General features: G+C 41.2%; 49 protein-coding genes (1 of these 49 running past the window's edge). 19 read left to right on the top strand and 30 right to left on the bottom strand.

Annotated elements, in window-relative coordinates:
• The 10 genes from ACSSVW_RS03295 to ACSSVW_RS03250 all read right to left on the bottom strand — a co-directional run.
• A protein-coding gene (locus tag ACSSVW_RS03295) for a DUF7010 family protein (RefSeq protein ID WP_421419737.1) crosses the window boundary here: on the bottom strand, nucleotides 1-382 show its 5' portion. It extends 164 nt beyond the left edge of the window; only the first 382 of its 546 coding nucleotides appear in the window; its start codon is at nucleotides 380-382; its stop codon lies off the left edge, out of view.
• A 513-nt stretch (nucleotides 383-895) separates the two neighbouring features.
• A complete protein-coding gene (locus ACSSVW_RS03290; protein WP_075593577.1) occupies nucleotides 896-2,743 on the bottom strand; it encodes a protein kinase domain-containing protein in 1,848 nt (615 codons plus the stop codon).
• A gap of 32 nt (nucleotides 2,744-2,775) precedes the next feature.
• Nucleotides 2,776-3,264, bottom strand: coding sequence for a hypothetical protein (locus tag ACSSVW_RS03285; protein ID WP_454178845.1), 489 nt, complete (start codon nucleotides 3,262-3,264; stop codon nucleotides 2,776-2,778).
• 95 nt (nucleotides 3,265-3,359) lie between these two features.
• Nucleotides 3,360-4,121: an SDR family oxidoreductase gene (locus ACSSVW_RS03280; protein ID WP_065979917.1), complete on the bottom strand. Its 762-nt coding sequence runs from the start codon at nucleotides 4,119-4,121 to the stop codon at nucleotides 3,360-3,362.
• A gap of 9 nt (nucleotides 4,122-4,130) precedes the next feature.
• A complete protein-coding gene (gene mmsB, locus ACSSVW_RS03275; protein WP_036968440.1) occupies nucleotides 4,131-5,021 on the bottom strand; it encodes a 3-hydroxyisobutyrate dehydrogenase in 891 nt (296 codons plus the stop codon).
• 5 nt (nucleotides 5,022-5,026) lie between these two features.
• Entirely contained in the window at nucleotides 5,027-6,169 is a 1,143-nt protein-coding gene (locus ACSSVW_RS03270) for an enoyl-CoA hydratase/isomerase family protein (RefSeq protein WP_454178844.1), read from the bottom strand.
• Nucleotides 6,169-6,948: an enoyl-CoA hydratase gene (locus tag ACSSVW_RS03265; RefSeq protein WP_454178843.1), complete on the bottom strand. Its 780-nt coding sequence runs from the start codon at nucleotides 6,946-6,948 to the stop codon at nucleotides 6,169-6,171. Before ACSSVW_RS03265 ends, ACSSVW_RS03270 begins: the two co-directional genes overlap by 1 nt.
• A gap of 10 nt (nucleotides 6,949-6,958) precedes the next feature.
• Nucleotides 6,959-8,116 carry an acyl-CoA dehydrogenase family protein gene (locus ACSSVW_RS03260; RefSeq protein ID WP_036968447.1) on the bottom strand — a complete coding sequence of 386 codons (1,158 nt, stop codon included), beginning with the start codon at nucleotides 8,114-8,116 and terminating at the stop codon, nucleotides 6,959-6,961.
• Between the two features lie 99 nt (nucleotides 8,117-8,215).
• Nucleotides 8,216-9,706 carry a CoA-acylating methylmalonate-semialdehyde dehydrogenase gene (locus tag ACSSVW_RS03255; RefSeq protein ID WP_065979912.1) on the bottom strand — a complete coding sequence of 497 codons (1,491 nt, stop codon included), beginning with the start codon at nucleotides 9,704-9,706 and terminating at the stop codon, nucleotides 8,216-8,218.
• An 85-nt stretch (nucleotides 9,707-9,791) separates the two neighbouring features.
• Complete coding sequence (locus ACSSVW_RS03250) at nucleotides 9,792-10,973, bottom strand: thiolase family protein (protein WP_036968453.1); 1,182 nt, start codon at nucleotides 10,971-10,973, stop codon at nucleotides 9,792-9,794.
• Between the two features lie 341 nt (nucleotides 10,974-11,314).
• Here ACSSVW_RS03250 and ACSSVW_RS03245 point away from each other — a divergent pair, with 341 nt between their 5' ends.
• The 9 genes from ACSSVW_RS03245 (at nucleotide 11,315) to ACSSVW_RS03205 (ending at nucleotide 20,898) form a co-directional block, all read left to right on the top strand.
• Nucleotides 11,315-11,749, top strand: coding sequence for a MerR family transcriptional regulator (locus ACSSVW_RS03245; RefSeq protein ID WP_036968456.1), 435 nt, complete (start codon nucleotides 11,315-11,317; stop codon nucleotides 11,747-11,749).
• A 50-nt stretch (nucleotides 11,750-11,799) separates the two neighbouring features.
• On the top strand, nucleotides 11,800-12,975 hold the full coding sequence (locus ACSSVW_RS03240; protein ID WP_036968459.1) for an isovaleryl-CoA dehydrogenase: 1,176 nt from the start codon (nucleotides 11,800-11,802) through the stop codon (nucleotides 12,973-12,975).
• Nucleotides 12,976-12,986: 11 nt separating this feature from the next.
• Nucleotides 12,987-14,594, top strand: coding sequence for a carboxyl transferase domain-containing protein (locus ACSSVW_RS03235; protein ID WP_036968463.1), 1,608 nt, complete (start codon nucleotides 12,987-12,989; stop codon nucleotides 14,592-14,594).
• A gap of 10 nt (nucleotides 14,595-14,604) precedes the next feature.
• Complete coding sequence (locus ACSSVW_RS03230) at nucleotides 14,605-15,375, top strand: enoyl-CoA hydratase/isomerase family protein (protein WP_454178842.1); 771 nt, start codon at nucleotides 14,605-14,607, stop codon at nucleotides 15,373-15,375.
• Nucleotides 15,376-15,383: 8 nt separating this feature from the next.
• The gene (locus ACSSVW_RS03225; RefSeq protein WP_454178841.1) at nucleotides 15,384-17,351 is read left to right on the top strand and encodes an acetyl/propionyl/methylcrotonyl-CoA carboxylase subunit alpha; all 1,968 of its coding nucleotides are present in this window, start codon (nucleotides 15,384-15,386) and stop codon (nucleotides 17,349-17,351) included.
• Entirely contained in the window at nucleotides 17,348-18,253 is a 906-nt protein-coding gene (locus tag ACSSVW_RS03220) for a hydroxymethylglutaryl-CoA lyase (RefSeq protein ID WP_118844254.1), read from the top strand. Before ACSSVW_RS03225 ends, ACSSVW_RS03220 begins: the two co-directional genes overlap by 4 nt.
• A gap of 11 nt (nucleotides 18,254-18,264) precedes the next feature.
• A complete protein-coding gene (locus ACSSVW_RS03215; protein ID WP_036968475.1) occupies nucleotides 18,265-18,963 on the top strand; it encodes a CoA transferase subunit A in 699 nt (232 codons plus the stop codon).
• 11 nt (nucleotides 18,964-18,974) lie between these two features.
• Entirely contained in the window at nucleotides 18,975-19,631 is a 657-nt protein-coding gene (locus tag ACSSVW_RS03210; protein ID WP_065979908.1) for a 3-oxoacid CoA-transferase subunit B, read from the top strand.
• Nucleotides 19,632-20,019: 388 nt separating this feature from the next.
• The gene (locus ACSSVW_RS03205; RefSeq protein WP_036968484.1) at nucleotides 20,020-20,898 is read left to right on the top strand and encodes a LysR family transcriptional regulator; all 879 of its coding nucleotides are present in this window, start codon (nucleotides 20,020-20,022) and stop codon (nucleotides 20,896-20,898) included.
• A gap of 64 nt (nucleotides 20,899-20,962) precedes the next feature.
• On the opposite strand, the gene ACSSVW_RS03200 is transcribed toward ACSSVW_RS03205, so the two are convergent.
• From ACSSVW_RS03200 to ACSSVW_RS03180, 5 genes are all read right to left on the bottom strand, one after another.
• Complete coding sequence (locus ACSSVW_RS03200; RefSeq protein ID WP_454178840.1) at nucleotides 20,963-24,430, bottom strand: ATP-binding protein; 3,468 nt, start codon at nucleotides 24,428-24,430, stop codon at nucleotides 20,963-20,965.
• A gap of 10 nt (nucleotides 24,431-24,440) precedes the next feature.
• Nucleotides 24,441-26,723 (bottom strand): ATP-binding protein, encoded by a 2,283-nt coding sequence (locus tag ACSSVW_RS03195; RefSeq protein WP_454178839.1) that lies wholly within the window; start codon nucleotides 26,721-26,723, stop codon nucleotides 24,441-24,443.
• Nucleotides 26,724-26,732: 9 nt separating this feature from the next.
• A complete protein-coding gene (locus tag ACSSVW_RS03190) occupies nucleotides 26,733-28,001 on the bottom strand; it encodes an ABC transporter substrate-binding protein (RefSeq protein ID WP_454178837.1) in 1,269 nt (422 codons plus the stop codon).
• A gap of 71 nt (nucleotides 28,002-28,072) precedes the next feature.
• A complete protein-coding gene (locus ACSSVW_RS03185; protein ID WP_075593587.1) occupies nucleotides 28,073-28,996 on the bottom strand; it encodes a GGDEF domain-containing response regulator in 924 nt (307 codons plus the stop codon).
• Nucleotides 28,997-29,298: 302 nt separating this feature from the next.
• Entirely contained in the window at nucleotides 29,299-29,442 is a 144-nt protein-coding gene (locus ACSSVW_RS03180) for a hypothetical protein (protein WP_454178835.1), read from the bottom strand.
• 422 nt (nucleotides 29,443-29,864) lie between these two features.
• Between ACSSVW_RS03180 and ACSSVW_RS03175 the strand changes: the two genes are divergently transcribed.
• Nucleotides 29,865-30,284, top strand: a complete 420-nt coding sequence (locus ACSSVW_RS03175; protein ID WP_421419717.1) for a tetratricopeptide repeat protein — start codon at nucleotides 29,865-29,867, stop codon at nucleotides 30,282-30,284.
• A gap of 543 nt (nucleotides 30,285-30,827) precedes the next feature.
• Here ACSSVW_RS03175 and ACSSVW_RS03170 read toward each other — a convergent pair.
• From ACSSVW_RS03170 to ACSSVW_RS03150, 5 genes are all read right to left on the bottom strand, one after another.
• Nucleotides 30,828-31,925: an NADH:flavin oxidoreductase/NADH oxidase gene (locus ACSSVW_RS03170; protein WP_454178833.1), complete on the bottom strand. Its 1,098-nt coding sequence runs from the start codon at nucleotides 31,923-31,925 to the stop codon at nucleotides 30,828-30,830.
• A gap of 393 nt (nucleotides 31,926-32,318) precedes the next feature.
• Nucleotides 32,319-32,750, bottom strand: a complete 432-nt coding sequence (locus ACSSVW_RS03165) for a GNAT family N-acetyltransferase (RefSeq protein ID WP_454178832.1) — start codon at nucleotides 32,748-32,750, stop codon at nucleotides 32,319-32,321.
• Nucleotides 32,751-32,963: 213 nt separating this feature from the next.
• On the bottom strand, nucleotides 32,964-33,356 hold the full coding sequence (locus ACSSVW_RS03160) for a hypothetical protein (protein WP_454178831.1): 393 nt from the start codon (nucleotides 33,354-33,356) through the stop codon (nucleotides 32,964-32,966).
• Between the two features lie 90 nt (nucleotides 33,357-33,446).
• Nucleotides 33,447-33,872 (bottom strand): hypothetical protein, encoded by a 426-nt coding sequence (locus ACSSVW_RS03155; RefSeq protein WP_454178830.1) that lies wholly within the window; start codon nucleotides 33,870-33,872, stop codon nucleotides 33,447-33,449.
• A gap of 114 nt (nucleotides 33,873-33,986) precedes the next feature.
• On the bottom strand, nucleotides 33,987-34,232 hold the full coding sequence (locus tag ACSSVW_RS03150; protein ID WP_454178829.1) for a hypothetical protein: 246 nt from the start codon (nucleotides 34,230-34,232) through the stop codon (nucleotides 33,987-33,989).
• Between the two features lie 757 nt (nucleotides 34,233-34,989).
• On the opposite strand from ACSSVW_RS03150, the gene ACSSVW_RS03145 reads away from it, so the two are divergent.
• A complete protein-coding gene (locus ACSSVW_RS03145; RefSeq protein ID WP_454178827.1) occupies nucleotides 34,990-35,214 on the top strand; it encodes a phage integrase N-terminal SAM-like domain-containing protein in 225 nt (74 codons plus the stop codon).
• Nucleotides 35,215-35,338: 124 nt separating this feature from the next.
• Here the strand turns inward: ACSSVW_RS03145 and ACSSVW_RS03140 are convergent, their stop codons facing one another.
• The 3 genes from ACSSVW_RS03140 to ACSSVW_RS03130 form a co-directional block, all read right to left on the bottom strand.
• On the bottom strand, nucleotides 35,339-35,728 hold the full coding sequence (locus tag ACSSVW_RS03140; protein WP_454178826.1) for a hypothetical protein: 390 nt from the start codon (nucleotides 35,726-35,728) through the stop codon (nucleotides 35,339-35,341).
• A gap of 62 nt (nucleotides 35,729-35,790) precedes the next feature.
• Nucleotides 35,791-36,087, bottom strand: coding sequence for a hypothetical protein (locus ACSSVW_RS03135; RefSeq protein WP_075593595.1), 297 nt, complete (start codon nucleotides 36,085-36,087; stop codon nucleotides 35,791-35,793).
• Between the two features lie 107 nt (nucleotides 36,088-36,194).
• Nucleotides 36,195-36,554: a hypothetical protein gene (locus ACSSVW_RS03130; protein ID WP_256719223.1), complete on the bottom strand. Its 360-nt coding sequence runs from the start codon at nucleotides 36,552-36,554 to the stop codon at nucleotides 36,195-36,197.
• Between the two features lie 425 nt (nucleotides 36,555-36,979).
• Here ACSSVW_RS03130 and ACSSVW_RS03125 point away from each other — a divergent pair, with 425 nt between their 5' ends.
• Nucleotides 36,980-37,399: a hypothetical protein gene (locus tag ACSSVW_RS03125; protein WP_036968511.1), complete on the top strand. Its 420-nt coding sequence runs from the start codon at nucleotides 36,980-36,982 to the stop codon at nucleotides 37,397-37,399.
• A gap of 106 nt (nucleotides 37,400-37,505) precedes the next feature.
• On the opposite strand, the gene ACSSVW_RS03120 is transcribed toward ACSSVW_RS03125, so the two are convergent.
• Together ACSSVW_RS03120 and msrA are read right to left on the bottom strand one after the other, a co-directional pair.
• Nucleotides 37,506-38,276 (bottom strand): substrate-binding periplasmic protein, encoded by a 771-nt coding sequence (locus tag ACSSVW_RS03120; protein WP_454178825.1) that lies wholly within the window; start codon nucleotides 38,274-38,276, stop codon nucleotides 37,506-37,508.
• A gap of 77 nt (nucleotides 38,277-38,353) precedes the next feature.
• Nucleotides 38,354-39,580: a peptide-methionine (S)-S-oxide reductase MsrA gene (gene msrA, locus ACSSVW_RS03115; RefSeq protein WP_454178972.1), complete on the bottom strand. Its 1,227-nt coding sequence runs from the start codon at nucleotides 39,578-39,580 to the stop codon at nucleotides 38,354-38,356.
• Nucleotides 39,581-39,779: 199 nt separating this feature from the next.
• Between msrA and ACSSVW_RS03110 the strand changes: the two genes are divergently transcribed.
• From ACSSVW_RS03110 to ACSSVW_RS03090, 5 genes are all read left to right on the top strand, one after another.
• A complete protein-coding gene (locus tag ACSSVW_RS03110) occupies nucleotides 39,780-41,303 on the top strand; it encodes a leucyl aminopeptidase (protein WP_454178824.1) in 1,524 nt (507 codons plus the stop codon).
• 153 nt (nucleotides 41,304-41,456) lie between these two features.
• On the top strand, nucleotides 41,457-42,122 hold the full coding sequence (gene pxpB / locus ACSSVW_RS03105) for a 5-oxoprolinase subunit PxpB (RefSeq protein WP_454178822.1): 666 nt from the start codon (nucleotides 41,457-41,459) through the stop codon (nucleotides 42,120-42,122).
• Nucleotides 42,119-43,060 (top strand): 5-oxoprolinase subunit C family protein, encoded by a 942-nt coding sequence (locus tag ACSSVW_RS03100; RefSeq protein WP_075593599.1) that lies wholly within the window; start codon nucleotides 42,119-42,121, stop codon nucleotides 43,058-43,060. The genes pxpB and ACSSVW_RS03100 overlap by 4 nt, the downstream gene beginning before the upstream one ends.
• A gap of 391 nt (nucleotides 43,061-43,451) precedes the next feature.
• Nucleotides 43,452-45,119 (top strand): asparagine synthase B, encoded by a 1,668-nt coding sequence (gene asnB, locus ACSSVW_RS03095; protein ID WP_454178821.1) that lies wholly within the window; start codon nucleotides 43,452-43,454, stop codon nucleotides 45,117-45,119.
• A 329-nt stretch (nucleotides 45,120-45,448) separates the two neighbouring features.
• Nucleotides 45,449-47,026 carry a BCCT family transporter gene (locus ACSSVW_RS03090; protein ID WP_421419696.1) on the top strand — a complete coding sequence of 526 codons (1,578 nt, stop codon included), beginning with the start codon at nucleotides 45,449-45,451 and terminating at the stop codon, nucleotides 47,024-47,026.
• 64 nt (nucleotides 47,027-47,090) lie between these two features.
• On the opposite strand, the gene ACSSVW_RS03085 is transcribed toward ACSSVW_RS03090, so the two are convergent.
• From ACSSVW_RS03085 to trhO, 5 genes are all read right to left on the bottom strand, one after another.
• Nucleotides 47,091-47,798, bottom strand: a complete 708-nt coding sequence (locus tag ACSSVW_RS03085; protein ID WP_421419693.1) for a 3'-5' exonuclease — start codon at nucleotides 47,796-47,798, stop codon at nucleotides 47,091-47,093.
• Nucleotides 47,798-49,696 (bottom strand): DUF294 nucleotidyltransferase-like domain-containing protein, encoded by a 1,899-nt coding sequence (locus tag ACSSVW_RS03080; RefSeq protein ID WP_036968532.1) that lies wholly within the window; start codon nucleotides 49,694-49,696, stop codon nucleotides 47,798-47,800. The genes ACSSVW_RS03085 and ACSSVW_RS03080 overlap by 1 nt, the downstream gene beginning before the upstream one ends.
• An 82-nt stretch (nucleotides 49,697-49,778) precedes the next feature.
• On the bottom strand, nucleotides 49,779-52,856 hold the full coding sequence (locus tag ACSSVW_RS03075; RefSeq protein WP_454178971.1) for an efflux RND transporter permease subunit: 3,078 nt from the start codon (nucleotides 52,854-52,856) through the stop codon (nucleotides 49,779-49,781).
• 2 nt (nucleotides 52,857-52,858) lie between these two features.
• Nucleotides 52,859-53,875 carry an efflux RND transporter periplasmic adaptor subunit gene (locus tag ACSSVW_RS03070; RefSeq protein ID WP_036968538.1) on the bottom strand — a complete coding sequence of 339 codons (1,017 nt, stop codon included), beginning with the start codon at nucleotides 53,873-53,875 and terminating at the stop codon, nucleotides 52,859-52,861.
• Between the two features lie 331 nt (nucleotides 53,876-54,206).
• Nucleotides 54,207-55,214 carry an oxygen-dependent tRNA uridine(34) hydroxylase TrhO gene (trhO, locus tag ACSSVW_RS03065; RefSeq protein WP_118844238.1) on the bottom strand — a complete coding sequence of 336 codons (1,008 nt, stop codon included), beginning with the start codon at nucleotides 55,212-55,214 and terminating at the stop codon, nucleotides 54,207-54,209.
• Nucleotides 55,215-55,411: 197 nt separating this feature from the next.
• Between trhO and ACSSVW_RS03060 the strand changes: the two genes are divergently transcribed.
• Both ACSSVW_RS03060 and ACSSVW_RS03055 read left to right on the top strand, forming a co-directional pair.
• Nucleotides 55,412-56,737: a DEAD/DEAH box helicase gene (locus ACSSVW_RS03060; RefSeq protein WP_454178819.1), complete on the top strand. Its 1,326-nt coding sequence runs from the start codon at nucleotides 55,412-55,414 to the stop codon at nucleotides 56,735-56,737.
• Between the two features lie 2 nt (nucleotides 56,738-56,739).
• A complete protein-coding gene (locus ACSSVW_RS03055) occupies nucleotides 56,740-57,570 on the top strand; it encodes a CvfB family protein (RefSeq protein ID WP_036968547.1) in 831 nt (276 codons plus the stop codon).
• The last annotated feature ends 101 nt before the right edge of the window (nucleotides 57,571-57,671 follow it).

Genomic DNA, 57,671 nt, shown 5'->3' with positions numbered 1-57,671 from the left:
TTGTGCCATATAAAGTATTAAAAATTAAATAACGTACACCAATTATCATGAGCATAATTGGATAAAACCATTCAGGCTTTAACGTTGCTACAGCAAAGGCAATAAACAACCCAACAAATAAAATTATCGTACTTTCTAAAGCAAGTTTTCCGAGCGGATTTTTAGCATTATGTTTTCCTGAACGCTTCAGTGCTTTTGATAAAAATATAGCGATAGGATGTATAAACATCCCACCAAAAAAAAGCGCGAGCATGCTTGATTGATATGAGTATTGAAGTGCAACTATCCCCGCTAAACACCAGATAACCCCAGATGCTAAAACGCCGGTTCCGCCACCACAGTAAGAAGTATTCATATCTTTTTGTGCATCTTCAAATGTCATAATTACTCCTTACATGCCCTTTAATACCCAACCACTTTACTGCTTCATAACACATTTGATGGCTTGTTTTTTATACACCCATCTTTCTACACATAAACATCTTTGTAAACACATAATTAAAAAGCATATTTAGACTTCGTAAATCCATTTCAAAACAGTGTACTTAATATTATTGGGCACAAGCACTCACAACTGTATATAAACACAGTATCATGTAAATTACCGTGCCTGCACCTAAAACCCATCAATTAAAACTAAGCCTTAAGCCAATTTTGCTCCTTTTAAATCAGTGCATTGCACGTAAGAAAATTGTACCAATTCGCTAAATTAAGTACTCTTGAGACAATAAAACATCGTTGATACCAAAATGATGATCTATTACTGCGGATTGATATTGGTATTAGTAATGGCTAAGTGAGCGGTAAAACAACTTACGCGACGTCTTTATAAAGTGGCAGGTAAAAAAGTGAGTTCTGTATTTTGGCTTTGTTTGGCTATGTTAAGCCCAGCGCATTACAGAGCGACTCTTTTTGGATCTCGTGGGTAGAATTCATCGGGTTGTTTGGCACATAAGTCAAATTCACGGGTGTTTTTATACGGGAGTTTCATAAAACCAGCAACGCCTACATCGGTAATGCTAACAGCATATTGCATCAACTTACTCAATAAGCGTTTAAATTCAGGCTCTTTACTGGCATCAAGCAAACGATAGTAATGATGTATTTTCATCCTATCAGGTAAGGCTTCAAAAATGATACAGCCTGTGTGATGTATTTGGTTTAGCTCAAATACGCATTTAATCACTTTTTTAGGCAGTTGTAGTTGCTCATCGGGGTCTTTGCCGTCTTCAAAGTACGAGTGTGGTCGCGTTACATCAGAGGCCTGTACATCCATCACTTCGTAATCAAGTTCTGGTAAATGTTCAAACTTAAAGGCCCCTGTGCCGTCACGTTCTAATTGAATAGTTTTACGCGCATCGAATAAGCAACACTTAAACAGGCCTTTTTGTTCAATACCTTGAGCAAGCATCACGGTATTATTTATAGCGTCTGTAAAGGCAGTGCCTAAGCTTTCGTCATGCAAAATTAAGGATGACTCAACAAACACAGAGTTTTCTTTCCAGTGAAAACTTAAGCCCCCTACTACCGGGTATTTAGCTAATCGACTGATTGCCGCCAAAAATGCTTTTTCGGTATCGCCGGTATCAAATAAGAACTCTTTATAGTATCTATCAAGCTGTGCATCATTTACATCGAGCAGTTGTTGATTATGATCAGCTTGGCGCAAAAACTGTTTACGCGAGCTGTATACTACGGTATCAGGGTGCTCGTCTATGTCGCTAAACCAGTAAGGAATATAGGGGCGTATCACCTCACGCGGCAGCTCTGGTAAATATGCTTTAGCCATGGTTGGCATATTACGCATAAAGTAATCGCCCGCACCATCTCGCGTTGCTTTATCTTTTGAAAGCATGCCATCAATTACCCGTGCAAGCTCAATGGGTAAGTTAAGACTGGTGGCAGGAATAACTTTAGCGCCAAAGCGACATGATTGCGCAGATGCTAATGCATACAAGGTTGATGCAACGCCTTGCTCGTCAAACCGTGGCGATGATTGACCGCCCGACATCTGCTCATCACCAATAAAATACACATCGCCCATACGTGCGTTGGTGGTGCTTATATCTGCCGACATTAAATCCATAAAATTGCTGGCAACCGGATTCCCTTCACTGTCGATTTGGGCATACACAGAACTGCCCCAATCAACCAAAGATAATTTATTACTTTGTTCGTCATACACGATATTAGAAGGCTTAATATCACCATGCACAATGGGTTGTGGGCTAATGCCATTTTTGTGCTCACGCAAATCAACCAGTACATTCCTGAGCTTAAGCGCGAGCGACATAATTTTTGCTGCACTAAAACGCCCTTGCTTGATGGATATTTTTTCTAAATCTTCGCCAAGGGCGCGCTCCATCATTAAGATGCCTTGCTTTTTTATTCTTTCAAAGGCGTAAAACTTCGGCACCAAGGGGTTATTTACTTGAGAAAGCATGTAAGCTTCGTCTTCTAGGCGGTCGCGAACGCTTTGTGCCAGTGTTATCCGCGAAAACTTAAATACCCATGGCACGCCTTCATCATCAATCCCCGCAAAAACAAAACCAAATGCCCCTGAACCAATTAGCTCAACCTGCGTGTAACCAAGCAAGGTTAATTGCTTAATACATATGTTGAGCCATCGACGGTGCTTTTTTGCATCATGGTGAGACAGTAAGTATACAGACTGCTCTTCGTTGATATAAAAATTGCGGATTTGTTTGGGATTCACTGCATCTCTCAAAATAAAAAACGGCATTGTTAGCCGTTTAATTATTGAATGTTGGTAAGTTAATTACAAGGATTTTGCTCTTCAATGGTCCAACCATGTTGTTTAAAAAACAGTTCTGAAACAGTTAAAATGATGCCTGCCAGAATAATTAACTCCATCACACTTATTACGTCGCTCATAAACATCCAGCCTAGAGCAAAAAATGCCATAAGTTGAATCGCTTTAAAATACCATGCAACTTTTCGTATTGTACCGTACTTAAGCTGATAGCTTTGCTCTAAAACGCCATCACACATTAATGAAATGACTGCGGTGGATTTTCTAAAGGGCTTTACGATTAAATCTAGCTTGCAGGCTTTACCATCAATATCAAATTCATGGCAAGAGGAAGTTTTAAAACTACGGGCTTCTTTTATTAATTCACCATCGACTTTTAAGGTCTCTTTACCGGTATAGGCTGACCCCCAATATTCAATAACATGCTTGCCTAACGTAAATTGTGCTGTTATTCCCTTCATCAGTGAAGCTTTAACGTTCTCTGTTGTCATTGTAATTTCCTTATTAATCAGAAACTCACCCTAATCTAAAAACAAAAAAACGGCAAGCTAAGCTTACCGTTTTGGTATTCAATGGGTAATTGAAATTAAAGTCGAATACCGCCGTCTATTTCAACAACACGGCCTGTAAAGAAATCGTTTTCAACAATGTACTGTGCCGTTTGTGCAATTTCTTCTGCTTCACCAAAGCGACCCACAGGGGTTACAGCCATCATGCGCTGCTTTGCCTCTGGCTTCATTGCATCGGTCATTGCGGTGCGAATAACACCCGGTGCAATTGCACCCACACGAATTCCAAAGCGGCCTAGTTCTTTTGCCCAACCAGTTGTCATCGCAACAACACCTGCTTTAGAAGCAGCATAGTTTGTTTGGCCAATATTACCTGCTCGTGCAACGCTCGACATATTAACGATAACGCCACCTTTACCAGACTCAATCATGTGACTTGCTGCTTCACGTCCGGCTAAAAACACGCCCGTCAGGTTCACATCAATAACAGACTGAAATTGGGCAAGCGACATCTTATCAACCACTTTGCCTTCTTTCGCTTTGATAAACATACCATCACGTAAAATACCCGCATTGTTGATAAGCACACCAATATGACCAAAGTCATTATTAATCGTGTTGAATGTTGTAACGACTGCATCTTCATCAGTCACATTTGCAACATAGGCTTGTACTTTTGTGCCGTATTTAGCCAAGGCAGATACCGCAGTATCGAGGATGTCTTGTTGCATATCAATCAGCGCAATATTTGCGCCAAGCGATGCAAACTTTTCGGCCATCGCAAAGCCTAAACCTTGCGCACCACCAGTAATAACGATGTTGTTGTTTTTAATTTCCACAACACACTCCTACTTCGAGAATAATTTAAAAATGGCACTAAAATCATCACTGCCTGCACCTTGGTGTTGCAGCATGGTGTATAAATTTTTAGCCATTGACCCCATTGGGGTTGATGAATTACTTTGCTGGGCTGCTTCCATAGCAAGACCTAAATCTTTTGCCATTAAATCAACCATAAAGCCCGGTTTATAATCATTACTAGCCGGTGCGGTTTCCATCACACCTGGGCACGGGTTATAAAGCTCTAAGGTCCAGTTACGGCCTGAGCTGGCGGTCATAATGTCACTCAATACTTTGGGGTCTAAGCCATTATTAATGCCCATTTGCAGAGCTTCACTTGTCCCTGCCATCAAAATACTAAGCAGCATGTTGTTACATATTTTAGCCACTTGGCCTGCGCCAATATCACCCGCATGGAAAATATTTTTGCCCATATCAACCAATGCAAGCTTGGCTTTTTCAAAGTGACGATGCTCACCACCGACAATAAAGGTCAGCGTACCCGCGGTTGCACCTGCAACACCACCTGATACCGGCGCATCAACAAAATCAATGCCTTTTTGTGCCAGTTCGCTGCCTACTTGACGAGCTGATTCAGCATCAATGGTTGAGCAATCAATAACCAGTGTTTTACTGTCTAGTAAATTAATTAAGCCCGTTTCGCCAAGATAAAGCGACTTAACATGCTTGCTTGCTGGTAGCATACTAATAAAAATATCGGCGCCAATAGCACATTCAGCAGCATCGCTTGCGGCCATTGCGCCTTTTGCTTCAAGTTCGCTGACCGCCGCTTTATTTAAATCAAATACGCGTACTGTGTGGCCGGCATTAACTAGGTTAGCCGCCATTGGGCCACCCATGTTGCCTAAACCAATAAAACCTATTGTTAATTTAGCCATCTGTATTACCCCTTGGTTAACACATTGAGTGGGTGAGTTTGCTCATCCCAGCGTGATGTAAAAAAGCTTTCTAGTAAATCAGGTTCAATGTCTGATAGTGACTTAAATTGCCAATTAGGTGCGCCATCTTTATCAATTAATAAAGCACGCACACCCTCTTGAAATTCACCTACTTCACCGCATCGTACCGACATACCAAGCTCCATTTTAAAACACTCGGCAAGTGTTTTGCCTTTCGATGCAGCAAGTTGACGCTCTACCAATGCACAACTCAGCGGGCAACCATGTGCCAACGATTTTTGAGCACGTGACAGCCATTTATCTTCTGTGTCGATTGCTTGTATATAGTCAATTTTGTCTTCTAGGGTTTCAAACTCAGCAAGCTTTTGAATAGCTGCTAGGTTAGCTTTCACATTCCCCTTTGGTACTCGACCTGAAATGTTATCAATAGAGACTAAAATTTGAGTCAGCTTTTCATGGTTTAATGAGGCTGTTTTACCCCATTTTTCAGCAGTGATAGCAGAAAAAATGGCATCAAATTTATCGGCCGTTGCATAATGATCGGCTAAGTTTACAAATAATGCATCTTCAGCATTAATAGAGGCCGCGGTTAAACCTAAAAATAGGCCTACTTGATCTGGCATTTTATGTAAAAAATAACTGCCGCCAACATCTGGGTATAAGCCAATTGTGAGTTCAGGCATCGCGATTCGAGAAGTGTCAGTTACGACTCGATGACTTGCCCCCGCCATTAAGCCAAGGCCCCCGCCCATCACAATACCGTTACCCCATAACATAATGGGTTTTTCGTAGCAGTGTATTAGGTAATCAAGCTTGTACTCTAACGTGAAGAAATCTTCAATGTAGCTGGCAGGCTCACCTGTGCTCATCGCTTTGTGTAAACTCACCACATCGCCACCGGCACAAAACGCTTTTTCACCTGCACCTTTTAAAATAACCATCGCTACTGAGTCATCGTCAGCCCACTTTCTAAGCTGTGGCTCAAGTAACTGGATCATGTCGTAATTTAATGCATTTAACGACTTTGGCGCGTTAAGTGTTGCAATTGCAATGAGGCCGCTGGCGGCCTCTGCAGTTTCGAACACCACTGGCGCATCTTGATGATTTAGTAGTGTTAAATTACTCATTAGCCGTTTACCCAGTTTGCTTTACGCTTTTCTAAGAATGCGTTCACACCTTCGCGTTGGTCTTTGCTGTCGAAAAGTTGAACAAACAGTTCACGCTCAAGCGGTAATGCATGAGCCATAGGCTGAGTACGGCCTTTTTGAATGAGTTCTTTACACGCAGTAACAGCAACAGGACTCTGTTCAGCTACTTGATTAGCCAGCCCCATTGCTGCATTTAAACTTTCGCCTTGTGCAACAACTTCTTCAACAAGTCCAATTTCAAGTGCTTTGTCGGCTTTTAAACGCTCACCACATAAGATCATGCGTTTTGCCCAACCTTCGCCCACTAACCACGCAAGATTTTGCGTCCCGCCAGCACAAGGCAGTAAGCCTACTTTTGCTTCAGGTAGCGCCATTTGTGCTTGTTGCTCTGCAATACGAATATCGCACGCAAGGGCAACTTCAAGACCGCCGCCCATGGCATAGCCATTTATTGCAGCAATTGAAACACCACGGAAGTTTGTTAATGCTTCAAATGCATCACCAAATACTTTTGACATGGTTGCCGCAACGCCTTTATCGCCACTTGCAAATACATTTAAATCGGCACCGGCACTAAAAAACTTCTCGCCTTGACCTGTGATAACCAATGCATATACGTTTTTATTGGCATTTAACTCTGTCACCGTGTCTTTTAAGGCGGTAAGTGTATCGTGTGTCCAGGTATTCGCAGGCGGGTTATTCATTGTTAACACCGCTACGTTGCCTTCAATAACAAGATCGATAGATGGATTAGACATAGTACGCTCCTTATAGAATGTCGTTAGCTGATTCAGCTAAAATACGGCGCGCAATAATCACACGCATAATTTCGTTTGTACCTTCAAGTATTTGATGTACTCGCACATCTCTAAAGTGACGCTCTAGTGGGTATTCTTTGATATAGCCATAGCCACCGTGAATTTGCAGTGCATCATCACATACTTTAAAGCCAACATCAGTGGCAAAGCGTTTTGCCATTGCACAGTAAGTGGTTTTTTCGCTGTCGCCCGTATCCAGTTTAAACGCCGCTAAACGTACCATTTGACGCGCAGCTACAAGCTCCGTGTTCATGTCAGCAATTTTAAATTGCAACGCTTGGAAAGCGGCTAAAGGCTTGCCAAATTGCTCACGCTCTTTTAAATACTCGCGCGCTGTATTAAGTGCAGCTTGCGCCGTACCTAACGAACACGTTGCAATATTAATACGACCGCCATCTAGGCCTTGCATCGCAAATTTAAAACCTTCGCCTTCTTGACCCAGTAAGTTTGCAGCAGGAATACGCACGTCTTCAAAGCTAATTAAGCGTGTTGGTTGTGCATTCCAGCCCATTTTTTCTTCGGCTTTACCATACTCAACGCCGGCTGCATCTGCAGGAACCACAAATGCCGAGATACCTGCAGCACCTTCACCACCGGTGCGTGCCATAACCACTAATAAGTCAGTTTCACCCGCTCCAGAGATAAACATCTTAGAGCCTGAAATCACATACTCGTCGCCTTCTTTAACGGCTTTTGTTTTAAGTGATGCAGCATCAGAACCTGAACCCGGCTCGGTTAAGCAATACGAGGCAAGTAATTCACCCATGACAAGTTGTTCGCAGTATTTTTCTTTTACTGCATCGGTACCGAAGCTTGCTACCATCCAGGTTGCCATATTATGAATCGTTAGCATGGCCGTGGTTGCTGTACAACCCATCGCAAGCTGTTCAAAAATAATGCTTGAATCTAGGCGAGATAACCCTAAACCACCCGCTTCTTCTGGCGTGTATAAACCACAAAAACCAAGCTGACCCGCTGCCTTTATGGTGTCTTTTGGAAAAATGTGTTCTTGATCCCATTTAGCGGCGTAAGGTGCCAGTTCAGACTCTGCAAACTGACGGGCTGTTTCAGCAAAGGCTTGCTGATCTTCGGTTAAATTAAAGTCCATAGTAGACCTCTTAAATTGTTGTCTTATTCTTTGTATAAATCGGTGTTTAAAGAGCGAGGACAGCCTCGCTCATTCCTTATAAAGCGCGTTTACCGCCGCTTATTTAAGGTTAATACTCATGTTTGGACCCGAGGCAATATCGTCCTCAAACCAACGAGACGTAATGGTTTTAGTTTCAGTGTAAAAACGAATACCTTGTTTGCCATACGTGTGTTGATCACCATAGAAAGAGCCTTTCCAACCAGTGAATGAGAAAAACGGCAGTGGCACCGGAATTGGCACGTTAATGCCTACTTGGCCTACTTCGATTTCGTGTTGGAATTTACGCGCGGCTGCACCGCTTGAGGTAAATAATGACGTACCATTACCGTATGGTGAGTTATTAATTAGCGCGATTGCTTCTTCAAGCGTATCAACAAACATACACGCCAGTACTGGACCAAAGATTTCTTCTTTGTATAAATCCATCTCGGTTGTAACATCAGTGAATAACGTTGGACCAACCCAGTTACCTTGCTCATACCCTTCAACAGTAAAGTCTGAGCCATCAATTAAACAGGTTGCACCTTGTGCTTTACCGCCAGCAATAAGCGATAAAATACGGTCTTTTGCCGCTTTTGATGTTTGCGGACCATATGCTGCATTCGCATCATCCCACACACCTGGGCGCACGTTTTCAAAACCCGCTTTAATTTCATCAACCCAGTCTTTCGCTTGACCAACAAAAACAGCAACCGAAATACCCATACAACGCTGACCCGCAGCACCAACCGAAGCACCTACTAGGTTGTTTACAACATGTGATTTACTCGCATCAGGCATGATAACCATGTGGTTTTTGGCGCCAACACAAGCTTGAACACGTTTAAGATTCGCAGTGCCTTTTGAGTAAATATACTCACCGACACCACACGAACCCACAAATGAAATTGCACGTACAGCAGGGTCTTCTAGTAAGCGGTCTACTTGTGGTTTAGTACCATGAACAACTTGTAAAACACCTTTAGGGGCACCCGCCTCAACAAACAGTTCGGCTAAACGCATTGGTGTAAGTGGGTCTTGCTCTGATGGCTTAAGAATAAACGTGTTACCACACACAATAGCCAGTGGGAACATCCACAGTGGGATCATCGCTGGAAAGTTAAACGGCGTAATACCAGCACACACACCAAGCGGTTGCATATACGAGTATGTATCGATTTTACGCGCCACGTTTTCCATGGTTTCGCCCATCATTAACGAAGGCGCATTTGCGGCTTGTTCAACAACTTCGATACCACGCCATACATCACCTTTCGCATCTTCGAATGTTTTGCCCAGTTCATGACAAATAATCGTTGCTAGCTCATCGTGATTTTCTTTTAATAACGCGGCATATTTCATCATAATGCGCGCACGTTCAGAAATAGGCACTTCTTTCCACGTTTTAAACGTTTCTTTAGCCGAAGCAATTGCGGCATCCATTTCGGCATCTGTTGCACAAGGCACTTGTGCTAAAACTTCTTGGTTTGCAGGATTAATAACATCAATAAGCTGCGTTGAACTTGATTGGGTAAATTCGCCGTTGATAAATAAAGGTACTTGGTGCATGAGGCACTCCTCCCCAGTGGGTATTAAGAGGCCGCAACATGATAGTTTTTAAAATACGTTGCGGCTGTGAGAGACTAAAAAATGCTTAAATAGCTTCGACTGCCATCGCAACCGCTTCACCACCACCAATACACAGTGAGGCAACGCCTTTGCTTAGACCACGATTCTTTAATGCATGAATTAGGGTGACTAAAATACGTGCGCCGCTGGCACCAATTGGGTGACCCAATGCACATGCACCGCCGTTAACATTCACTTTGCTTTCGTCGAGTTTAAGCTCGTTGATTGCAAGCATAGTTACCATGGCAAATGCTTCATTAATTTCCCAAAGGTCAACATCTTCTACAGACCAACCTGCTTTATCTAGTAAAGACTTCATTGCACCAACAGGTGCTAATGTAAACTCGCTAGGGGCTTGTGAATGTGTGCTGTGTGCAACAATGCGACAAAGCGGTGTTAAACCTTGTGCGTGTGCGTCAGACTCACGCATTAATACAAGAGCAGCAGCACCATCAGAAATTGACGACGAGTTAGCCGCCGTAATAGTGCCATCTTTTTTGAATGCAGGACGTAAGCCTGGGATCTTATCTGGGCGAGCATTACCTGGTTGCTCATCAATAGAAACCGTTACATCGCCTTTACGCGTTGAAATAGTGTGTGCAGCAACTTCGCTCTCAAACGCACCTGATTCAATGGCGGCATTGGCTTTGGTTAACGAGCTTAATGCAAAGTTATCCATTTGTTCACGGCCAATTGAGTATTGATCAGCGGTGTCTTGTGCGAAACAGCCCATTGCTTTGTTGTCATAGGCATCTTCGAGGCCATCACACATCATGTGGTCTTTCACTTCACCGTGACCCATACGCATACCACCACGTGCATTAGGTAGCATGTAAGGCGCATTACTCATGCTTTCCATACCACCAGCAACAGCAACATTAATAGAGCCAGACTTAATTAGATCATGCGCGAACATCGCCGCTTTTAAACCTGAGCCACATACTTTATTGATAGTCGTTGCACCGGTGCCTTGATTTAGGCCCGCTTTTAACATTGCTTGACGCGCTGGTGCTTGACCTAAACCTGCCGGTAATACACAGCCCATAATCACTTCGTCGATTTTATCCGCAGATAATCCCGCGTGCTCTAAACTGCTTTTAATGGCAGTCGCCCCTAAATCAGTTGCGTGTGCGCCACTAAGTGCGCCCATAAACCCACCCATAGGTGTGCGTTTTGCGGCAACAATAACAACGGCTTCAGTAGTCATAATTGGCTCCATGTTAGTGGTTATCATCATGTGTTCAAATCATGTGTAACCAAACAGTTAATTTGTTATAGTTTAATTTCGATTTAATTCAGCATACATAATATTTACGTTTACGCCAACGTAAATCTAAAATCAACTTTTTTGCGGCCGGTAAAACTGTAAACTTATCTGTATTTTGCTGTATTAAAAATCAAACATTTCCTCAAAAAGCCATATAAATAAGGCGCTGCAATAAATTTTAAGCGCTAACCTTATAAGTCTAAAGTATAACTTCACAATGACACTTTACCTTTACGTAAACTTCACTTATATTGGTGTTATTCGAATGAGGTAAATAAATCATGAAACAAGACAATCAAACAAACTTTGAAAGTGCAGCAGTCGAGCCTGCCAGCAATGAGCAAACGTTTAGTATCAGCGAACTAGCAAAAGAATTTGATATTACAACGCGCTCTATTCGCTTCTATGAAGACCAAGGCTTGATCTCACCTGAGAGAAACGGTCAAACCCGTATTTACTCGAAACGTGACAAAGTAAGGCTAAAACTGATCCTTCGAGGTAAACGCTTAGGCTTTACACTTGCCGAAACCGGCCGTTTGTTTGAACTTTACGACGCAGATAAATCAAGCGCTAAACAGTTAGTGACTATGCTTGACCTTATTGCAGAAAAGAAAGCGGATTTAAGCCAACAAATGGACGACATTAAAGTTGTTCTTATGGAATTAGTCACCGCTGAACGTCGCTGTCGTGAAACCCTCAATAACCTAGACGAATAACCTGACACCCTTTTTATACGCGTCAACAGACTCTCACAGGAACACATATTATGAGCACTATTTCACTTTATAAAGAAATGAACTTCGGACTTGGCGAAACCGCAGACATGATCCGTGATCACGTTAATAGCTTCGCAAGCCAAGAGATTGCCCCTCTTGCTGAACAAACAGATTTAGACAACACGTTCCCAAATCAACTTTGGCCACAACTTGGCGAAATGGGTTTATTAGGAATGACGGTAGCTGAAGAATTTGGCGGTGCGGGTTTAGGCTATTTAGAACATGTTATTGCCATGGAAGAAATTAGCCGTGCAAGTGCCTCAATTGGCCTAAGTTATGGTGCTCATTCAAACTTATGTGTAAACCAAATAAACCGTAATGGAACACAAGCGCAAAAAGAAAAATACCTACCAAAGCTTATCAGCGGTGAACACATTGGTGCGCTTGCTATGAGTGAACCCAATGCAGGTTCTGACGTAGTATCAATGAAATTAAAGGCCGAGAAAAAAGGCAACGTATTTGTTCTTAACGGTAACAAAATGTGGATCACCAATGGTCCCGATGCTGACACGTTCGTTATTTATGCCAAAACCGATTTAAATGCAGGCCCTAAAGGGATCACTGCTTTCATCGTTGAGCGCAACACACCAGGATTTTCTACCGCACAAAAACTAGACAAACTGGGTATGCGCGGTTCGAATACTTGTGAACTTGTATTTGAAAACTGTGAAGTTCCAGAAGAAAACATTTTAGGTAACTTAAACGAAGGCGTAAAAGTCTTAATGAGTGGCCTTGATTACGAGCGTGTTGTGTTAGCCGCGGGTCCACTTGGTATCATGCAAGCCTGTATGGACATTGTTGTACCGTACATTCATGAACGTAAACAGTTCGATAGCCCAATTGGTCAATTCCAATTAATTCAAGGCAAAATTGCCGACATGTACACGCAAATGAATGCAGCGCGTTCATATGTTTACACGGTAGCTCGCGCATGCGATCGCGGTGAAACAACACGTAAAGATGCGGCTGGTGCCATTTTATATGCGGCAGAACTGGCAACTAAGATGGCATTAGATGCAATTCAGATCTTAGGCGGTAACGGTTATATCAACGAGTACGCGACAGGCCGTTTATTACGTGACGCTAAACTTTATGAAATTGGTGCGGGTACTTCTGAAATCCGCCGTATGCTGATTGGTCGCGAATTATTCACTGAAAGCCGATAAGGATTAAAGTTATGACGATTTTAAAATCGAGTGTTAATCCACACGATCCGCAATTTCTGCAAAATCACGATAACATGGCTGCCCTTGTAAACGACTTACGTGAAAAAGTGGCCGATATCCGATTAGGCGGTGGCCCTGCTTTAATCGAACGCCATGTTGGCCGTGGTAAGTTATTTGTACGCGATCGTATCGAAACATTATTAGATGAAGGTTCACCGTTCTTAGAGATTTCTCAATTTGCGGCGTTTGGTGTTTACGAGCAAGCGATTCCATGTGCAGGCGTTGTTGCGGGTATTGGTCGTGTTAAAGGCGTTGAATGTATGATCATCGCCAACGATGCCACTGTTAAAGGAGGGACATATTTCCCACTAACAGTGAAAAAGCATCTGCGCGCACAAGACATTGCAGAGCGTTGCCATTTACCGTGTATTTATTTAGTTGATTCGGGCGGTGCAAACCTGCCTGAACAAGACGATGTATTCCCAGATAAACTGCATTTTGGTCGCATTTTCTATAATCAAGCACGTATGTCGGGTAAAGGCATTCCGCAAATTGCGGTGGTAATGGGCTTATGTACTGCTGGCGGCGCGTATGTGCCTGCAATGGCAGATGAAAGCATTATCGTAAAAGAACAAGGCACTATTTTCTTAGCGGGTCCACCGCTTGTAAAAGCCGCAACAGGTGAAGAAGTTAGCGCTGAAGAGCTAGGCGGTGCCGATGTGCACTGTAAAACATCGGGTGTGGCCGATCACTATGCTGAAAACGATGCACATGCACTGTCTATTGCACGTCAATGTATTGAGCGAATTAATTATCAGCGCCCTACTGCACCATTACTTGAAGACGTAAAACCTCCACGTTACGACATTAATGAGATTTACGGCATTGTTGGTACTGATCTTAAAAAGCCATTTGATGTACGTGAAGTCATTGCACGAGTGGTTGATGACTCATCATTTGATGAGTTTAAACGCTACTTTGGTGAAACCTTGGTAACGGGCTTTGCGAAAATTTTTGGTCACCCTGTTGGTATCGTTGCTAACAATGGCATTTTATTTAGTGAATCAGCTCAAAAAGGTGCGCACTTTATTCAGTTGTGCGCGCAACGAAATATCCCTTTAGTCTTCTTACAAAATATCACCGGCTTTATGGTGGGTAAAAAGTACGAGGCAGAAGGTATCGCAAAACACGGTGCAAAAATGGTTACCGCGGTATCGTGTGCTGACGTACCCAAATTCACCGTGTTAATTGGTGGCTCTTATGGTGCGGGTAACTACGGTATGTGTGGCCGAGCGTTTGAACCAACAATGATGTGGATGTGGCCTAATGCCCGTATTTCGGTTATGGGTGGCGAGCAAGCAGCTGGCGTACTTGCTCAAGTGAAGCAAGACGGTTTAGCACGCAAAGGCGAAAGCATGACTGATGCGCAAATTAGCGAATTTAAAAAGCCAATTATCGAGCAATACGAAAAACAAGGTCATCCTTATTATGCCAGTGCACGACTGTGGGATGATGGCATTATCGACCCTGCCGATACACGCAATGTGTTAGGTCTTGCTTTAAGTGCTGCTAAAAACGCCCCAGAGCGTGATTCTCAGTTTGGCGTATTTAGAATGTAATGGAGGCCGTATGTCAGTAACACTACAAATAACAAAATCAAATGTGGCTGTCCTCGTTTTAAACCGCCCAGAAAAACACAATGCATTTAATGAAAACGTGATTAGCGAACTTATTCAGTGCATTGAGCACGCCAATAGCTGTGATGTACGTGCTTTGGTATTAAAAACACAAGGTAAGCATTTTTCTGCAGGCGCTGATTTAAATTGGATGAAGTCGATGGCTGGCAATGACTTTGCAGAAAACTTCGCAGATTCAAAGCAACTTGCCAAATTAATGCATGTGCTTGCAACAAGCCCTCATCCAACGCTATGTGCCGTACAAGGGGCTGCATTTGGTGGTGCTTTAGGCTTAATAGCCTGTTGTGATATTGCTATTTGCCAAGACGATGCACAATTTTGTTTAAGCGAAGTGAAGTTAGGTTTAATTCCAGCTGTGATTAGTCCGTATGTGATCAAAGCGATTGGTGAGCGTGCTGCACGCCGTTACTTTTTAACCGCAGAAATCTTTGATGCACACACAGCGAAACAATTAGGTTTAATTCATCAAGTGACCGGTGACTTACAAACAGCATTAGACAAGCACTTGCAAAGCCTTGTTAATAATGGGCCTATTGCAGTGAAAGCAGCCAAACAGCTAATCAATGATGTTGCGGGTAAAGCCATTGATGAAACACTAATCGATTTAACAGCAGAGCGTATTGCGCGTATTCGTGTATCAGACGAAGGACAAGAAGGTCTCAGCGCATTTTTTGAAAAACGCAGCCCAAATTGGCAGAAATAGGATCCATTATGACAACAAAAACGTTGAAAAAAATTCTCGTTGCAAACCGTGGTGAAATTGCCTGCCGTGTTATGCGCACAGCAAAACAAATGGGCCTAACTACGGTTGCTGTATATTCAGATGCAGATAAACACGCGCAACATGTAAAGCTGGCCGATGAGGCTTATCACATTGGTCCTGCACCAAGCAAAGACTCATACCTAGTCGCAGATAAAATTATCGATGTTGCAAAACAAACCTCCGTTGATTGCATTCACCCCGGCTACGGTTTTTTATCTGAAAACAGTGAATTTGCCCTAGCCTGTGAGCAAAACGACATTGCATTTATTGGTCCTCCAGCATCAAGTATTGAAGCAATGGGTTCTAAAACGCGTGCAAAAGAAATTATGCACGAAGCCAATGTCCCTTTAGTGCCGGGCTATTATGGCGATAACCAAGACACTGAATTTTTAAAAGCCGAAGCAGAAAAAATTGGCTACCCTGTCCTTATCAAAGCAGCCTTTGGCGGTGGCGGTAAAGGAATGCGTGTAGTAGAGCATGCAAAAGATTTTATCAGTGCGCTTGAAGGGGCAAAGCGTGAAGCTAAAGCAGGCTTTGGCAATGATTTAGTGCTTCTAGAGCGTTACGTTACTAAACCCCGTCATGTTGAAGTACAAGTATTTGCAGACAATCATGGCAACTGTGTTTATTTAGGCGATCGTGACTGTTCTTTACAACGTCGCCATCAAAAAGTAATTGAAGAAGCACCTGCACCGGGTTTATCTGATTCGCTACGAAAAGAAATGGGTGAAGCCGCTGTACGCTGTGCACAAGCAATTAACTATCGTGGTGCGGGTACTGTTGAGTTTTTACTGTGTGGCGATGAGTTCTTCTTCATGGAAATGAACACTCGTTTACAAGTAGAGCACCCGGTAACCGAAATGGTCACTGGCGTTGACTTAGTAAGCTGGCAAATTAATGTGGCTGCAGGTGGAAAACTGCCGCTGTCACAAGCGGATATTCAGCTGCAAGGTCATAGCTTTGAAGCACGTATTTATGCAGAAGACCCAAGCAATGACTTTATCCCGTGTTCTGGCCGTATTGATGCCCTATTCACCCCGACTGAATCAGAGTTTGTACGCATAGACACTGGCATTGCCGCTGGCGATGAAATTAGCCCGTTTTACGACCCAATGATTGCTAAGCTCATTGTTCACGATGACAACCGTGAGGCTGCGCTTGGTCGTTTATCAAAAGCACTGCAACAATTTCATTTAGCTGGGTTTAGTTGTAACGTTAACTTTTTACACAACCTTGCTAACCACCCTACGTTTCAAGCTGGTGCGCCTGATACACACTTTATTGAAGATCAAGGTGCGCAATTAGTCGCTAAAGACGAGCAACAACATACACTCGCGACAGTAATCGCTGCATTTGCATACATGAGCACACTAAAAGGCAGTAGTGCGAGTCCATGGCAGCAATTAACTGGCTTTATGCTAAACAGCGCTGCGCTAACAAAAATCCCATTTACTGATGTTGCGGTGCAAGCTGAAAAGTGTGCCGATGGTTTTAAAATCAACCTCAACTCAGTTGACTATACAAGTTCAGGCACCGTTGAAAATGGCCTTGCTCGCTTAGTCATTAATGGTGAAAAAGTTGTCGCGCATGTTATCCAAACAGACACGCATATCACTGTAATGTATAACGCTCAGCAAACAGTGATTGAACTCATCGATAAACACTACATTAGTGAACATGAAAGTGATGCACTTCCTCTTGCGGCCCCATTAAACGGCACTGTCGTTAAACACCTTGTTGCTGTGGGTAGCGAAGTTGTTAAAGGCGATGCGGTTGTGATTATCGAGGCAATGAAAATGGAATACACGCTTAATGCTCCACATGATGGTGTATTAACCAGCTACTGTTTTGGTGAAGGTGAATTAGTTAGCCATGGCGATATGCTCGCCATAGTCGAGGAACAGGAGGCGGTATGACACAGTTCCCTGCGTGTGTACGTATTGTTGAAGTGGGTGCCCGTGATGGACTGCAAAATGAAGCAGCCGTCACCAGCCAAGATAAAATCGAACTAATTAACGCCCTAGCCAACGCGGGCCTTAACGATATTGAAGCGGGAGCATTTGTATCACCTAAATGGGTGCCGCAAATGGCTGACTCACGTGATGTGATCAACGCATTAAACTTACCTAATGTTAATTTAAGTGCGCTAACCCCTAATTTACGTGGTGCAGAAGCCGCCCATCAAGTGGGCATTAAAGAGTTTGCTATATTTACCGCAGCCAGCGAAGCATTTTGTCAAAAGAACATTAACTGCTCGATTGATGAAAGTATTGACCGCTTTAAAGAGGTCATGGACTTTGCGAAAGAAAATAATATTCGTGTTCGTGGCTATGTAAGTTGTGTAATGGGTTGCCCTTACCAAGGTGACGTTGACTACACTGATGTATTAAAGGTGTCGCAGCGTTTATTAGACTTGGGTTGTTACGAAATTAGCCTTGGTGACACAATTGGCGTAGGAACAGCAAAAAAAGTGGACGAGTTATTAGATTTATTACTGCAACATATTGATAAGTCAAAACTCGCTGTACATTTTCACGACACCTACGGGCAAGCGCTCACAAATATTTACACCGCGCTAATGCGAGGTATTTCAACAGTTGACAGTGCCGTTGCAGGCCTTGGTGGCTGCCCTTATGCCAAAGGAGCGTCAGGAAATGTTGCCACTGAAGATGTGGTTTACTTACTGCAAGGGCTTGGCATAGAGCATGGAATTGATTTAGAAAGACTGGCGAAAGCTGGTTGGGCTATTTGTAGCGCATTAAATAAACAACCTGTCAGCAAGGTTTCACTTGCTCTAAAGAACACGCAGAATAATTAAGGAGTAGGCTCATGGCCGGTTTTGATAAAGTGGTTTCGAGTTACGAAGCTGCGATGGAAGGTTTAAAAGATGGCGATACCATTATCGCTGGTGGCTTTGGCTTGTGTGGTATTCCTGAAGGACTTATCGGCGAAATAAAGCGTAAACAAACAAAAAACTTAACGGTTGTATCTAACAACTGTGGTGTTGACGACTTTGGTTTAGGTATTTTGCTACACGACAAGCAAATTAAAAAAATCATCGCCTCTTATGTTGGTGAAAATGCCTTATTTGAACAACAGTTACTTAATGGCGAAATTGACGTAGTACTTACGCCACAAGGTACACTTGCTGAGAAAATGCGTGCTGGTGGTGCGGGTATTCCTGCATTTTACACTGCAACTGGTTACGGCACCCCTGTTGCACAAGGCAAAGAAGTTAAAGAATTTGATGGCCGCCCATACATTTTAGAAGAATCAATTACAGGTGAGTTTGCGATTGTTAAGGCATGGAAAGCCGATCGCTATGGCAACCTCGTGTTTCGTCACACAGCCATGAACTTTAATCCAATGGCTGCAACCGCAGGTAAGATTACCGTTGCTGAGGTTGAAGAAATCGTAGAGCCGGGTGAACTGGAGCCGAGCCAAATTCACACCCCAGGCATTTACGTTAATCGTGTGATCAAGGGTAACTTTGAAAAACGCATCGAACGTGTAACGACTCGCGATTAAGGAGCATTAAAATGGCATTATCACGTGAACAAGTAGCTATGCGCGTTGCACAAGAGCTACAAGACGGTTATTACGTTAATTTAGGGATTGGTATCCCTACCCTTGTCGCTAACTATGTACCCGATGGCATAGAAGTCATGCTGCAATCTGAAAATGGTCTGTTAGGAATGGGTGCGTACCCATCTAAAGACCAAGTTGATGCAGATATGATCAACGCGGGTAAAGAAACCGTGACAGCAGCAACAGGTGCAGCAATATTTAATAGTGCAGATAGTTTTGCCATGATACGGGGTGGTCATGTAGACTTAACGGTATTAGGTGCATTTGAAGTTGACCAGAACGGAAACATCGCATCGTGGATGATCCCAAAAAAGCTGATTAAAGGCATGGGTGGCGCGATGGACCTTGTTGCTGGCGCGAAGAATATTATTGTTACGATGACGCATGCAAGTAAGCATGGCGACTCTAAGTTATTAGAAAGTTGCACTTTACCGTTAACTGGGGTTAACTGTGTAAAGAAAATCGTAACTGATTTAGCCGTACTCGAAGTCAAAGACGGCGCTTTTCATCTACTAGAGCGCGCACCAGGCGTGTCAGTAGATGAAATCATAAGCAAAACGGCAGGAAAATTGCTTATTGAAGGTGATGTCCCTGAAATGGTTTTCTAACCACTGACATCCCAATGTACCGACCTCATTCCCAGTGCCAATGGCGCTGAGTTACCCAAAATCCCTCGCAAGAGGGATTTTTTTTATCTTTTATATTCCCCTCACTGCACCAATTTGTCACACAATTAGTATAAAATGCCCTAAACTTGTGAGTAACACGTAAGGAGCACTTTACTTGTTACCAGTAAATAAAAACTGCTACACTCGCCTTTTTTGCTTTTTGAGGCGAAAAACTAGATTAAACAAGCAATTAACGCTTAATTTTTAGGCGTTATCGCAAAAGTTAGCTATATTCACCCTTTAGTCTGTCAGTTTATAAATATTGGGATAATAATTGCTTAGCTCTTAACTTCATAAAACGCGCTATTGAGAATTACTGAAATTAACTATGCAAACACCTATTCGTGGCCTACGCTCATTTTGTTTCGCTGCTCGCACACTGAGCTTTAAAGATGCAGCAAACCAACTTTATCTTACGCCATCAGCCGTAAGCCATCAGATCAAGCAATTAGAAGAGCAATTGGGGATTGAGCTATTCGAACGTCAAACTCGCTCTATTCGTTTAACCGCTGCGGGTAAGAACTTTTATGATTCAGTGTCACCTCTGATTAAAGCTCTCGAAAAAACCATTAATGAATTTAGTCAGTTACAAGAAAATATCACTATAAGCATTACTCTGCCTGAGTTTTTTGCCAGTGAATTATTAATGCCAAAGTTGAGTGAGTGGACCGCAGATCATCCAAACACTAACTTACAGCTAAACACCTTAAAAACGCGCAAAGAACTGACCAAGCAAAGTGACTTATCAATTGTATTATCGTCATCTAAGCCACATGAAGGGGTTGTACACGAATTATTTTCGTTGTCGTATACACCAGCATGTAATAAAGAAAACTGGCAAGCATGGCATGAAAACCCTTTTCAAGCCCTTAATGAAGTGCCCCTAATACTGCATAAAGCACGTCCTTGGGCATGGCACCAATGGGCTGAACATGCAGGTATTGAAGACTTCGCACCAAAACAAATTATTCAGGTTGATAGTATGTTCGGGGTTGCGCGTGCTGCACAGCAAGGGATGGGAATTGCACTTATTCCTTTGCCTATTAGTCAAACCTGGTTTGAAGAGCAATGGCTATTTAATTTTACTGATATGCCATTAAAAACTAAAGATAAATACTATTTAGTCCAGCACGAACCGAGTGAGACTAACGCACAGCTAGAGTTATTTATAAAGTGGATGATTGATACGTTTAAGCATTTAAAATAATCACTTATCTGGATGCCTGTGCATAACACAGGCATCATTCACACGGGCTCTGTCGTGAGTAATTTCATCTTTCTAGCGATTCTAACCACCCTTTTATCTCAGCCATTAGTTGTGGCAACAGGCGCTCTAGTTGTTGAAGTGTGTCTTTGATTTCGAGGTTTTGCTCGCGTGCTTTTAACTCAATTTCTTCACATAATTTTCTGAGCTTATCGGCACTCACCTCACCACACATCCCTTTTAAAGCATGCGCAGTTTGATGTACTTCTGCATGATTTTGCACTGCAAATTGCTCTTTTAAATCAGTGAGTTTTTTCGGCGCGTTGATCATAAATATTTGGCATATTCTTTTTAGTAAAGCCTCTTTATTAAGTAACCGTACAAGCGCTTCTTGACGATTCCATAATGATTGCGCTTCATCTTCTGTGCTAACGTGTTCTTCTGTTTGCTGTTCATGATCAGATAAAATCCATTTCACAACTTTTGATAGCACATCATCTGCTTTAATTGGTTTGCTAAGATAATCATTCATACCGACTGATAAACATTTTTCTTTTTCGCCAATCATCGCACTCGCAGTCATTGCAATCACAGGCACATTAATAAAAGCGCCACCAGCCTCACCTGAACGTATTTTTTCAGACACTTGATAGCCATTTAAAGTTGGCATCTGACAATCGAGTAGTACACAGTTTACAGGCGCTCCGCTTGCTTCGCTCTGCAATAAATGTTCAATGGCTTCTTGGCCATTGTTGGCCGTGAGTATTTCAATGGGTAGCTCGTCAAGTGCCCCTTTCGCTACTTCTAAGTTAATTTTATTGTCATCGACAATAAGTACCTTACTGCCTTTAATTTGTGATAAACGCTCATTTGAAATTGCGAACTCACCAGCACTGTTGTCATGTAATAACGTGTGTGTTTCGTTATCACGCAGCTCAACCCCTGCAATGCGTAATAGGGCTGTTTGTGTAAGGGGTTTACTTATTTTACTCACTTTGCCCGCTTTGCTTTTTGGTATGGAAGTATCAGATTGATGCAATAAGACAACGTGAGTACTGCTATGTGTTTCATGCAGGTGATCTAAGGTCGTATTATTATTGATTTCTTCGTCGTCTATGATGGCAAAATCAATGTTCTCATCATCGTGTAGATCTAATTCACTAAGCGATGAAACGCTTACGTGCCCGCCATATAAAACAACCAATTTTTCAATTATTTCTATAATATGTGCATTTTGACTACACACTAAAACATGTTTAGAGGAAAAACATGCCTGCTCTTGTTTTAAGTTTCTTTCACTCGCGCGTGCCTTAATATAAAAGCTAAATGTACTGCCTTGATTTAAAGTTGAATCTAAGTAAATTTCTCCACCCATTGCATGACATAACTGCTTACAGATCGATATTCCTAATCCCGTCCCTCCAAATTTCTCGGTAATTGCACTACTCGCTTGTTGGAATGCACCAAACAGTCGTTTTTGCGAAAGAGGATCAATGCCAATTCCTGTATCTTGTACACTAACCCTTAATTTATATTCATTATTAGCAACATGCTCCGAACTCACTTTAATTTTAATAAACCCTTTTTCAGTAAACTTAATGGCATTACTAATCAGGTTATTAATAATTTGAGTTAGTCTAAGGGGGTCTACTTCTAGCTTATCGCATGAAAGTTCTGTGGTGTCTAAGTACACATCAACCCCTTTATCGAAGGCTCTGACAGCACACGAGCTCACCAAACTTTCAATCAGTAGCAGCGGGTTTATCAACTGAATATTTAAGTCGAGTTTTCCTGCCTCTATTTTCGACAAATCAAGAATATCGTTAATTAATAAGTTTAAGCTTGATGCGCTCAACTCCATCATATCAACGAGCTTGCGTGACTTGTCTGTTAGCGCTTCTCGTTTCAAAATATTCAGCGTGCCAATGACACCATTTAATGGTGTTCGCAGTTCATGGCTCACATTCGAAATAAATGCACTTTTAATCTCGCTGTGCTTAATTGCTTCGTCTTTTGCTTCTGCAAGTGCTTGTGTACGTTTACGCACTTTGGCTTCAAGCTCAGAGTTAAGACGTTTAACTTTAATTTCAGCCTGTTTTTCTTTACTAATGTCTCTAATTATTAAAGCCAAACCACTTAGGTTACTGTGCTCAGAAAAAACAGGACTCACTGAAATAGCGAAATGCGCCCTATATTCACCTTGCACGAATGAGCACTCGTCCTTTATTTGAGCTTTAGAACTCTGTATTTTTTTTACATAATCATCAATTGGTAAATTAGATAGAAATTCAATTTCCTTACTCGATTTCCCTACTGCCGCTTTACTTGAAATGAGCAATAATCGTTCTGCAGTATGGTTTAAACTGGTCAGATACCCCTTTAAGTTAAGGCCAATAATTGCATCAATAGAACCATCGACAATTGCTGATGCTTCTTGTCTGGTTTCTGCGAGTAATTGGCTTCTAATCGCATTACGATAAAATGTAATTAAAAGAATTGATGTGAAAACAATCACTGCAAATAACAGACTGTAGGTGATCAAGCGTTTTTCATTGATTAAATTATCCACATATTTTTTAGGTGCAAGTAGGTTAAAATTAACAAAGCCATATTTATCACCTGATCTAGTGTGCAACTTTTCTGAACGAACGTAGAACTGTTCTTCTGTATTCGCTTTTGACTTTATTAAATAGATACCGTTGTACTTTATGTTTTCTGTGTAAACTGCCTGCCAATTTACACTGGGATTTAAATCTCTAGAAAATTGATAGCTTTCAAGTGGATGAATAATAAAATCTCCATCAGAGCCACTAATAACAAGTTGTGAGTAATCAAACACTGTTTCTTTAAGGTTATTAAGCAATGTGCTTGCATTAACATTCATAATTAAAAAAGCAAAGCGCTTACCGTTCTCACTGTATATTGGTATCGAAAACCGAATCATCGGTTTAAAAGGAAATTCAATTTCACCAAACTCACGATTTAATGACAGTGGTGACATATACACTTGCTTTGGTTCAAGCAACGTACTGGGCAAGAAATAAGGCTCGCCACTTTTAGATTGTAATGAATAATCCGCAGCGGCTTCTACAGATGCGCCAACACGCTGAACACGAATAAGTTCGTTACCTTCGGCAGTCACCGCAATAACACGCACCTGTTCAACAGAGAGGTTATTTTCCATAAAACCAATAAAAATAGTTTCTAATCGCTCTTTCCATCGCTGATAACTAGTGCCATCGTAAGGGTCTATTCCATTGTTAAAATGGGCTCTTGGTAAACCTGCAATTGGTGGGGTTGAATACAAAAAACGTAAATCAGATTTATATTCTGACAGTGTCGTTGTTACAATTTCTTTTAGTCTTTGATTCGTTTCAACGAACTCTTGGTCTATCGAGTCTAAAACATCTTCTTTTACTTGCCCTTCAAAAAAACTAACGGCAAGTGCTATAAAAACAACAAATACTATCGACACTAAAGCAAAGTATGGGTTCAATGAGGCTGTTTTTTTATTATCTTTCAGTAAAATATTCACTCAGCTCCCCTTACCGTTCATCAGCTGCTTTTGTGCACCATTTCAACAAAATAGCTTTAACGCATTCATAATTAATTGGTTTTGCAATAAAGTCATTCATCCCGGCATCGATACAGCGTTGTTTGTCGGCACTTAATACATTGGCGGTTAAAGCAATGATGGGGGTGTTTTTATAGGAAGGCATTTCTCTGATCCTTAATGTCGCTTGCGGCCCATCTAAGACAGGCATTTGCATATCCATAAGAATGAGATCAAACGCCCGTGTTTCACACTGAAGAATAGCTTGCTCGCCATTATCGGCAATATTGATAGAGCTGATATTAAACTCACTCAACATCGCTTCAATAACGATTTGATTGATTTCGTTATCTTCGACAATCAGCACATTAAGCCAAGAGAAATCAATTGCTTGCTCTTGAGGTCCTTGCATGCGCTGTTGTTCACTATAAACAGACTCATTCGCTCGGATTACATTGAGATCAAAATGAAAGTCTGAGCCAACACCATACTCACTTTCAACGTGCAATGAAGTCCCCATTAATTTTAATAGCTTACTAGAAATGGCTAAACCGAGTCCTGTACCACCAAACCGTCGTGTAATTGAGGCATCTGCTTGTGAAAAGGCCTCAAACAAGCTATCAAGCTGTTCCTTCGCTATGCCAATTCCGGTATCTGAAACGTGGAATGTAATGCTAAATTCATCATTAGATAGCTGATGAATACTCACATTTAACGATACACTGCCTCTTTCTGTAAATTTAATTGCATTGCCAATTAAATTAATAAGCACTTGTTTAAGGCGTGTTTCATCTCCCAAAAATATAAAATTGGGGTCCTCAGGCAACACTGAAATAAACAGTTCGACTTGTTTATTATTAGCTTGTGCTTTAAATAAATGCGTTAGCTCATCGAGTAATAAGTTTAATGCTATTGGCTGTTCTTCCAGTTCAATTTTTGAGGCTTCGATTTTACTTAAATCTAAAATATCATTGATAATTACTAATAAGCTCGCACCTGAAGACTGTATGATGGCCAACATTTTTTCTTGTTCTGCATTTAATGGTGTAAGACTCAATTGACGTGCCATACCCAAAATACCGTTCATAGGCGTTCGTATTTCGTGGCTCATATTCGCCAAAAATTCTGACTTAACTTTAGTGGTATGTTCGGCGGTTTGTTTGGCATCTGATAAATCTTTACTTAAAATTCTGAAGCTATCTGCCGCTTTTGCAAGTACACCTATTTCATCTTTTCTATGTAAGTCATAAATTGGTGCTGATAAATCGCCATTCAGAAAGTGTTTAAAGCTCACCGTAAGGCGTTTAATAGACTTGGAGATCTGCAAATGGAAAAAAGCAGACAAGGCAATAATGTAAATTAACACTCCCCACGCGAGTAGCTTTAAAATACGCTCTGTTTTAGAAACTGTTTTTTCTGCTTCTTCCTTGATACGGCTTAACCTTGTTAATGATTGCTCTCTTAGTTCATTTGCTAAAGTACTAAATTCAATTGCGTCACCGGCCATTACAACATTGACTAAACTTAAATAATTGCGATTTGCTTGAATACTCCTCGCAAATGTCTGGCTATAAGTATCTGCCATTTTTGAAAGTTGGTTAATTTCAGAGTGGTATTCACTTTTTTGAATATGCACAGAGGCATTTAATTTCGTCGAAATCATTCGTAAAGCATCGTTAACTGACGCTCTTTTTGCATAATCTTTTTTGGTTAAAAACAAATACGCATCTCGATGCAACGAATGCCACAGATTGAGATACTCAGAAATAAATAACTTTTCTTCAACGGTGGTTACTTTTCGCATTAAGTTATCAAGATGTGTCGTTGCATCAGCGTAAATTCGAGGTAATTCTTTTTCTGTCAATGTTGCTCTTATTTCGTAGCGCTTGGTCAAGACCTGTAAATTATCGCCGTACCTCTTTACTAGTTCAGACATGGCGTTGAGGTAAATTTGACTCTCATTCTCTTCATTTTTAAGCTCAACATCGCTTAGACGTGTTTTGATACTTTGAAAATTTTCGACGATTTTTTCAAACACAGCACTGCTTCCACTCCCGCCATACACAGAAATATCGCGTTGCATTTCGACTATGTCTTTATTGATCCTAAGAATACTGACAGCGTAATTACTGATTCGGCTTATATCGTTAAAAGCAACCTCAATTGTATTTAGGCGTTTATTCATAACGTAGTAACTGGCGCTCATAGCAAGTAAAATCAGCATCAACGCTAATAACATTTTTGCAGCAACAGAGCGTGAGAAAATATTCGACAAGGCAGATCCTTAAGAATTAAGCAGTTCAAACCACTTATCTAAACTGTAGTCATAATTTGGCATGACGGTATTCCAAACCGCGATATTAGAAAAGCGCTTAATGTAGCTGCCTCCATCCCTTACTTGCCCAGCTTGAACAGAGATTTTTCCATCAGTGCCAGTTAAGTCTGTCACCGCTTCTTTACCTTGATACCAGTAATTCCACTCTGGTATAGACATAAGAGGCTGACTTCGTTCTGGGTTAGAAATGTAATAGCCCTGACGCGCTATAAATGCACCGGGATAGCCTGACAACCACCAGTTCATGTAATCGTACGCTGCATCTTTTACATGCCCTTGCGTATTGGCCGATAAACACATAACCCCATGCCAAGCACGATAACCTTCTTTGGGTGAAGCATACACAACAGGGATACCTTGTCCTTTACATGCACTTACTCCCGGTGAAAACATACTTTGAATAGTCACACGGTTAGTTTTCATAAAATCAATCGACTGTGGAACCGATGTCCAAAATCCAGAGAAGTGACCCAGCCTTTTTTTCTCGAGCAAAATTTTAAACAGCTGATCAATTTCTGTAATACTCATATTTCCTAAGTCATTGAAACTCATCAGCCCTTGGGCCTGAACAGCAAGTGCGGCGTCAAAAATACCTATGGTGGGCGCATTAACTAAGCCTACTTTCCCTTTATTTTTCTCGTCGAGCAACCATGCCCACGATTCGGTTTCATAGGGAATACCTTGCTCAATAAATTGCGTGTTATAGCCAAAGGAATCAACATTGTGAACATACGGCATATAACTGATTTTTTTGCTAGGCGTCGTACCGAGGCGACCATCAGGCTGAACATACAAAAGCTTATTGGGTGAATCCCCCGCCCCTATTTTTGCTTCAGGTATTACACGCCCGGTTTTAGTTAGTGGATTAATTTCGTTCCAATAAATAAGCCTATCAATATCTAATGGTTGGATAGCCCCAGCTTGCCACAAAATATTAATTGAATCAGACCACTGTTCGTACAAATCAAAAGAACTTGGATTCGCTGCCGCCTTTTGTAAAACAGCAGCACTGCCCATTGGAGTAAATTCGATATTAATGCCAAGCTCACGCATTGCTCGTTGACGTAACTCTTCTTGCAAGGTGACATGTGTGCCCATCACTCTCAAAGTGACAGTGTTTTTTGCAAAAACATACGGTGCTTTAAATGCCAGTGTTGAAGCAGCGACTCCCACACCCATTTTTTTTAGAAAACATCGACGGTCTTTTAAGTTAGCCATACATATTCACCTAGTAAATAAGCAACTATGAGTATAGATGAAATTTTTAACGTTAAAATCTGATTATTTCATCAGTCAATTGCATGTAATTTAAAGCAATTTCTACCCGCATTTTTTGCTTCATATAATGCTTCGTCAGCTAATGAGACAAGTTCATCAAACTGTTTCATCTCTTGGTGAGAATACACAACTCCCCCGATACTGACTGACACCCTATTTAAAGAAGATTCTTCGTGACGAATATTTTCGCTCGCTAGTTCATGATTAATTCGCTCGCAGACTTGCTTTACTCCATCAAAATCTGTGTAAGGTAAGAGCACAAGGAACTCTTCTCCTCCATATCGTACAACCGTATCTTGCGGGCGTTTAACTGAACGATTTAATACCTCAGCAATCTTTTTAATACATACGTCGCCTTGTGGATGGCCATAATGGTCGTTATAACGCTTGAAATGATCGATATCTAACATCAGTAGGCTAAAAGCTCTTTTATCACGTATAGCTTGTTTAAAAACATTAGAGACTTCTAAGTCTAGGTAATGGCGATTAAATAAACCTGTTAGAGAGTCTTTGTATGTCAATTCAACCAACTTTTCGAGGCGAAGTTTATTCTCAATATGATTCTTCGTGCGGTGTATTAATGTTGAAGCAGTGATAGGTTTTCCAATGAAATCTGTTGCTCCGGCTTCCCAACAGGCATTTTGTGAATCGGTATCGTAGGTCGATGTAATAAAGACAATAGGTACATTTTCAAAGGCAGGATCGTCTTTTATTTGCCTACATACATTTAACCCATTGATATCAGGCAAATTCACATCTAACAAAATTAAATCAGCAGTGTTTTCTTTACAGTATTCTAAGACACTATTTCCAGCGCTAAATGGTAAAACAGTAAAGTGCTCTTCTAATATTGTTTCAAGTGTAAGTCTGATCATTTCATCATCATCAACTACGAGTATTTTACATTCTGACAATGGTTTTAGAGTTAAAGGCATATAAATTCTTCATCTTTATTATTGTTTAGTTTCGCTTTGCAGCAGCTCTTTAAGGCATAATCGCTTACTAACTTACCTTGTAACTTTTGAAAACATACTATTCATGAGAAGGTCACTTTAGTATGTTATTAATTCTGCAACTAACTGTTAGTTCAATAAGTTTTAACAGTAATTATAGTCAAAGCCCTATTTAATGCTTAACTATTTTTCATTATTTGTAGTATAAAAGAATGATGGCTATTTATTGCATGCGCCATGCACTTAAGCATAAGGTCATTACAATGAATGGATAGCTAATCCTGTCATGAAGTGGGTTTATCATCTTGTTTTTGTTTTTTACGTTGTTCGTGCTTTGCTTTAGCCACATTTTCAAATACAGGGGGAGGAATAGGAAATAGCGAAATAAGTGGGAATATGGCCATAAATAAATATGCCCCTTTTGGCATCTTTTTAGCCCAGAGTACCAGCTTAAAGAGCAGATTAAACAATATATTTAAACAATACAGTTCTGCCACACAGTTTACTAATAACAACCCGTGCTATCGTGATTAAATCCATTTACCTTTGTATCAATAACCTTTAAAAGAGAAATGAGGAAAATGCTACTTTTTTAAACGTATTTAATTATTAAACATAAAAACGAAGAGTATAATTTTTTTGATACTGCCCCCTCCTGATACAGCTTAAGCCTTGCAGCAACACTATTCTTAGCATGAGAGCCTCACTTTTCAAGCCTTTTATTCGACTAAAGTCTATAGGTTAAATTTATTCACCTATTGGGTGTTTTTTTATCGTTTGTTCGATTTTCCTCTCTAAACTAAAGTTGAATTGTCGGTAATAAATGCCGACTCTAACAGAGGAAAAAATTATGTTTAGTACACTTATGAAACGCGTTGCACTTAGCTCTTTATTAACTTGCTCAGCGATGGCAGTGGCTGATCAGGGTGACTACAAATTAATGGTGATTGACCAATCTACAACACTTGCAAAACAAAGCAATCAATACGAATTAGCATTTAATCAGTGCGCATTGAGCGTTAAAGAAAAAGACTTTGCTGCAGCCGAAGCACTCTGCTCTAAAGCAATTAACTTGCTAACGACAAGTAAAGTCCCCGGTCATAAACGTCGTGAATTAACATCATTTGCATTAAGTAACCGTGGCGTTGCACGTATTATGTCTGAAAACGAGACAGCCGCATTATCTGATTTCTATGAAGCCGTGCAGATTTCAAGTAACGATTTGGTAGAGCACAACTTAACTCGCGCCAAACAGAACTTAGCATTATAAGTTCATCCGCATTATTTCATGAAACCCAGCTTAGGCTGGGTTTTGTCGTTTTGGAGTATCTAAATTTAAGCACTTATATTTGAAAACTTAAATTTTAATAAGTCTTTACGTAATCCATCAGACTATCCGGTAAAATTATTAGCGCTTAAGTAAGACAATCTGTTATGAGCTGTAAACCGTTAAAGCAGAAATCAACCTTTTCGCCGTTTAAGAATTAAAACAGACACGAACGTAAGTCATTGTTGGACATTTTCGATGTTAGGACTTTTGCTCTACTATGTGAGATTAAAAATGATATTTATATAGTGAACGCCGCAATTTGGGGCGTACTAAGCTTAGCTAAATCAGCGAAGCTTTAGAAGCCCCTCCCAAACTCTGTGGGAGAGGTATGCTCAATGTTACTAGAGACAGCTGCGAGACCTAGCACACTGTCAGCTTACATGTAGGAGTACACGGTGTATGAAGAATTATCTTTTTGTATAGCTTAATTAAAAGTGTACTCCCTGATAGATTCACTGCTCTGCATGCGGAACAGTGTAATAATTAAGGTAAAACAAGCGTACCTTTCGAGCCATGTGGTTCAGAACGCAAATACTGAGGAGGCGCCTCAACCTGAGCGCCTAGTGCGACAGCAGCTTGCCACGGCCAATGCGGGTTAAAAAGCACTGAGCGACCTAACGCAATCAAATCGGCTTCACCTTGTTTCAGTACTTCTTCAGCTTGCTGTGGCTCGGTGATTAAGCCTACACCAATTATCGGTATTTTAACCTGTTGACGAATAGCACTAGCAAACGGAAGCTGATAACCTGGTTTTACATCGATGGATTGTAGCGGCGAAAGCCCTCCACTGGAAACATGCAGATAGTCACAACCCAGCTGTTCCAGTTGCTGACTAAACACAATTGATTGCTCAACATCCCAGCCGCCATCAACCCAGTCAGTTGCCGAAAGACGAACTCCAACCGGAATTGAAGAAGGTATAGCTTTGCGTACAGCTTCAAATACTTCAAGTGGAAAGCGTAAGCGATTTTCCAGCGAACCACCGTATTGATCCTGCCTTCGGTTGCTTAGTGGAGAAAGAAATTGGTGAAGTAGGTACCCATGTGCCGCATGAATTTCTATTAGATCAATTCCTAAACGTACTGCACGAAGTGCGCTGTCAACAAATGCTTGTTTTATACGCGCAAGACCCGCTAAGTCGAGTGAATCTGGCGTTTCGTCTTGCTCATTGAAACCTAACGCGGAAGGCGCAACAGTTTGCCAGCCACCTTCATCCATCGTCAATTTATGACCTCCTTGCCATGGCACATGGCAAGAAGCCTTTCGCCCAGCATGGCCAAGCTGAATACCTATACGAATGGGAGACCAAGCGCGAATATCAGACAAAATACTGTCTAATGCGGTTTCTGTCGCATCATCCCAAAGCCCTAAATCTCCCGCTGAAATACGGCCAATCGGTTCAACAGCTGTGGCCTCCAATATTAGCAATCCTGCGCCAGACGTTGCCAGCGAACCATAGTGCATCCGGTGCCAAGAACTAGCCTGTCCAGATTCTGCGGAGTATTGACACATTGGTGCGATAACTATGTGGTTTATAAGATTGAGCTCTCCGATTTTTGCGGCACTAAATAATTGGCTCATTTTAACCTCTCAATGTTGTTTTCAGCAGAAAGTCATAGGATGGCCTTAACCCCAACTTTTCTGAGAAAAATATGGAAGGCTATATCCTTCCTGCTGGTACTTATATTTGATATTTGCTTTTCAGTTTTTATTTCTGGATAGCATGAATATGAAATGTGATTACAGTGTCTATTTATCATAAGGTTAAAGTGGTCATCACATTCTACTTTTTCAAGGGCGGTCATTGTTGATTATGAATCCCCTTTGAGTCAGTAGACTGGATTCCCATAGTTTACTCGCTCAAAATGGGGCAAGGGTTAGTCAAGTTAGAACAACGCTCGCGTATACGCAAACGCCCAAAGTTATTAGCTTTGGGCGTTTCTTCTAGCAAATTTGGTTACGACAAACCGAGCTTTAAAGTGTCATATGCAGAATTGGAAAAGGTTTTTCCATATCATCAAGTGGCGAGCGCGAAACGACTTTGAAGCCCATATGCTCGTAGAAACCTACTGCCTGTGGGTTTTGTTCGTTTACATCGACTTTAGTTGCGCCTAACTGCTCTATTGCGTATTGAAGCAACACCTTGCCAATTCCTTGCCCTCTGGCCTCGTTTAAGATGAAAAGCATTTCAACCTTAGAATCATGGATACCCACGAAGCCTAGAATAGAGCCATCATTACTTTTAACACATCTTAAAGTGACAGCAGGAAAAGCCTGCTCAATGATAATTGGTTTAAAAAACTCAATATCTTCTTCTGTTATGAAGTCATGAGTTGCTCGGACTGAGTTTTCCCAAACATTCAGCATTTCTGCGTAATTTTCAGGAAACACACTTTCCACAATCATTGTGTTTTCTCTATAGTTGACTGAAATTCATGTGTAGCCGCGAGCGTTAATTCTATCCGCAAATCATTGAGTAGTCTAATGATGTAAGCATGGCTTGTAATAGGACAAAAACACGTTAGAGTGTTTATTCGGTAACGCCTGCCACACGGGCTTACGAAACGCGCTAGCGTTTTGGCAGTCCGAGCAGCGAAGTGGCTGTTGTGCTGGCACTTGTTAAGCACTGTTGACCTTTGCATACAATTCGCCGAGTGTAAGCTCGTTATGCCAGATGCTATTAAATTTTATACCGTACTTCCTCTCAATATCTTCAGAAAGAGTTTCTACCTCAAGTGAGTCAGTCATCCATTTTGCTGGATATAGCGCTTTGTATATATCCATTACTTTGTCATCGGGCTCAAACTTGAGCTTTTGCTTGCGTGAAAATGCGAAAGCGTCAGTAAAAAGGAAAAGGAACGCTCTTATTTCTTCTTTTGATGACTCGGGAAAATTTCCTTTCCATTTCGTGCCAGTACAGTTTCTCACCCGATATTTTTTAGGAACATCTCCTGTATAGATGCTCCATACAATAGCGGCAACAATAATTGTAATGACGATTGCTATCTTCATAAGTGCTTAGACATAATGACTCCCACAAGGTGCTAACCTCCGCTTTTTCGTGGATTAGCTTAGTACAAAGCCAGAGCCATAATTAGTTTGTTATGTGTTGCTTACACTTACTAGCAGAAATTCACTAATTTCATTACGTAACTCAAGGTTACTGCACCTACGAGCATTTTCATCAGCCTTATTTGCCCATGATATTGCTTCACATTTATTACCTGTTTCCAAGAAGCGCTCAGCAATGGCAAGTTGTGAAGAAGCAACATATTCACTTAAATTTAAGTTTGTTGCGACCTCTATTGCAATTAAATAGATATTTAAAGCTTGCTTGTTATTTCGGGTGTAATCGGCAAGAGCTTCCCATTGAAGGGGATGATCCTTGCTTGTTCCCTTATGCATTTCACATAATTCATTTAGTTTTTGATAAGCATGCCAATAATTTTGAGTTAACTCAGCACTGGAAGAATTAACCAATTCACACGCTAAATCTAAAACTGAATTATAAATCGATTGATCAACCATAAAAACACATAATGCTTGCATAACCGGCGTAAAATAGCAGGCTGAAATTAGCTACGAAGGAACGCAAGCCTGCTGTTTTGCGTCTCTTGGTTTAGGCACTTGTTATGTTTGAGATTAGCTCAAACGACCGATTATTTTTGCTGCCCAGTTATCAAGAAGTCTGGCTGGAGCAAATGATAAAAACAGACCTAATATTGGAAATAAAGCACTAAATATGGCAGCCACAATTTTGTCCGTTTGATCTTTTGTCGGAACACCATTGATTTCAATAACAGCATAAGGGTCTAGTACAGCTTGAACGAAAACGAATACCAATATGCTGCCAACAATAATCAATGCACCACCTGCAAGGTGACTCAACCCAACTACAACATCTACTTTTTCTTTAAATTTTCGTCCATACCTGACTCAAACATACCACCCAAATAATGGGCAAAAAATAGTTGGTTAAAATAGCGACGCTGGAGCAAAAACCAACTGTTTTTTGTCCTTATTAAAACGCTTGTTAGTTACCGATTAACCTACTGATTGGATAGCCGAAAGTTCCATAAACAAGTCCTCCAAGAAATAATGACATATAAATAGAGATGAACCAAGAAGACACTAATTTAAAATAGTAGATTGGTAACAGGAAAACAGAACTATTAGGCAAAGGCTTTTGAGGTAACCCGCGACAAAAAATCAGTATAAAAAGTAATGCTGTAGTCCAAAATAAACCTAAAAGAATAAGTATGTGGGGCAGCTCTGTTATTAGAACGTTTTCTCCAAGTTCGGCCCTAGGCAAATACAAGAATGCAGACGTACCGAAAAAAAACACGCACAAAAGCACCAGCCATCGATAAGGCTTTAGGATTTGTGAAAACTTAAACATAATGCATGGTGTCATAGGTAACTAACAATTTTATAGTGCACGCGTAGCGCATCTTTCTGCCGATGTCGCGCTCATGTATTAATAAATTTATTATTAGCAAATAACTTAAGGCATTGCCAGCTCTAACTTTTTATTAGTACTAAAGATATTCAGAAAAAAGAAAATGCGCTCGTCGCTAATTCTCTTGAATATGGGAGCGAAACAACTACACTGTATATTTACACAGTAACCTATGTCGGTGATGACATGAAAACGCGCTCACCATTTCTAAATTATATCGCTGATTATATGTTGGTACGTCAATATTCATTACGCACCGTAGAAACGTACCTAAAATGGATTGCGTCTTATATCCATTTTAATAATAACCGTCACCCTGCATCAATGGGGGACAACGAAGTCGTATACTATCTAGAGCCAATAGCATTAAACGGCTTGGACCATCTCTTGATTGCTCAAAGCAATCATTAAAGAATCTACCCTAACTTGTTTTAAGACAATAATGAGTTAGAGCCAAAGGACGGTTCTGTGCCACTTGCAACATAATTAACACCTGTTTGTATCTCAGCAAGCCCGAGGGCGGCATAACTTTTTGTTAGCTGCCAACCCAAATATTACTTAAGTTTGCAGCATTAATAAAAAGCCCAATCGCAATAGGAGCAGTAAACAAAACCATTAAACTGTATACAAATAATAGCTGGCCTTTACTAAGTTGGTGTAATTGCTGACTTGAAGTTTCACTTCGTAGACGTAACACGGTTGATAGTAAAATGAGAAAAAGTACAAACCACCAAAAGCCTTGATTTAATATAGGGACATTATAGGCAACAGCGAAAATACCAACGCAGCTTATAGCAGCAATGAACCATTCAGCTACCCAGCTTATTTGAAAGTACCCGTCTTTAAAATACCAATATAACCTAATGCTTAAAGTAACAATTAGATATATGACTAGAACTATAAAAATATATTTGAATACTTCCATTTTCCATCAATGCCTTACGAAGGAGAGCAAACCAAGCGTTTTGCGTGCTTTTGAGTAACTTGTTATAAGCCGTATGCAACAATTAGATATATGAATAAGCTAAAAAACGATGCTAATGCTACAAACAATGAAATGCGTACCTTTTTAATATGACAGTCTAACCCTTTATGGTACATGGAAAAATTTTTAGGGTTACCAAATAACATGCCCCAATACTGATCTTGGTAACCTAAGTATTCAACCAGCTTATTTTTACGCTCATTTGTGTATTTATGCGCGGCTTCTTTGTATGCTGCCATCTGCATGTTAAACACAATAAAGGTAATCGCTACGACTCCAAACAGAATGATAAATACCATTGCTTCCCTTAGGCTTATAACGCCCACTTAAGCAGACGAAAATTGTTGATTAAAATGTGAAGCGAAGCGGAGCCTACCAACTGTTTTTGTTCCGTTTGAAGTGAATATTATACAGCCTTACGCTTATTTTTATGTAAAGAAAACATTAGTAGTGCAGCAAGTAATGTTGCAATAATATCACCAAGGTCAAAAAACATTGAAGTCCAGTATTGTTCAATTTCATATGTTAATGCACCGGCAGTAAACATTAAAACTGACTTTTTAAATGTTTTTATGTCAATCTTTGGCTTAACTATTGGAATGAGAGACAAGATTCCGAATAAATAGAAAAAACTTGGGGAAGATCCTAAAAAGGTATCTAAAAAACTATTGATACCAAATATGTTAGATCTCGTTAGCTTCACAATAATTGCGAAAGCACCACATATAATGAAGCTAGCTATATAAAACTTTTGTTCTCGAAACAACAAACCAACTCCTTGGCAATTTAACATGTTTATAGCGAGCGAATAGCACGTTTTCTTACCACACAAGCCGCGCTTCTCTCAAAGTTTATAAGTAACAAAGTTATTAACTGATTGCCACATATATTAAAAGTTGGCAGTAACCATTACCTAAACTTAATAAAAGCGAGTCATTAGGTCGTGTTATTGATTATGTAAGCGCCTACACAACAACTGTATATAAAAACAGTTATCAGGTATTACTCAAAAAAAATGATTAAAAAGTCACAGTCCCCTACTTTTCAGCCAACCCTGAGTTTTGAGTAATTACTCTATAGATTAAATTTCTTCATCTATCAGGTTTAATTTAATCGTTTGTTTAGCTTTGGGGAATATTTTAAAGTTCACTCGTTGGCAAGAAACACCAACTTAACCAAAGGAAATCTATCATGTTTAAAACACTTGTAACCACTATTGCACTTAGCTCTTTATTAACTTGCTCAGCGATGGCAGTAGCCAACCAAGCTGATTATAAACTGATGGTTATCGAGCAAGCTCACTCTTCAAACGACGTAAACAGCACATACGAAAATGCTTTCAACCGTTGTGCATTGAGCGTAAAAGAAAAGAATTTTTCAGAAGCTGAAAGCCTGTGTACCGAGGCAATTTCACTTCTTAGTACAAGTAAAGTACCTGGATACAAACGTCGCGAATTAACTTCGTTTGCATTAAGTAATCGTGGTGTTGCACGCATCATGTCAGAAAACGATACTGCAGCTCTTTCTGATTTTTATGAAGCAGTTCAAATTTCTAAAAACGAACTTGTTAATCATAACTTAACTCGCGCAAAGCAAAACTTAGCGTTGTAAAGTTACCCCACCAAATTGTTGTCGAAAGCCCGGTTCTTGTGTGTTCTGACCGGGCTTTTTTTCGCGCCTGATTTACATGATAAACCAATAAGTAAACTGTAACCCCCTATTGGCCGATACTAAATTTCTCTTTCAGTTCTTGAATTTCTTCACTATAGGTAGCTAAAAATTGGTTAAACTGAGTAATAATCTCTGGATGATTAATCGTCGATATATGAAAGTCTTGTACATCTACACCGAGCAATTCATGGAAGTAGACATCGGTCGTTACATTTAACTTTTTCCGTAATTTATAGTTAAGAACATCCCGCGAGATATAAATACAATTTATTCGGTTCAATAAAAGCAGAGAAATAAGCTCCGTTGTATCCGCAGTTTCGATAACGGCAATTCCCTCTTTTTCAAAATATGCTTTAAAACGTTGTGAGGTGAAACCACGCACTTTACCAAACCGGGTGCAATCAGATAATTGTGTATCAGGATTAAGACTCGCAATACCGGTTACAGTTGTAAGAACAGGCTTTGAATAGACTATTTGCTTGGTTTTTGTGTAGATATCTTTAAAACTTTTTTGCCATTGCGGGTTATCTGGGTATTTAAAATCAAGGTAACTTTGCGTAATAAAATCTTTATAAAGGCGGTTTAGAGGCGTTGGGTAAAACACTATATTATAGTCGTATTTACGACCGAATAATTTTAATAACTGTGCGCTGTATCCAGTGAACCGTGAGTTATTGTTATCGCTCCCTTCGTAATAAGGTAGATATTCAATGTTCTCTACGCCTACTACATACGAGGCTCTTTCTGCGCATAATAACTGCAACGAAAATAAGCTTACTACAACAGCACTCAAACCACTTATTAGATTTATTTTCACATTTCAAACGTCACTTTTTGGGCATACATACAAGCTTAGGCTAAAAAATGACTTTGAACTAATAGCGTATCGACATTTTACTCTGCTGGAACAAATTCAAGCACCGTAGCATTAATACAATACCTATCTTTACCTTGTGGGCCTTCACCTGGGAATAAATGGCCTAAGTGGATCCCTGAACTTTTCGATTTTAATTCAATACGCTGCATTCCATAACTGTTATCTTCGTGCATGGTGACGCTGCCTTTAACGGCTTGGGTAAACGATAACCAACCTGTACCAGAATTAAAGCGGTCTCGGGTATCAAATAATGGGGCACCACTGAGTTTATCTATAAAAACCCCCTCTGGCGTATTTTTAAAAATATCATATTGCTTACAATATGGACTGTCGGTACGAGCATGAAATGCAACCCTAAACGCCTCACTGTCACCCAACTTAAACGCACCGAGCGCTTTGTAAAATTCATCTTTACTTACATACCCTTGACGGCCATACACTTCTTCACCATTTTCTATAAACAGTAAAGTTGGCGTTGCCCAAGTTGGGGTCTTAATTGTCAGCCCATCGAGCTCATCGGCATAACGAAAGGTCATGGGAATAGTACCTTGGTAGTTATTGGCAACTTCTTTTTTGAACTTTTCACAGTATGGGCAATACCCTTTCGCATCAATAACCACAATCTGTTTATTTGTCAGTAATGCACTATTATCAACGTTGGGTTTGTTGGTTGAATCAAATACCACGCCTGTTGAATGATCAGGACAATACCCATTCGGGTTTTTCTTTAAATAATCTTGATGATAATTTTCTGCTGCGTAAAATTTCTTGAGCGGCTTAATTTTTGTGACAATTGTTCCGTAGCCTGCGGCCGTTAACTTTACTTGGTACGCCTGTTTTAATTCAATGGCTGTTTGTTGCTGCTGTTCGTTGCTGGTAAGAATTGTAGAACGATACTGTGTACCAACATCATTACCTTGTCGATTAAGCTGCGTAGGATCGTGATTCTCAAAATAGTGCTTAAGGAGGCTTTCAGTGGTTATTTCATTGCTGTTATAAGTGACTTTTACCACTTCAGCATAGTTATTGTCGTCGAAACGACGTGACTGACGGGTAATATTTTTATACGTTGCTTTAAATCCCTCACCATCTGCATAGCCTGATACAGCATCAATTACCCCATCCAGTGCTTCGTAGCGTTTTTCAGCCCCCCAAAAACACCCTGAGCCAAGTACAATAGTTTCAATATGCTGCGTGGCGTTTTGCATAGTGTCTTGTGAATACACTTTACTTGCAGTCATCATGGCACTACTGGTCAGTAATATCAGTAACATTGACTTAATTGTCATACTAATTTCCTCATTAAAGCCTGTATATTTAAAAGACCGGCGAGTTTAATAAATCATTTCACCTTAAACGCGTCTAAGCTGTGATTCACCGCTAACAATTTAACTCTTTTGTATATTTAAGGTAAAAAGCACCTTTTTACATTGGGATATAATAATGAGAATTGCACATAGCCTAACCGCTCTCGCATTGGGTATAACACTTGCTACGCAAGTGAATGCAGCAGAGTTCACTTTCGCACAATCTATTAAACCAACTGACAACACATTAGTGCTGTTTTTTGATTCAAAAACAGGTGTTTCTGATTTCAATTACCTAAGCGCTGAAACGCAAGCCCACTTAGATAAAGTGGTTAACTTTGCAGACTTTAAAGCCAAGTACGGAAAAACATTAGAAGTCATTGCTCCAAACAACAGTGAACATCAACGTATTTTACTTGTTGGGCTTGGTGAGCAAGCAGAACTCAATGCTGCAAAAATGGCAAAGCTAGGAGGTAATGTTCACGCTAAGCTTCACAGTGCGAAACAAGCTTCGGTTAGTCTTGATTTTTCGGTGTTGAAAGAAACAGACACAAACGCCAAATATGCGGCCGAGTTTGCTCATGGTGCTAACCTACGTGACCACCGTTTTGAAGAATACAAAAAAGAAAAAGACACTCATGTAGTTAATTACACTGTCGACGTTGAAAATATAGACCAAGCGGTCAAAAACCACACTTTACTACAACATATTGAAAAGGGTGTATTTTTAGCACGCGACTTAACCAGTGAAGTAGCGACAGAGATGACTCCAGCTGACTTTGCTAAAGCCGCAAAAGAGCTTAAAAAGTTAGGTGTTAAAATCACGGTTCTAGAACCTAAACAAATTAAAAAGCTGGGTATGGGTGCGCTCGAAGCGGTTGGCCGTGGTAGTGAAGAAGGTTCACGCCTTGTTGTTGCCCATTATCAAGGTAATAAAAACACACCTATCGCGTTAGTAGGTAAAGGTATTACCTTTGATTCTGGCGGTTATAGCCTTAAAACTGGCGCTTCAATTGCACGTATGAAATCAGATATGGCGGGTGCTGCAGCCGTACTAGGCACTGTAAAAGCAATGGCGTTAGCTAAAGCCGACACCAATGTTGTTGCGGTCATGGGGATGGCAGCAAACATGGTTTCACAATTTGCTGTTGCACCGGGTGATGTTGTTCGCACAGCTGAAGGTTTAAGCGTTGAGATTGTAAATACAGACGCAGAAGGACGCTTAGTATTAAGTGACGCTATGTGGTATGCACGCGATAAGTTCAAACCCTCTATTATGATTGATGTTGCAACGCTCACTGGCTCAAAAATTGGGGCTATTGGCAACGAATACGCCGCCGTATTCTCAAAAGACGATCAATTAATTGAGCAATTAACACTGGCTGGTAAGCAAGTAAACGAAAAACTTTGGCGCTTACCGCTGGGCTACGACGATGCGTTAAAATCTGACATTGCAGACTTAAAAAATATTGGTTCTCACGGTCCTGGTGCAACAACAGCGGCAAGTTTCTTACAAAACTTTGCGGGTGACACTCGTTGGGTACACATCGATATCGCGGGTAACGCACTTAACAATAAAGCAAAAGATGAACTCGCTGAAGGCGGAACTGGCTACGGTGTACGCTTACTGTCTAACTGGTTACTAAACAACAATAAGTAGCCTTTTCCTTTACTCTCTGCCAAGCTGTTATCATTATTTTATAACGGCTTGGCAGTGTTGAGTTTTTAATTAACGCTAAAGACTCATTTACATCATCACTACTGGGCCTATATGCTAATTATCATCAACAAATAATAAAAAGTGTGACATACAATGGCTTCTACTCAACGACCACAGATCACAGCACTGACTACGCATTGCATTTTTTTCGATGTCTATGAGTCAGGGCAAGATGTGCTTGAAACACAAAAAAAGATTTGGGCACTCGCGCAACTTTGTCGAAATTCAGGGGACTTTATTGATGTGGTGCCTGCGAATAATAACCTCACCCTTTACTTAAAAGAGTCATCTCTACTTGCTAAGTGGCAATCTTCATTACTTAATCACTGGCATGAGATTAAAAGCAATGATTTTCCCTCTACGCATCATAAGCTCGCCACGGTGTATGGTGGCGATTATGGCCCCGATATTTCAGCGGTTGCTAAATACCATAATTTAACCATAGACGACGTGGCTCAAATGCACAGCAGTGCAACGTATCATGTTTTGTTTTTGGGCTTTCAACCCGGATTTGCATACCTAGCAGGCTTAAACCCCCAGTTATACACGCCGCGCCACGAAAAACCACGCATTCATGTCCCTAAAGGCGCGGTTGCTATAGGCGGTGAGCAAACTGGCGTCTACCCCGAAGACTCCCCAGGTGGTTGGCAAATAATAGGTCATACAGATTTCAAACTGTTTGATATAAATGCACAGACACCGTGTGCAATTGCACCGGGCGATACGTTAGAGTTTGTTATTCAGGAGGTGCTAAAATGATCACCATACTCAAGCCCGGCATGCAAATGTCTATACAAGATCAAGGCCGCGTAGGTTCTCGCCATTTAGGCATTGGTCAATCAGGGTGTGTTGACCCTTATGCACAAATCATCACTAATCGTCTTGTTGGCAACCCCGATAACCATCCCGTGATTGAGATCACGCTTGGACTTGCCGAAATACAGTTTGATAACGACTATTACATCGCCTTACATGGCACCGACATGAAAGCGACTGTGAATGGCAATGCTGTTCAACCGGGCTGGAGTTTTTATATAAAAAAGGGCGATATACTTAAGCTAAACGCAGCCCGACATGGGTTTCGAAACTATTTAGCTATTGGTGGTGACTGGCATTTACCAACGGCTATTTTGGACTCTTACTCAACCGATATTGCAGCAGGCTTTGGTGGCTTGCATGGTCATGCTTTAAAGGCGGGTGATCGTTTCGATATAACACCTAAGTATGCAACTAAAATCGGATTAGGTGCCATGTTACCGCCAAAGAGTACACATATTCGTATTCTTGCCGGTCCGCATGCCTCAATATTACCTGATAATACATGTGATAAGTTTACAGAGCATTCATGGCATATTTCGCCTAGCAGTAACAGAATGGGCGCACGATTATTAAGCGATGAGTGTAAATTAGCGCATTCATTGTCGCTGCCCTCAATGGCAGTTATGCCTGGAAGTATTCAATTACCACCTAATGGTGAACCCATTGTTTTACTGAATGACGCGCAAACAACGGGTGGGTATCCAATAATTGGTACTGTTATTGAGGCTGACTTGCGTCATTTTGCTCAGCTTAAACCCGGTGACTTCTTACACTTTGAGTTTGTTAGTCTTGAGCAAGCTCATTTAGCCCAGCAAAAGCTCGTTGCTCATCTAAATCAACTTGCAATTGCTTTAAAGTATAAAAATGCCAAAAGTTAACAGTCTAAAATGCCCTGTGTTTAAACTCGTTTGGCGTTTAATAAATGACTAACCCCTAAACTAAGTTGTCTATACAAGAGTGTATTTACTTTTTGAGACATTTTTTACAGTGATATAAATTGTTTTTGCTGCGCCAAATTGGTGCAGCAAAAATAATTTTTACGTCGCTTATTTCATCAAATTTCTTCATTTTTACTAAAAATAATTCGTTCACTATTGTTCATACAAAGCTTTTGGATCAATCTGGTGCAAAGCCTGTGTTTTCGGTGCATAGATTATTCTTAAATAATTAAAAAACCTGTGTGACTTAGGTAATTATTTCTGTTAAAACAAAGATTCGCAGTTTTAAAATTATTGTTAACTGCGCACATAATTGGAATGAGGAGTCACTATGTGTTCAATTTTTGGGGTATTAGATATTAAATCTGATCCTGCCCAATTGCGAAGCCAAGCAATTGAGATGTCAAAACTATTAAGGCACCGCGGACCCGATTGGTCTGGCGTGTATTCATCAGAGAAAGCTATTTTAGTTCATGAACGACTTGCCATTGTTGGTGTGTCAAGTGGTGCACAGCCGCTTTATAATCCAGAGCGTACACATATTCTCGCTGTCAATGGTGAAATCTATAACCATAAAGAACTAGCGGCAAATTTAGAAACCGATTTTACCTTTCAAACTCAATCTGATTGTGAGGTTATATTAGCCCTGTACAAACAAAAGGGGCCTGAGTTTTTAGATGATTTAAATGGTATTTTTGCTTTTTGTTTATACGATGAAGAGCAAGATGCCTACCTAATCGGTAGAGACCACATTGGTATTATTCCGCTTTACACAGGTCATGACGAACATGGCAACTTTTATGTTGCGTCAGAATTAAAAGCACTATCGCCAATTTGTAAACATATTGAAGAGTTTCCACCAGGGCATTTTTTATGGAGCAAAGACGGTCAGCTACGTCGTTATTATTCACGTGATTGGCAAAGCTATGACGCGATAAAAAACAATGATGCAAAAGTGAGTGATGTTAAAAACGGTTTAGAAGCAGCCGTTAAACGTCAATTAATGTGCGATGTACCCTATGGTGTATTACTTTCTGGTGGGTTAGATTCGTCTGTTATCTCTGCAATTACCCAACGCTTTGCAGCAAAACGTATTGAAGACAACGACGAGTCAGACGCGTGGTGGCCTAAACTTCACTCTTTTTCGGTTGGCCTTGAGGGCTCGCCAGATTTAGCAGCAGCGCAAAAAGTAGCCGATATGATTGGCACTATTCACCACCCTATTCACTTTACCATTCAAGAAGGTATTGATGCACTGCGTGAAGTCATTTACCACATTGAAACGTATGACGTAACAACCATCCGTGCATCAACCCCCATGTACTTAATGGCACGTCAAATTAAGGCAATGGGCATTAAAATGGTGCTTTCTGGCGAGGGAGCTGATGAATTATTTGGTGGCTACTTGTATTTCCACAAAGCCCCTAACGCACAAGAGTTTCATGAAGAGCTAAATCGTAAAGTCTCTAAACTTAATATGTTTGATTGCTTGCGTGCGAATAAATCAATGGCGGCATGGGGTGTTGAAGCTCGCGTACCATTCTTAGATAAAGAGTTTGTCGATATTGCAATGCGCATTAACCCAGAAGCCAAAATGTGCAAAGACGGTAAAATTGAAAAACACATCATTCGCGAAGCATTCGATGGTTACTTACCTGATGACGTATTATGGCGCCAAAAAGAGCAGTTTTCTGATGGTGTAGGTTATAACTGGATAGATACCCTTAAAGAATATGTGAGCATGCAAGTTAGCGATCAAGAACTTGCCAACGCAAAATATAAATACCCTATAAATACACCGGATTCAAAAGAAGCGTATTTTTATCGCAGTATTTTTGAAGATCATTTCCCTGGAGATGCATCAGCAAAGTGTGTTCCTCATGGGAAATCTGTTGCATGTTCAACACCTGAAGCACTTGCTTGGGATGAATCATTCCAAAATAATGCGGATCCTTCGGGTCGTGCTGCTGGCGTTCACAACGACGCTTATAAAAAATAATAGCGAGAGCTGCAAGTCACAAGCTTGCAGCTTTTTTAGTATTAATCTGTTCGTTCTGAAACAATACTGTCATTAAACTTTTTTACTTTCTTCTTAACTTTGTTTAAAAACCCATCAAAAAACTGAGAAAATTGATTTTATTCGGCTATTTAGCGCCTAAAGCATTTACATTTTCCCTCTAACTCCTACACTAAAGACTACTATTTGGTACTAAATTGATTTGTCTTCAAACTATTTTCACGTTAATTGCGTAAAAATATTCTTTGGGCAAACGTGTTCCAACCGGCCATTTAGCTTTCTGCTAGATAAAATTACAACAAGAGGTATTCATGAGCGAACATCATGACAAGTACAGCATCGACAATACGGATTACACTGTCGGCCAAGACAATGTACAAAAATGGGGGTTCGATGTTCACAACCCTGTTTTTGGCATTAGTGCAGGTTTAATTGCAATCTTTTTAATTGCAACACTTATTTCAGACCCCGAAATTGCAAAAGCAACCCTTAACGGTATCAAAAACGACATTATTAATAATTTTGATGGTTTTTTTATGTGGTCAGCAAACTTATTCGTATTGTTTTGCTTTGCATTAATCATTTCACCCTACGGTAATATTCGTTTAGGCGGAAATGAAGCTCGCCCTACTCACTCGCGTATTTCATGGCTTGCCATGTTATTTGCGGCCGGTATGGGGATTGGGTTAATGTTTTGGGGCGTTGCTGAACCGGTTGCTTACTACACTGGTTGGTATGAAACACCACTCGGTGTTGAAGCAAATACCCCTGAAGCCGCAAAAATGGCTATGGGTGCAACCATGTTTCACTGGGGCCTTCACCCGTGGGCTATTTATGCAGTCGTTTCACTATCACTAGCGTTCTTTTGTTATAACAAAGGTTTACCTTTATCTATTCGCTCAATTTTCTACCCTATCTTAGGCGATAAAGCATGGGGATGGCCTGGCCACCTTATTGATATTCTGGCTGTGCTTGCGACCTTATTTGGTCTTGCCACTTCGCTTGGTTTAGGCGCTCAGCAGGCCTCTGCGGGTATTAATCATGTATTTGGGACTGATGCGGGCATCGGTTTGCAAATTGGCGTTATTACTGGTGTTACCTTGCTTGCGGTGATTTCGGTCATACGTGGTATTGATGGTGGTGTTAAACTGCTAAGTAATGTCAATATGGTGATTGCCTTTGTACTGCTTGTATTTGTTGCTATTGTTGGTTTTGCTGCAGCCTTTGGTAATATCCCGAATACGGTGATGGGTTATGTCGAGAACATTATTCCACTGAGTAACCCACATGGCCGTGAAGACGAAACATGGATGCACGGCTGGACTGTATTCTACTGGGCTTGGTGGATTTCATGGTCACCGTTTGTAGGTATGTTCATTGCGCGCGTATCTGAAGGACGTACAATTCGCGAGTTCTTAATTGCCGTATTACTTGTCCCTACTGTTGTTACTATCTTCTGGATGTCAATTTATGGTGGTATCGCAATTGAACAAGTGGTTGATAAAGTCGGTGTACTAGGTGAAAAAGGCCTAACCGATGTACCACTGGCTATGTTCCAAATGTTTGAAGCATTACCTATGTCTCAAGTGCTGTCGTTCATTGCTATTGTGCTGGTGTTGGTGTTCTTTATCACGTCATCTGATTCTGGCTCATTAGTTATCGATTCGATTACCGCAGGCGGTAAGGTTGATGCACCTGTACCACAGCGCATTTTCTGGGCAACCATTGAAGGCGCAATTGCGGCTGCATTAGTATGGATTGGTGGAACACAAGCCATAGAGGCGTTACAAGCTGGTGCAGTATCAACCGGTCTACCTTTTACATTCGTGCTGCTGCTTATGTGTGTGAGTTTAGTGCTTGGGCTTAGAACAGAGCCAAGAACTCGCTAGACAATATGGTATTAAAAAACGCCGCAATTGCGGCGTTTTTTTATTATGGGAATTATTACTTTAGTTAAATTAGTAACTCTCGTAATGGCGTGTCAGGTCGGTAATGGTAAGCGAGTTGTGCTTGTAATAATTCAGCAGTGGCTATGGCGTCATTTAAAGCATTGTGGTTTTGATATGCAGGTAACGAATAACGAACTCGTGAGTCAGCTAATCTTACCGAGCCAAGTTTGGAGTTAAATAACCGACCAAGTAATCCCTGTTTCGCTTTGAGCGCTCTTCTTTCAAGTTCTAAGGTGTCTATTACTGCAAACTCTAAACCTTCACCTAATCGTGCGTTTAACGCTTGATACAGGAAGTGGCGTTCAATAGGCGCAAAATGCACAACAATCACTTTACCAGCTAATGCGGCTAATAACGGCTCAATTATCGACGAGAAGTCAGGCGCGCCAGTCAACTCGGAGTGTGTAATGCCATGAATGACTATCGACTCTTCATCGAGCTTTTGCCTTGGTTGAACAAGCCAATGTGCACTGTCTTTGCAATAAATTCGTTTTGATGTAAAAGGCACTAACCCTACACTAACAATATCGTCTTTATCAAAATTTAGACCGGTCGTCTCAAAATCTAACGCTACGAGGGGTACTTCACTAATCGGTAAATTAAGGTCGTTTACCGCACTTTGATAAAAATGTTGTATACAAGGATGACGACTCGTCGCTGATAGCGCTTTATAACGCGCAGGCCAGTTTTGTTTTGCGCTATTAGTGGTCATTACTTCACACCTGAATTAGCTGAATAACGGAATTTTAAGAAGTTCTGTGCTTTATCTAAAATCGCAAACGCTTCTTTTAAATTTCGCTGTTCAAAAGGCGATAGCAAATGTGGCTCTAAATCGTTGTCGGGCGCTTCATCTAGCTTTTCTATTTGCCAAGCCTGATGACGAATACGGATCATGGCGATATATTCAAGGGCATCTCGTAAGTCTTGCGCTTTTCCTTCTGGTAATAACTTGGCATCAATTATATCTTCAAGTCGTTCAAATGAGTTTTGCTTACGGCTGCCTATCGCTAAAGCATGCACACGGATTACATCAGACAAAGGGGCTGTGCCACGACGTTTTAAGTTCATTGAGCGTTTATGTTGACCATTATGCTCTAATACAAAGTCTTTAAAAAAGCCCAGTGGAGGCGTTCTATTACGTGCGTTAGCTGCCATATTCGCTAAGAAACGCTTATTGCTGCGCCCTTCTTTAGCAATAAACCGTTTTAGTTCCTCTGCCCATTTGGTTTTTCCGTAAACACCGTCCAAATCAAAAAATATTGAACTGTGCAATAATGCTTGTGGTTTTGGCTCTGCTATCCAACTAGCAAATTGTTCTTGCCACTGTTCCCGCGTTAAACGCCATTTTTTAAATGACGCCATAATTTCACCATCGCAGTACTTATAACCACACTCAGCCAAGCCATCACAGACAAAGTCAGCAAGTTTTTGAAAATACGCGTCGTGTAATGATTCATCAAAACTATTATCTAGAATAATTGCGTTGTCTTGATCTGTAACGATTAATTGCTCATCCCTTGCCATTGACCCCAGTGCAATGAAGCAATAAGGCACAGGAGGCGGACCAAACTTTTCTTCGGCTAAATCGAGTAGACGCTGTTTAAATGTTCGCCCTATCACTGCCATGGCAGTGCCAATCATATGAGAATTCGCATCTTCATTAACCATTCGCACAAATACATTAGGCAACTGGCGCGCATAATAAGCTAAGTCTTCAACAGATTGCTGAGCAAGAATGCCACGCACCAGTAATAAACTACTTTGCGATTCATAGCGCAAAATATCTGATAACGAAATAACCCCAATGGGTTTTTTCTTAATAACAACGGGTAAGTGATGAATATTATCTCGGAGCATCGCTAGTACGGCTTCAAACACGTAGGCGTTGCTATCGAGTAATACAAGATCAGTCTGCATTATTTGCTGAGCATGAGCTTCGTAACTTAATCCTTGTGCAATAACACTGGAACGTAAATCGCGGTCAGTTATGATGCCAACAACTTGGCCATCGTCATCATCAGGGTCATCGCTAATGGGTTTATCAGCATCAGTAACCAATACTGACGACACCGACTCTTGTGTCATCAACTGCGCAACAAACTGAACTGTTGCATCTTTTGCGACCGTGACCACATCTCTGTGCAGTAATGACTTTACTTTTGCGGTAGTTAAATCATTGCTATCGGCTTGCTCGACGATAGCTTGGTGCAAACGTACATTACCATCAGCCTCAAAGAAATCTGCAAATGGCTCGTATTCGTCGCAATACTGGTTAAACAACTCCACATTAATGCAATAAACAAGTGTGTCTTCGAGTGCTTTTGCCGGAAAACGTACTTTACGATTCATTAGCAAACCCATTTGGCCAAATATACCCCCTACCGTTAAGCGGTTATATAATTCACCATCTCGGCGATACATTTCCACGGCACCGGTACGAATAACATATAAATCGGCTATGTCGTCACCGTAATTTAATATCTCGGTGCCAGCACGAAAATAAGCAATTTCAATTTGCGACGCTAATTTATTTATTGCCTCTTCTGGTAAGTCATCAAATGGAGCATGATCACTTAAAAATTGTGCAATATCGATGTGTTCGGCTTGCATACGCATACCTAGATTGGGTGTTTTTATTGATTGTGGAGGTAATTGGCTATTTTTTCAAAGAAAAATAGCCAATTAAGGTCGATTAAGCGTTTTCTAACTCATCGGCAAGGTGTTTAGACTCATCACCACGAGGTTTGGTAAAACGTGCTAAACCAAGGTAAATAACGGGGGTTAAATAAAGCGTGAATAATACCGCTAAGGCTAAACCACCAAACACCACCCATCCAATGGCATTACGCGCTTCGGCACCGGCCCCTGTCGACAAAATGAGCGGCAACGCACCCAGTAAGGTAGATACCAACGTCATAGCAATCGGGCGTAAACGAACTAACGCAGCTTCTTCAACAGCGACCTTCACTGAGCGACCTTGGTCACGTAATTGGTCAGCAAACTCCACCAGCAGTATCGCATTCTTAGCAATTAAGCCAATCAGCATAACTAAGCCTATCTGCGAGTAAATATTTAAAGACGTACCCGTTAAATACAAAGCCAAAATAGCCGACGTGATACCAAAAGGCACCGTGATCATAACCACAATCGCACTGTTTACGCTTTCAAATTGTGCCGCGAGCACGAGTAAAACAATTAAAAAAGCCAATACGTAGGTTAACAGTACTTCATTTGCGGTTTCTTCAAATGTAAGTGCTTCGCCTTTAAAGGCAAGGCTAATACCATTCGGTAAGTTAGTCTCGGAGATGTCACGAATTTTGGTGACCAATTCAGCGATAGTGACATTTTCGGTTAGTTCCATACTTAGCTCAATTGCACGACGCTGTGCATGGCGCTCAAGCTCAGCTGCCACGCCTTCTTCTGTAATAGTTGCAACACTGCTGAGCGGCACAAGCTGACCTTCTCGCGCCCCAACGTATAAGTTGGCAAGATCATTTGGATTAGTAATGGTTTGATTTTGTGCCTGCAACATAATAGGAATTGATTGATCACCAATGTTTAAATCAGCAATATCATCACCATTTATCGCCGCTCTTAACGTGATTGAAATATCACTTAAAGACACACCTAGCTCTTCTGCACGGCGTCTGTCTATATTAACCCGTAACTGTGGCTGCGACGGCTGGTACGAAATTCTCACTGGCGCAACCTCTGGAATTGCGTTTTCTATTTCAGCTGAGAATGCCTGCGCTGCTTTAAATATTTCTAAGTAATCTTGACCAAGCAGCGCCAGCTCAATGCCACCCCCTTGACCACGCAAATTTAGACTGTTTGAACCACCAGGGTAACCAGCTGCACCAGGAATATTACCCAGCGGTCCACGTATTTTATTAATGATTTCTTGCTGACTAAAGTGACGCTCATCCCAATGCTTTAAAGGCACGGTAATGAATACAATATTGGGATCCCATTGCCCAACAACGGTATATATTGACTCAATTTCGCCACTTTCTACAAAAGGCAGTAATATATCTTCCATTTGCACGGCTTGCCTATCCATAAAATTAAGGCCGACACCGTCGGGGCCACGTGCAAAAATTCTAATTTTGCCTCTGTCTTCTGTGGGCAATAATTCGTTATCAAGGTTCATATACAGTGCACCTGAGCACGCAGCGACAATTAAGCACACAAAAAATGTAATCCATGCATGGTCTAATACACCATGAATGGTGCGTTTATAAACAGCCGCTAAGCCATGCCCAAGTTTTGCAAATGGATGAAATCCCCCTTGCTTTAATTTAAGTTTAGAGGTTAATGCAGGGACTAAAGACAATGCGACAAAACTAGAGATAATCACTGCGCCCGCGAGCACTCCACCAAATTCACGAAACAACCGCCCCGCTGTTGATGGTAAAAACGCAATAGGTACAAATACTGCAGCCAATACAGCCGTGGTGGCCACCACCGCAAAAAATACTTCGCGGGTACCAATTACCGCTGCGGCTCGCCGCCCAAGTCCTAGACCGCGTTGACGTTGAATATTTTCACTCACCACAATCGCATCATCAACAATTAAACCTGTCGCTAATACTAAGGCCAGTAACGTTAATATGTTGATTGAGAAACCCAACGCCCATATCAGCGCGAGCGATCCAATTAAAGCAACGGGAATCGCAAAAGCAGGTACCAGTGTTGCGCGCCAAGAGCCAATAAACACCCACAGCGTTATAACTACTAACAACACGGTGAGTAACAACGAGTTGATTACTTCGTCTACTGAACTGCGAATAAACTGTGCGTCGTCGGAGGTGAGCGTAAATTCCATTTCGGGGAATCGCACACGCATTTTTTCAATCAGTGTTAATACTTCATCTGAAATTTCAATGGTGTTCGACTGGGCTTGACGAATAATCTCCATGCCAATAACAGGTGTGCCATTTAATCTTACGAACGAACGAGGATCTGCAGGGCCAAAATACACGGCGGCGACATCGCCGATACGCGTGTCATCACGAACAATAATATCTGCGACTTGTTCTGCTGAAATTGAAGTGGCATCAGCACGGACAATGACTTGTTGATCGCTCGACTTTAAACTCCCTGCCGGAACATCAAACGGCGCTTGGCGTAATACATTAGCAATGTCGGGCACAGTGAGATTAAAGCTGCTTAATTTAAGGGGATCGATTCTAACCCTTAAAACTCGTTCACGGTCACCATTTAAACGTACATCAGCCACACCGGGAATGGTTAAAAATTGCGGGGCTAAGTCTACATCAACGCGTTCAGTCAGTGCTTCAAGAGATAATGTATCACTCGAAACAGTTAGCGACACAACCGCTTCAGCGTCGTTATCAGCCTTAATAATTGATACCCGTTCAACTTCTTCGGGAAGTTCGCGTTGTACCCGTGCAACCGATTCACGCGTTTCGTTTGCAGCATCATCTAAGTTAACACCCGGGCGAAATTCGACCACGATTCGTGCGTTGTTTTCTTCACTTTGCGCGCGAATCGACTTTACCCCACTTACACGAGCGACTGCACCTTCAAGTTTACTTGTTACTTCGGTATCAACTGTTTCAGGTGAACCACCCGGAAACGACGCTGATACCGTAATGCGTGGTCTGTCTACATCTGGAAGCTCTCGTACTTCTACGCCAGCAATCGCAGCAATACCTGCAATAATGATCAATAAGTTCAACACCACTATTAAAACAGGTCGGCGAATTGCCATTGACGGCAAGTCTTCCATCATTGGTTGTTGCTTCATCATTACTCCTTGGCAAGCTTAACGTCGTTAGCAAATGTCAGCTCTTGGTTAGGGCGTAATCGTTGTACCCCCTCTGTCACTAACAAGTCGCCTTTATTTAACCCCCCTGATACGAGCAATCGCCCTGCTAAACGCTGCTCAATTTTTACATCAACACGGGTTGCTTTTTTATCGACACTTTTCCATACATACGGACCTGCGGCACCCCACATCATGGCCGCTTCTGGGACTACAGCATATTCATCGCCTCGAATATTAATGTGCACGCGAAAACTCATGCCTGGCATAAACTGCTTTTCATTGTTATCTAGTTTTGCTTTGGTTCTTATCGTGCGTGTTTGTGCATTGATACGTGAGTCTAACTCAGCCACTGTTGCGGTATACACTTTATCACCTAACCATGGAATAACCTCTACCTCAGACTTCTGCTTAAGCACAGAAATTGCGGCCTCAGGCGCATTAAAATTAATATACAGCTGAGAAATGTCATCGATGGTCGCTATTGCAGTTTGTGCGGTGATCCTGTCCCCAACTTCTACATCGGTAAGGCCCATTACGCCGCTGAAAGGCGCCCGGATCTCACGATCTTCACGTTCAGTTTTAGCGTGCATTAACTTTACTTTTGCTAGTTCATAAAGGGTTTTAGCATCATCTAAATCGCTTTGCGGAACAGCACCTCGGGCATGACTCTCTTCAAGCCTTTTCATGGTGCGCTCGGCATCTTTTAAGGTAATTTCAGCTTCTTTAAGGGCGGCTTGTTGTCTGCGTGAGTCTAGTTCGAGTAATAAATCACCTTTTGACACATTATCGCCCGGTTTAAAATACACCGCGGTCACTCTGTCACCCACTGCGGGGTACAACGTGACTGAATGAATCGCCTCTGCGTTTCCAACGGCTTTAATTTGCTGTTTTGCTTTTTCAGTTGTAACGGGTTCAACAACCACATTGGCCGCCTGTGCAACAGATATGCAGGAAATACAGGCGATTAAGGTCCATGAATATAATTTGCCAATTGTCAAAAGTTCACCTAAATAAGAATCGTTTTAATTGTTACGAAGTGTAACAGCTTTGTGATCAATAAAAACAAGACTTCGTTTAATAAACAAAATGATGAGGCGAAATTATTAATACCTGTGCTTATAATCAAGTGCTCTGCTTCAAGGTAATAAATCCTATCGAAAGCGATGTAAAACAGTGCAGCTATTTAGTCGTTAAATGGGGTGTGTTATCACGGTGACATTTAGCCACTTACTGACATTAATTAGCTGTATGAGTGGCAAATAATGTTTAGGTCATAAAAAAGCCCCAGGCTATGCTGAGGCTTGTATATTATGCTTTAGAAGTGGAAACTTATTGTTGGCGCTGTGCTTCTTTTTGCGCTTTTTTAGCTTCTTTACGTTTACGAAGTACTTCTTGAGCTTCGTTACCAATGTGGCCTTCACCACGAGCTTGTGCTAATTCGATTTGCTTTTGGCGTTCAGCAAAACGAGCACGCTGCTCTTCTGTTAGGCTGTCGTGACAGTGATGGCACGATACACCTTCCATGTATTCTGGCTTTAACTTTTCGTCTTCTGTGATAGGCATACGGCACGCATGACATTGGTCGTATGAACCTTTTTGTAAGTCGTGATTAACCGCTACACGGTTATCAAATACAAAACATTCACCTTCCCACATGGTTTCTTCTTTTGGTACTTCTTCTAAGTACTTAAGAATACCGCCTTCTAAATGGAAAACTTCGTCGAAACCTTGTTCTTTCATATACGCCGTTGATTTTTCACAACGGATACCACCCGTACAGAACATAGCCACTTTTTTGTGCTTTTCAGGGTCAAGGTTTTCTTTAGCCCACGCAGGGAATTCACGGAACGTTTTAGTTCGTGGATCGACCGCGTTTTGGAAAGTACCAATTTCGATTTCGTAATCGTTACGCGTATCGATTAAGATCACTTCAGGGTCTGAAATTAATGCATTCCAGTCAGCTGGTTTTACGTATGTACCCACTACTTCACGCGGGTCGATACCTTCAACACCCATGGTTACGATTTCTTTTTTCAGTTTAACCTTAGTACGGTAAAACGGACATTCATCGTCGTATGACTCTTTAGTCACAATGTTGTCTAGGTTTGGTTGTGTATCTAACCATGCAAGTAGATTGTCGATACCTTCTCGCTTTGCAGACACCGTACCGTTAATACCTTCAGCCGCTAATAACAAGGTACCGCGTACTTCATTTTCTTCCATCACATTGAGTAATGGTTGGCGAATTGCTTCAAAATCTGGAAGGGCTACAAATTTGTAGAGTGCGCACACAACGAAGTGTTCGCTGGTTACATTGTCTTTATGTACAGCAGTCATAGGTTACCTTTTGCTTTAAATGCCATAATTGGCGTTAACCGAATCGCAAATCCGGCGCATTGAGGGCGCGTATTTTACGCGAATTAACGCTAATTGCAAAAACTCTAACGAAATAGCTGTGTTTTTACTGTCTCCAACTATGGCAAGTACGTTATAATAAACACGATTTACTAATTTTGCTCATCGGAGATTAAGCATTGCATTTTACTGAACTTGGGATTGATACACGCCTCGAAAAACAACTTGCGCATCAAGGCATCACCCAGCCCACCGATATTCAAGCTCACGCGGTACCAACAGCTATCGCGGGCCATGACATTTTTGCACAGTCAAAAACAGGGTCGGGCAAAACGCTGGCGTTCTTATTACCCGCTGTACAGCGCGTAATGAAACAAAAAGCACTCAGTAAACGAGATCCTCGCGTTTTAATAGTGGCCCCTACTCGCGAGCTGGCTACTCAAGTGTATAGCCAACTTAGGCTACTAATTGCTGGCACAAATATAAGCGCGGTGAAAATTTTAGGTGGTGAAAACTTTAACGACCAAATTAAGGCGCTTCGTAAAGACCCTCATTTTGTTGTGGGCACACCGGGTCGTCTTGCTGACCATTTAGGGCAACGCTCATTGCAGCTTTCGGGCCTTGAATTACTCATTTTCGATGAAGCAGACCGTATTTTAGATTTAGGCTTTACCGAGCAAGTTAAAATGATCAACGAACTTGCCGATCATCGTTTACGTCAAACTTTATTATTTTCGGCGACGCTAGATCATGCACAGGTAGATGCTCTATCACGTAACTTATTACGTTCACCAAAACAAATTTTATTAAGTGCCTCTAACGAGCAGCACAGCGACATAACACAAAAGCTTTATTTAGCGGATCACCTTGATCACAAAGAAGCCCTACTTGAGCACTTTGTAAAACAAGACGATGTTGGCCAGTGCATTATCTTTACTGCAACCCGAGCCGACACCCAACGTTTAAGCCAATGGCTAAACGATAAAGGCTTTAAAGCGCAAGCGCTTGCTGGCGATTTAACGCAAACTAAACGTTTGGAGATCATGGACGCTTTCAGTCGTGAGAATTTTAAAATATTAATTACCACCGACGTCGCATCACGTGGTCTTGATTTATTAAGTGTTACTCACGTCATTAATTTTGATTTACCTAAACATGCCGAAGAATACGTTCACCGTATTGGTCGTACAGGACGCGCCGGCTTTAAAGGCACTGCAATATCGCTTGTCGGTCCAAAAGACTGGCCTAGCTATAAAGCAATTAAAGCATTCTTAAATGATGAACTTAGCTTTTTCACCGTCGAGGGCTTAGTAGGTAAATTTAAAGGCCTACGCGAGAAAAAAGCGGATACTGTTTGGAAAAAAGCAGAAGAAAAAATATCTGCAAATCCAGTGAAACCTAAACGTAAAGCCGCTCCTAAAAAACCAAAAGCGCCAGTTAAACCCCCTATTGATGTGGATGGTTTTTCACCTATGCGTCGTAAGAAAAAACCAGAACAGGAATAATAATGAGCATTCTTGGAACTACCCAAACATTATTCGTTAACGAAATATCAAACGAAGGCGCCTATTTAGATGGCCGCGATTTAGGTGAAGTGTTTTTACCTAGCAAAGAAATTGAATACGAAATTGAAGCTGGCGACAGTGTTCAAGTATTCATTTACCTTGATCATGCTGGCCACCCGACTGGTACCACTAAAAAGCCACTTGCTCAAGTTGGCGAATACGCCCTATTGCGCGTCAAAGCAATTAACAACACCGGTGCATTTATGGACTGGGGCTTAGAGAAAGATGTGCTTGCACCATACAACGAACAAAAGCCAAAAATGAAAGAAGGCTTTTCGTATTTAGTACGCTTATACCTAGATAACGCCAGTCAGCGTATTTGTGCATCAAGTAACTTTAATAAGTTTTTATCAAAAGATGAGCCTAACTATGCACCAATGGAAGAAGTTGAGTTAATCGTTGCGGGCAAAACAGACCTAGGTTACAAAGTACTGGTTAACGAAGCACACATTGGTGTGGTGTATTACAACACAGTATTCAAAAAGTTATTCGTTGGCCAACGCTTAACTGGTTACATTCAAAAAGTACGTGAAGATGGAAAGATTGACGTACTACTCGAAAAACCAGGCATGGGTAAAGTAAACGACCTTAGCGAAAAAATTCTAGATAAATTAAAAGCCGAAGGCGGTATTTTACACCTAGGTGACAAATCTGACCCAGAAGCAATTAGAAAAACCTTTTCGACCAGTAAAGCAAACTACAAAAAAGCCATCGGCGGTTTGTTTAAACAAGGTTTGATTGATATTGAAGCCACGTCGATTAGGTTGAAATAAGCTACGAGCTACGAGCTACGAGCTACGAGCTACGAGCTACGAGCTACGAGCTACGAGCTACGAGCTACGAGCTACGAGCTACGAGCTACGAGCTACGAGCT

This window comes from Pseudoalteromonas sp. MBR-15 (assembly GCF_053628915.1).
The sequence above is the reverse complement of the archived record's forward strand: the minus strand, read 5'-3'. Positions and strand labels throughout refer to the sequence as shown.

What these genes read in the sequence shown, in the direction of transcription:
- ACSSVW_RS03080 (WP_036968532.1), bottom strand. Translation starts at nt 49,696, where the DNA reads ATGCAAGCCGAACACATCGATATTGCACAATTTTTAAGTGATCATGCT.
- ACSSVW_RS03125 (WP_036968511.1), top strand. Translation starts at nt 36,980, where the DNA reads ATGTTTAAAACACTTGTAACCACTATTGCACTTAGCTCTTTATTAACT.
- ACSSVW_RS03075 (WP_454178971.1), bottom strand. Translation starts at nt 52,856, where the DNA reads ATGAAGCAACAACCAATGATGGAAGACTTGCCGTCAATGGCAATTCGC.
- ACSSVW_RS03085 (WP_421419693.1), bottom strand. Translation starts at nt 47,798, where the DNA reads ATGACCACTAATAGCGCAAAACAAAACTGGCCTGCGCGTTATAAAGCG.
- ACSSVW_RS03100 (WP_075593599.1), top strand. Translation starts at nt 42,119, where the DNA reads ATGATCACCATACTCAAGCCCGGCATGCAAATGTCTATACAAGATCAA.
- ACSSVW_RS03250 (WP_036968453.1), bottom strand. Translation starts at nt 10,973, where the DNA reads ATGACTACTGAAGCCGTTGTTATTGTTGCCGCAAAACGCACACCTATG.
- ACSSVW_RS03230 (WP_454178842.1), top strand. Translation starts at nt 14,605, where the DNA reads ATGTCAGTAACACTACAAATAACAAAATCAAATGTGGCTGTCCTCGTT.
- ACSSVW_RS03220 (WP_118844254.1), top strand. Translation starts at nt 17,348, where the DNA reads ATGACACAGTTCCCTGCGTGTGTACGTATTGTTGAAGTGGGTGCCCGT.
- mmsB (WP_036968440.1), bottom strand. Translation starts at nt 5,021, where the DNA reads ATGGCTAAATTAACAATAGGTTTTATTGGTTTAGGCAACATGGGTGGC.
- asnB (WP_454178821.1), top strand. Translation starts at nt 43,452, where the DNA reads ATGTGTTCAATTTTTGGGGTATTAGATATTAAATCTGATCCTGCCCAA.
- ACSSVW_RS03110 (WP_454178824.1), top strand. Translation starts at nt 39,780, where the DNA reads ATGAGAATTGCACATAGCCTAACCGCTCTCGCATTGGGTATAACACTT.
- ACSSVW_RS03225 (WP_454178841.1), top strand. Translation starts at nt 15,384, where the DNA reads ATGACAACAAAAACGTTGAAAAAAATTCTCGTTGCAAACCGTGGTGAA.
- ACSSVW_RS03265 (WP_454178843.1), bottom strand. Translation starts at nt 6,948, where the DNA reads ATGTCTAATCCATCTATCGATCTTGTTATTGAAGGCAACGTAGCGGTG.
- ACSSVW_RS03170 (WP_454178833.1), bottom strand. Translation starts at nt 31,925, where the DNA reads ATGAGCCAATTATTTAGTGCCGCAAAAATCGGAGAGCTCAATCTTATA.
- ACSSVW_RS03255 (WP_065979912.1), bottom strand. Translation starts at nt 9,706, where the DNA reads ATGCACCAAGTACCTTTATTTATCAACGGCGAATTTACCCAATCAAGT.
- ACSSVW_RS03165 (WP_454178832.1), bottom strand. Translation starts at nt 32,750, where the DNA reads ATGATTGTGGAAAGTGTGTTTCCTGAAAATTACGCAGAAATGCTGAAT.
- trhO (WP_118844238.1), bottom strand. Translation starts at nt 55,214, where the DNA reads ATGACTGCTGTACATAAAGACAATGTAACCAGCGAACACTTCGTTGTG.
- ACSSVW_RS03240 (WP_036968459.1), top strand. Translation starts at nt 11,800, where the DNA reads ATGAGCACTATTTCACTTTATAAAGAAATGAACTTCGGACTTGGCGAA.
- ACSSVW_RS03260 (WP_036968447.1), bottom strand. Translation starts at nt 8,116, where the DNA reads ATGGACTTTAATTTAACCGAAGATCAGCAAGCCTTTGCTGAAACAGCC.
- msrA (WP_454178972.1), bottom strand. Translation starts at nt 39,580, where the DNA reads ATGATGACTGCAAGTAAAGTGTATTCACAAGACACTATGCAAAACGCC.
- ACSSVW_RS03235 (WP_036968463.1), top strand. Translation starts at nt 12,987, where the DNA reads ATGACGATTTTAAAATCGAGTGTTAATCCACACGATCCGCAATTTCTG.
- ACSSVW_RS03215 (WP_036968475.1), top strand. Translation starts at nt 18,265, where the DNA reads ATGGCCGGTTTTGATAAAGTGGTTTCGAGTTACGAAGCTGCGATGGAA.
- ACSSVW_RS03055 (WP_036968547.1), top strand. Translation starts at nt 56,740, where the DNA reads ATGAGCATTCTTGGAACTACCCAAACATTATTCGTTAACGAAATATCA.
- ACSSVW_RS03285 (WP_454178845.1), bottom strand. Translation starts at nt 3,264, where the DNA reads ATGACAACAGAGAACGTTAAAGCTTCACTGATGAAGGGAATAACAGCA.
- ACSSVW_RS03160 (WP_454178831.1), bottom strand. Translation starts at nt 33,356, where the DNA reads ATGAAGATAGCAATCGTCATTACAATTATTGTTGCCGCTATTGTATGG.
- pxpB (WP_454178822.1), top strand. Translation starts at nt 41,457, where the DNA reads ATGGCTTCTACTCAACGACCACAGATCACAGCACTGACTACGCATTGC.
- ACSSVW_RS03290 (WP_075593577.1), bottom strand. Translation starts at nt 2,743, where the DNA reads ATGCCGTTTTTTATTTTGAGAGATGCAGTGAATCCCAAACAAATCCGC.
- ACSSVW_RS03175 (WP_421419717.1), top strand. Translation starts at nt 29,865, where the DNA reads ATGTTTAGTACACTTATGAAACGCGTTGCACTTAGCTCTTTATTAACT.
- ACSSVW_RS03245 (WP_036968456.1), top strand. Translation starts at nt 11,315, where the DNA reads ATGAAACAAGACAATCAAACAAACTTTGAAAGTGCAGCAGTCGAGCCT.
- ACSSVW_RS03185 (WP_075593587.1), bottom strand. Translation starts at nt 28,996, where the DNA reads ATGCCTTTAACTCTAAAACCATTGTCAGAATGTAAAATACTCGTAGTT.
- ACSSVW_RS03270 (WP_454178844.1), bottom strand. Translation starts at nt 6,169, where the DNA reads ATGAGTAATTTAACACTACTAAATCATCAAGATGCGCCAGTGGTGTTC.
- ACSSVW_RS03210 (WP_065979908.1), top strand. Translation starts at nt 18,975, where the DNA reads ATGGCATTATCACGTGAACAAGTAGCTATGCGCGTTGCACAAGAGCTA.
- ACSSVW_RS03190 (WP_454178837.1), bottom strand. Translation starts at nt 28,001, where the DNA reads ATGGCTAACTTAAAAGACCGTCGATGTTTTCTAAAAAAAATGGGTGTG.
- ACSSVW_RS03180 (WP_454178835.1), bottom strand. Translation starts at nt 29,442, where the DNA reads ATGCCAAAAGGGGCATATTTATTTATGGCCATATTCCCACTTATTTCG.
- ACSSVW_RS03155 (WP_454178830.1), bottom strand. Translation starts at nt 33,872, where the DNA reads ATGGTTGATCAATCGATTTATAATTCAGTTTTAGATTTAGCGTGTGAA.
- ACSSVW_RS03135 (WP_075593595.1), bottom strand. Translation starts at nt 36,087, where the DNA reads ATGGTATTTATCATTCTGTTTGGAGTCGTAGCGATTACCTTTATTGTG.
- ACSSVW_RS03205 (WP_036968484.1), top strand. Translation starts at nt 20,020, where the DNA reads ATGCAAACACCTATTCGTGGCCTACGCTCATTTTGTTTCGCTGCTCGC.
- ACSSVW_RS03140 (WP_454178826.1), bottom strand. Translation starts at nt 35,728, where the DNA reads ATGGAAGTATTCAAATATATTTTTATAGTTCTAGTCATATATCTAATT.
- ACSSVW_RS03090 (WP_421419696.1), top strand. Translation starts at nt 45,449, where the DNA reads ATGAGCGAACATCATGACAAGTACAGCATCGACAATACGGATTACACT.
- ACSSVW_RS03145 (WP_454178827.1), top strand. Translation starts at nt 34,990, where the DNA reads ATGAAAACGCGCTCACCATTTCTAAATTATATCGCTGATTATATGTTG.